The sequence below is a fragment of the Alkalimonas mucilaginosa genome (assembly GCF_036327005.1).
GTDB classification, from domain to species: domain Bacteria; phylum Pseudomonadota; class Gammaproteobacteria; order Enterobacterales; family Alteromonadaceae; genus Alkalimonas; species Alkalimonas mucilaginosa.
Map to the genome: position 1 here is coordinate 115,343 of NZ_JAUGZK010000006.1, position 57,671 is coordinate 173,013.

The window sequence follows — 57,671 nt, forward strand, 5'->3', positions numbered from 1 at the left end:
TTAAACCAAGTGCACAAAGCTGCAAAGCCTCGGCATGACTCGCGTCGTGCTTTAAAATCGCCTGGCATAATTTAACCGCTTCCGCCTCAGCATTTTGCTGCAGCAAGTACCGTGCTTTGTTCAGCATGGATGAGATTGAGTTGTGCATCATCTACTCATAGCAACAGGAGTTAGTAGGCATGTTGAATTTAACATAAGATAGCTAACAAGCAAAACCAAGGAGTTATTACCAGTACATGCAAACTAGTTTTGCCGTGTACAGAATACAAAAAAACAGCATCATGAAGCATGATGCTGTTTTTGAAGTTTACATTTCAAACACTGTCAAAGCTTGTGTTAGAAACGTTGCTCGTAACGCACGTACCAGAAGCGACCAATATCAAAGCCACCGTAATACGAGTAGTTAGAGTTTGGCCGTGAGAACATAATAGGCCCTTGCTTCTCAAACACGTTGTTCGCACCTACTGAGATACGACCATCCCAAGGCACATTGTAGCTGAACTGAATATCATGGAACGTGGTTGAACCATTTTTATGGTAAGGAGTTACCGTATTGTTGGTCCAATCAGCGCTGAAATCAGGGATATTACATCTATCCGCTGTAAAGGTACAACGCTCTTTCATGGAAGAGAAATAACGTACGTTCCAGTTTGCGCTGAAGTCACCCAGGCTCCAGTTGATGCCTAGCGTTGAACGAACCCGGAAAGTAGAGCCATAACCTACAGATGGTGTCAGTCTGGCTTCTGGGTCATTCGTTGATTTGCTCAGGTATTTGTTAACATAGGTTGTATTCCACTTGGTGCTAAATACACCAAATGAAGTCTCGTGGCGATAATTCAAACCTACATCATAACCGTCTGTTTTGGTAAAACCTGCGTTACGCAGACCAAAGGTCAGATCAGTGACGATAAAGGTGCTAGGATCGCGCTTGAACATGGCACAACGAGCTTCTTCCAAACCGACATAACAATCGTCCAAAATTTGGTTTGCACTATCAGTAACCATTGTATCTTCAATGGTAATGCTCCACCAATCTACGATGACATTCAGGTTTTCAAGAAACTCTGGGCTATAAACAATCCCAACGGTCTTAGTTTTTGAAGTCTCAGGCTGCAGCAACGGGTTAGAACCACTGTTAAATGGTACCGGAGTCTGTGCAGACGGGCCTTCTGTAGGAACAAAACCTTGCTGTAACTGACGGAAGTCTGCTGGTACATCCTGCAAACAGCGATTACTGCCGCGTGCAACACCATACACAGAATCACAAGGATCGATAAAACCAGTTACAAAGGACTGCGAGCCGCCGCCATACAAGTTACTGATGGTAGGAGCGCGGAAACCTTCTGACCAGGTGGCACGAACCAGCAAAGAATCTACCGGGCGCCACTTGATACCAACTTTGCTATTGGTGGTATCACCAAAAGTGCTGTAATCAGAGTAACGGGTTGCCAGACTAACACTAAGCTCTCTGGCTCCATCCATATCAGCAAGAATTGGAACATTTAGCTCTGCATAGAACTCTTTTAAATCATACTCACCACCAGTGGCACCAGCAGCCAGGGTAGAGGTCATACCAGCTTGCGCCATCGCATCTGGCACAAATAAGCCATCTTCTTTGCGGTACTCACCACCGACGGCAAATGTCAAATCGCCCGCAGGTAAAGTGTGCAATACACCACTGATGTTAGCAAAATAAATTTTGGTGGTTGTTTCACCGCGTGCATGCGTTGTAGGGAATAAGAAATCTCGTACAGCTGGATCATCCAGTGAATTGGCTACACTACCAGCGCCATGACCGGCTAATGGGTTCCAAGGCACACATTGCGATGCAGGAATTGGGTCATCGGCAGTACCACATTGCACAATACCCTGTGCATTCAAGAATGATGGGCCTGTCGCAGCTACAACATTCGGGATCTGGTAGTCGCCAAAGCCAGTTTGCAGAATTTTACTCTGAGAGTATACACCACCGATATCCCAGTCAAAATAACGATGACCAATATCGAAGGAACCTTCTAGCGCAGCAGTAAAGCGCAGGGTGTTCTGATCACTGGTGCTAACCCGTGGCACTTCCCAGCCACGACGATCAAAACGTACATCCTCGCCAACAGGATTAAAATAGCTGTCAGCATCCAGGAACCAGCCACTGACGTTACCAAAGCTTGAAGTAGACTGCAGTGGGTAGCCTGCAACCTGCCGCGTGGCACGACGCTCACTGTAGCCAAGATCGCTGGTAAAACGGATATCGTCTTTGATGTTGTAATTGGTGCTGATATAGATTGAACGCGCACTCAAAGGACCAGCAAGATGCATTTGGTCGTTCGGGTTACTGGCACCATTAGCAAAGGTTTGCTCTTCAAAATCATCTGGGAAAGATGCTGCCTCACCAGGGCGCTTTGCTAACCACCACTTATCGTCATAACGGAAGCGGCCATAAGCACCAACCAGGGTAAGGTTGTTGTTTATATCATAACCAGGGAAACCCTGCGATGAGAATGAGCGGTCTTTTGCCCAAACCTGTTTCTCATCACGCCATTCTGCACCAAGAATGATTGAGCCACGATTGGTTGCAATACCAGTGACCATGCTGACATTCTTTTTAGCACCGTCGCCCTCGTCGTATTCACCGCCATAAAACGAAAGCTCTAAGCCTTCGAAATCTTTGCGGGTAATAATATTGATAACACCGGCCATTGCATCAGAGCCATACAGTGTAGAGGCACCGTCTTTCAGAACATCCACCCGCTCAACCATTGACATAGGGATGGCAGAAAGATCCTGCAGACCATTGGTAGTAATACCAAGACGCTTGCCGTTCACCAAAACCAGGGTACGGTTTGTACCTAAGTTCCGCAAGTTGGCATAGTTACCACCAGCAGCTTCACCTGCGCTCAATGGCTGAGCACGGCTGATAGGCGGTGAGCCAGCTGTAGACATGTTTTGCAGGATATCAATGACAGAGGTGAAACCTTGATTTGCAATGTCTAAACGGCTAATTGTGAATACAGGTTGCGAAGTCTCGATATCAGTAGAGCGAATACGAGAACCAGTTACATTGATACGCTCTACATTTGCAGAAGCCTCTTCAGCAAGCTGATCTTGCTGTGCGATGGCACTTCCGGCAAACACAGAAGCCGCACCAAAAGCAATAGCTAAGCGCACAGCCTTGCTTAATTTGTTATTTGTATACATGTATTTCTCCCTGGACCACTATGAGTAGTGATTCTATTTTTCACATTGACCAGATCTTTAATCGGCGTCTGGCACTCCGCAAAAATCGGAACAACCCGATCTAAGGCTCATTGATGATAAACGTAATTTTTCAGCAGGGTCAACTCCTTTTACGGAACTTTCGCCACGAAATGAACTCAAGCCACTTAAAAAAAGCGTTTTGACTTGCTATAGCTGGCTTTGAGGCCATACCGCTTGCCAATAAAACCCAAAACAGTAACAAAGCAAAACATAAAGAAAACAAATAAGGCACACACCGAGTTATTACCAAGCTCATTCGTAAACAATTATGTACATGCAGCGCAGCTGTATAAGACTATTTTTTAGAATACAGATTGAACTTAGCCAAAAATACCATAGTGCACATAAGACATATGCGTTAAAATCGAAAAACTGTATTTTTATCCAGCCATCACATGCTTTCACGCGATCTACAACAACAAATACGCTCTATTCAGCAGCAAATTCGTGCTTCATTATCCAATTACCGTGTGCGGCCTGGCCAAAACCAGCTGATAGCCGAAATCGCCCATACCATAGCCGGTAGCTACCATCGTCACCATCGCATTGCTCTGGTAGAGGCGGGCACTGGAACAGGCAAATCATTGGCTTACTTACTGGCCTGTATTCCCTACGCGTTGTCACACACTAAAACCTTAGTCATAGCCACCGCCACGGTGGCACTGCAAGAGCAACTGGTGCAAAAAGACTTGCCATTCTTTCAACAACACGCTGGCCTTGATTTTGAGTTTTGTTTGGTGAAAGGACGACAGCGTTATGCCTGCATTGAACGTTTGCAAGAAATGCTGCAACAACCTGAACTATTCCCGGATTCAAGCAATCAGCAGCAGGCTTTAGCCAGTAAACTGCTCACAGCCTGGCAAGAAAGGCGCTGGCTTGGCGACATTGACAGTTTGCCTTTTGCTGTACCAGATGAGCTCTGGCAGCACATTCAGGCCGATCCCTACCATTGCCATCGCGGCAGCCGCCGTCATCAGCATTGCCCTTTTCACCTGGCCCGGGCTGAAATCAATGACAGCCAGGTGCTGGTAACCAATCAGGCGTTTTTATTGGCCGATTTAGAGGCCGGCTCAGCGCAGTTACCAACCCCGGAAGACTGTATTTATGTGATTGATGAAGGCCATCATCTGGTCGATAGCGCCCGCAGTTTTTTATCTGCCAGCGCGCCTTTGTTGCAACAAGAGGTATGGCTGGAGAAAGCTTTGAAATTTAGCCAGCGCATGCAAAGTAATTTGCCCGAATCAGCACTCAAAACTGCCATTAAGTTGCAGGAGCTGATAGATGACTATCGCCGCGATTACCAGCCAGTCAAGCAGCAACTTCCTGCTTTTACCACAAGCTGGTTCAAGGACAACTCACAGTTCCGTTTTGTTGACGCCGCCTTGCCCCTGCTGTTAAGCCAGCAGGCCGAGTCGCTGGCAAAATCAAGCCAGCAGGTGGTCAATCAACTGGAGCAACTGCACCAAAAAGTACGGGATGCCATTTTGGAGCAGCAACTGCCCGCCCGTTCGATTAGCAGTACCCTGCAGGAGTTGTCATTTTTCGATCAAAAGTTTAGCCAGCAACAAGCGCTGTGGCGGCTCTGGTCCGAGTCACAGCAGTCTGGAGTGTATCAGGCCCGCTGGGTGGAACAAACAGAACAACAGCATCAACTGCTTGGCTGCGCCAGCCCATTGCGGGTGCAGGCACAACTGGAACGTCTGTTGTTCCGACCAGCTTTTGCATGCATCCTTTGCTCGGCTACCCTAACGGCACTGAATTCATTTAGCTATCCGCTGCGTGAACTGGGGCTGGATCAAATGGAAGCTGTGCGTACGCTGCAGGTAAGTTCACCTTTTGCCTATGCAGAGCAAGGCAGTATTCTACTGCCTAAAATGCAGCATGAGCCAACGGCTAATGGCTTTACGGATGAGCTATGCCAGGTGTTACCGGATTATTTGCCCAAAGGCCAGGCCAGTTTGGTGCTCTTTGCCTCCTACTGGCAAATGAATCAGGTAGCAACAGTGTTGCGACAGCAAGGCTACAACATACTGGTGCAAGGAGAAGTCGCCAGGCAAAAATTGCTGGAGCAACATGCGCAGCAGGTACAGCAGCAAAAAACCAGCATCTTGTTTGGTACTCAGAGCTTTGCTGAAGGGCTCAATTTACCGGGTGACTTGCTCACCAATCTGGTGATCACCAAGCTGCCTTTTGCGGTGCCAACCTCGCCGCTGGAGGAGGCCATGAGTGAAGCTATCAGTAAACAAGGGGGCAATCCATTTTTGCAATTGACGGTACCTGCCACGGCAAAGAAACTGGTGCAGGCTTGTGGTAGACTACTTCGCCAGGAGCAAGACAGCGGCCAGATTGTTATTCTGGACCGCCGCCTGGTAACCAAGACCTATGGTAAAGCAATGCTCGATGCGCTGCCGCCATTTAAACGCAACATTCACTATTAAGGCCTGCCGATTTGTTCGCTGAATTTGCTATCGACCCCAGTGTGCTTGTTATCCTTTGCACTGTTGCCTTTGTGGCCGGTTTTATCGATGCGATTGCCGGTGGTGGTGGTTTACTCACCATACCTGCACTCTTGACCGCAGGGTTGCCGCCTCACCTGGCGCTTGGCACCAATAAGCTGGCTGCGACTTTTGGCTCCTTCACTGCCTCCGTGACCTATTATCGTAAACGCTTGTTTGATCCTGTGTTCTGGCGCCGTAGTTTGCTCTATACCGCTATCGGTGCCGTATTGGGTACCTTGCTGGTCGATCAGCTCAGTAGTGAGTCACTGGAAAAGTTTTTGCCGGTGGTGATTTTGCTGGCAGCTATCTATACCCTGTTTAACCGTATTGTACCGGACGACCAACTGGAGTTGCCCAGGCAAAACCGTCGCTTGTTTTGGCAACAACGCAGCCAGGGGTTAGCGCTTGGTTTTTATGATGGGGTTGCAGGCCCCGGTACCGGTGCTTTCTGGATGGTTTCTACCATGGCGTTGTACCGTATCAACCTATTGCTTACCTGCGGTGTGGCTCGTACCATGAACTTCATTAGTAATGGTGTTTCTCTGGCGGTATTCCTGTTACTGGGCCATGTATTTATCCTGCTAGGCCTGGCGATGGGGCTTTGCCTGATGGCAGGTGCCTGGCTTGGTGCTCATTCAGCCATTCGTTTTGGCAGTCGCTTTATCCGCCCGGTATTTATCAGCGTGGTCGTGGCAATTGCCCTTCGACTGGCCTGGCAAGCCTGGAGTTAGTATGTCTGCCCTTACTGAGTTAAAACAACGTTTAACGCAACTTCGCCAACAAGCCAAAATGCTGGATCAGGTACCTATAGCCGGCAAACCTCAGGACTGGTTTCAAACCGATTTGTTCAGTTGCCACTCTCCCTACCTCACCGATTATGTGGATGAAGCCATGCAGCAGCTGCATCGGTTGCAACTATGCAGCAGTGGCCAACAAGCAGCAAGCTCCGAGCAGCAACAACGGCTGGCTGAGCGTATTGCGGCACAGTGCAACGCTTTAACGCGTGCTTTTGCCAACAGCGAAACCCGCAAAAACTTTAAAGTGACTAAGCGCAAAGTACAAAAAGTGGTGCAGCAATTAACCCAATCCAGCCGTGATCTCTACCAGCAACTAAGCCAGTACAAAGAGTACGAGCAACGACTGGAAGATATGCTACGCCTTGCTCAGCAGCAAAATAAGGATGTACAACAGCAACTGGCAGTCCAGGCCCGGCTCGGTCGCTGTCGCCGTGCTATTAGCGAAGTAGAGCAACAAATCCAATTTCAGGAGCAGCACAAGCGCTGATATGACACTACCTCTGGTTTATCACCCCAGCTATAGTGCTTTAATGCTGCCAGAGCGGCATCGCTACCCTATTGGGAAATACCATGCACTGCAGCAACAATTGCTTGCACTTGGTGTACCAGCCAGCCAATTTCAGCAACCAAAGCCATTGCAACAACATGAGCTTGAACTGGCCCACTGTCCACATTACATAGATGCGCTCTGCTCGGGTCAGTTGGATGGCAAAGCAATGCGCCGTATTGGCTTTCCCTGGTCAAAACAGCTTATCGCCCGCTCCCTGGCTTCGATTGCCGGCACCCGACTCTGCGCCGAACTAGCCTTACAGCATGGGCTTGCACTGCATTTAAGTGGCGGTTATCACCATGCCTTTTATGATCAAGGCTCTGGTTTTTGTTTATTCAATGATCTGGTCTTTGCTGCTAAATCGATGCAACAACAAGGGGTAAAGCGTCTGCTGATTTTTGATCTTGATGTACACCAAGGCGACGGAACAGCAAAGATGCTGGCTGATAATCCGGATATCATCACTTGCTCAGTGCACTGCGACAAAAATTTCCCTTACTATAAACAACAATCAGACTGGGATCTGTCGCTACCTGCCACTATTAGCGAGCAAGACTACCTCACAGAAGTGGAGCAAGCACTCAGCTGCCTGCTAAACTGGTATCAGCCAGAGCTGGTACTCTATGATGCCGGAGTCGATTGCCATCAACAGGATGAGCTGGGGCACCTGCAACTGAGTACGACAGCTTTATTACAGCGCGATCGCTTGGTGTTGCAAAGCTGCCGTCAGCACCAAATACCAGTGGCAGCTGTGATTGGCGGTGGCTATCAACGTGATCTTGCAGCCCTAACTAAGCTTCACCTGCAACTGTTCAAAGCCGCTTTAGAGCTTGAGAATAATCTAATCGCCAGCAAAATAAAAACCTAAACGCTTTTTAAGCTCTACCGGTAAAGCTGGTAATGCTGTTTTTGGCAGTAAAAAAGTGGCCATGTGAAACAAGTCAGTGAAAATTCGATTTTTTTCGGTAGTCCGCTTCAGATAATCATGACCGGAAGAACCACCAGTGCCAATCTTAGTACCAAGCATCCGTTGTACCATCATGGCATGCTTGTAGCGCCAGATCGTTAGGTTTTCATCGATTTCTGTCAGGCAAGTTAACAACTGGAATGGCAAGTTAAACACCGGCTCTTCCTGATACAAGCTGATAAATAGCGCCGACAACATTGCACGCTGACTCAGCCGGAAGGCTCCCTGCTGCTGTAACTGCAGATACTCTGCCTCATTCAGCAAGGCCGCAAATTTTTGCCGGGTTTTGTTGATTTCGGCCAATTGCAAAGCCCGCTCCTGGTCGGCCAACTGCTCAATGCCTAACACAATGGCTTCATCGCTATCCAACATGGCTTGAGTCGCCTGCTGGTACAATTGCCAGAAACTAAAGTCACCAAACTCCAGAAACGGCATACGTTCCAACCACTTTTCGATCAACTCGAACAAGCTGGGCTGATGCTCTAATGCCTGCAGAAAACTCCGATCTTTCTCGTTCAGACGGGTGTAAAATGAGTTTTTATCAAAATCAATTCGGTAATCGCTTTTTAAGCCAAGACCTATTTCCAACATTTTAAACTGCACACTCTGAAAACCAGAAGCCGGTACCAGGTAATCACGAAACGACATAAAGTCTTGCGGCGTCATGGTTTCCATCACTGCAATTTGCTGGTTCAGCAATTGTTGAATACTAATCACCCGCTTTAACTTATGCACTATGCCGGTCAATTGCTCATCTTTGACTTCCTCGGCGGCGAACACAGCCAACACTGCTTTCAACTCATGCAAAATTTGCTTGAACCAAAGTTCATAGACTTGATGCACGATGATAAATAGGGTCTCGTCGTGCGCTTCAGCATGGTAATTGGCACTTTCCGGCGCTTGAGCATTCAGGATGCTATCCAGCTGGAGATAGTCGCCGTAATAGCAAGGCTTTTGATTTTTTTGCATATTTCTTTGCTCATACTGATAAAGTAGCGCCATTGTATCAACGCAGCACTGCATTACCAATGCAGTGGTTTTTTTTCAGAAAGCCGATTATGCTTGGTAACAGTATTTTCTGCTTTACGAATGAGGCCTTACCTATGACAATGAATGATGATATTCATAATTATTACGAAAAGCTGGTGCTGGAATATATTTCGGCACAGGGCCTGGATATTGACAAAGATCAGGACTACCTGGCAGATTTGTGTTGCATTATTCTTAATCAGCTGCCGCCGCGCTACATCCGTTACGAAGTCGATATGGCTTTTTACCTGCCACAAAGTGAGCGTTTTGAGATGCAAATGAAAGTGGAGGAAGCCGTGCGCAAAGCAGTGGAGTTTTTGAGCAATCAAAGGTAGGTGGGTGGCAACCCCACCAGCCACATCCCGGCACATGCGTCATAAGCTGCGGCTGCTTCCTTCCGGACCTGACCGGGTTCACCTACTAGCATTGCGAGAGGACCCATGGGGTTACCATAGTGTGCCATCAAGATGGCAGGCGCGCATTATGCGCAAATCCGGCCTTAGTTGCAACTACCACAGTACTGGCTGCACAACAAAACATCAGTTGTGCAGCTTATCAGACTTTAAAAGCCGCCGCTTTTTGCTGCAAATCCGATGACAAGCGCGCCAACATGTCACTGGCTTCGGCACTTTGTTTGGCACTATGAGTCACCTCCCCGATACTCACGGTAACATCACTGATATTCTTACTGATTTCTTCCGCTACAATGGTTTGCTGTTCGGTAGCAGTTGATACTTGTGTATTCATATCGACGATATGACTGACCGAAGTTTTCATTTGACTGATCACCTCACCGGTTTCGTTCACTTGCTTGACACTGACTTGCGCAAACTGCCCCGAGTTTTCCATGGCTTGAACAGCTTCTTTGGAAGAAAGTTGCAGGTTGTCGATCATACCTCGAATCGACTCCGTTGCTTTTTGAGTATTAGTGGCCAGTTGCCGCACTTCATCCGCCACCACAGCAAAACCCCGACCAGCGTCCCCCGCTCTGGCTGCCTCAATAGCAGCATTCAGCGCCAGCAAGTTGGTTTGCTCTGCAATACTGGTAATAACCGCTAACACCTGACTGATCTTATCAGACTCTGTATTGAGCTGAGTAATCACTTTAGCGGCTTCATCCAAAGCACCGGATAACTGACCAATGGATTGAATGCTCAGCTTCACCCGGCTAACACCTTGCTCCGACAAGGTATCGGCCTCACCTGCTTGCTCTGATGTCCGCAGTGCACTGCCGGCAACCTCCTGAATAGCTGAAGACATCTGAGTGATGGCCGTGGCTATCATACTGACGTTTTGTTCTTGTTCACTGGAGGTAGTGCTCACCTGCTCGCTGATGTGGCTCATTTCTTCCGCCGCTGTTGCTAACTGCTGAATGGCGGCATCCAGTTCTTTAAAGAACAGCTGCAAACGTTCCATGGTGCCATTAAAGGCAGTGGATGCCTGGGCCAATTCATCCTGGCCTGTCACTTTAGCGCGAACTCTCAGATCCAGACTCTTACCAACCGTTTGAATAGCGTTTTGCAGCAGAAAAAGCGGAGCTTGAATAGAACGGTAAATCCACCACCCCATCATAGCCAGGGACATAAAAACTACCAGCAACAGCAGTATAAAGAAAAGCCGACTTTGTTCGAAACCTTGCTCTGCTGCAGCCCTGAAACGCTCTGATTCATCCAGCTGTAACATGATCAGTGCATCCAAAGCTGCACTTAATGGATCTGCAACCGCATAAAGGCGCTGATTAAATTCAGTGTTGCTGATAGCGGATAGAAACGTATTCTGGCCTATAGCCGTAGTAAAGCGTTCGGCTTCGGCTAAAAAAGGCTGCCGTAAACGTTCTACATCCGCCACTATGCGTCGTTCCTCTGCGGTCAACTCAGTAGCCAGGTACTGACGCCAATACTGCTCCGCTTCAGCCTTAGCCTGTTGCAACTCCTGTTGCGCCTGCCGAGCGTTCAACTGGTCGCTGCGGTATTTATGAAACGTATCGACCATGGCAACAGCATAAGCATCTGACACCACTTTGATTTGCCGCAGAGGTACCACCCGATCATGGTACAGACTGTTTATCCCTTGATTCAACTGCTGCATCTCACGGAGCGATACCATGGAAAGCAGCAAGATGATTAACAAAGGCACCACAATCAGTGATGTTAGCCGTAATTTAACGGTTAGATGATTCAGCATTTGATACCTCTTTACTCTGTTATGCTTGTCTCTGCTTCTATGAGCATAGACAAGCATTTACAAAGAGAAAGATATAAGCAGCTGAATTAATTATAGTTTAATCAGTTATTAATATAAGTGAGCCGTTCGAATCATTGTTGCAACTCCTGACGCAACTTTATCAACTGCTGCTGCAATCGACGCTGATTTGCTGGCCCGATCCGGATCAGCTGCTTTTGCACATCGTTCATTGTTTCAAGGTGAGGCTCTGCAAAATGATACATCACACTGGGCAGCTCCAGCTCAAAGACACCATCCATCACAGGCTGTTCCAGCAGATAATCAATAGCTTCCAACAAACGGCTTTCAAAAGATGTATCCGGATAACCCAGCTCATCAAAAGCTTCATCCAACAGCGGTTGGTACTGGCGCAATAACGCCACCTGAGCCGATGCCGGCACACTTTCCAATAACCTTAGATAAGGTTCATAACGCACGAAGCCAGCAGGGTCCAGCAGCAGCTGTTCCCCATCCCGCTTAACAGCAAAAGGCTGCTGCGGCGTTTGCAACACCAAATGCTCACTGCTTATTTGTCCCCGGCTGATGTTGTCTGTCAGTACCACAAAACGGCGCACCATATCTTCACGCACAAAGATACCAGCCAAACCAGGTTGCCATGGTAATTGCAACAGCGACTGACTTACGGCTGCATCCGATTCATTTAAGGCCGGTAGTTCTGGCTCAGGGGCAACCTGACGCTGTTCATCCTCCGGCAATCCATCATCTACAGCCGACTCATGGCTCACTATGGGCTCTACCACCAGCTCAGGCTCCCTGGGTTCAAACACTGGTTCAACCGGCAGTGGCGGCGGTGCTTCGGTTATTTCCGGCTGCTCAGGCACAGCTACTGGCCTCACCTCTGGTTCAGATATTTCAGGGTCCCCCCGAAACAGTAACCAAACAGCAACCAAGATTACCAAGACGACAGCGGCCAGTCCCAGATAATACAAGTGCTGACCAGATGCGGATGCTTCAGACGATTCGTGCTCTGACATAGTTGCCTCATTGCAGGTAAAAGTTGCATTCATTCAGCTCTGCGGCCAGACTAAAGTCAGGTCGCATTCCTATCTTGCTCAGCATACAATGGCCACGATGAAATGCAATATCTGCCAGATTGCCAGCAAGTTAAGTCAACAGAGCCTTGATTGGAGTAAAAGTTCAGCCTCATGAGTCCAACTACATCCACAGCACGAAAAAAGACAGCCCTGTTGCTGATGGGTGGTGGTGCCCGGGCTGCCTATCAGGTGGGGGTGCTAAAAGCGATAGCGACCCGGTACCCGCGTAACAGCAAAATCCCATTTGATATTATTTGTGGTACCTCAGCCGGCGCCATCAATGGCACCGGCATTGCTTGCTATGCATCGTGCTTTCATCTGGGGGTGAAAAAAATTGAATGGGTCTGGCGGCAGTTCCATACGAATCAAGTCTATTACTCAGATTATCCGCGTGTATTCCGGCATCTGTTGCGTGGCCTCTTTAGTGCTTTTCAGGCAGATTATGCCAATAAACGCCCGGTGAGCGTCTTTGATAACACGCCACTAAAGCAGTTGCTCAGTAAGATCCTGGATCTAAAGCGTATCGATCGCAATATTCTGGGTGGCTATCTATCCAGTGTATCCGTCACCGCCTCCAGCTACAACAATGGTGATTCTATCACTTTTTTTCAATCTGACAGCGCCGATGAATGGCGACGCGCAAAACGGTGCGGTCAGCGTACCCTGCTAGGTCTTCACCATTTGCTGGCATCGGCTGCCATTCCGGTGCTGTTCCCGTCGGTGCAAATCCACCAGCAATACTTTGGTGACGGCTCTGTAAATCAGCTCTCGCCATTATCGGCTCCCATCCATTTAGGAGCAGAAAAAATTTTGGTGATCGGCCTGGAGCAACCCCGAAGTCATGATTTTAGTGAGCGGCTGCCTCACCACCCCGGACTTGCAACCATCGCAGGGCATTTGCTGGATACCATCTTTGCCGACACCCTGAACTCCGATCTCGAGCGAATGCAGCGTATCAACAATACGATTGAAACGATGCGACAACACCAGATCCAAACCAATTTAAAACCCATTGATAGCTTGCTGATCAATCCCAGTCAGAACTTTAATCAGATTGCCAGCGAGCATTATTTATCATTGCCTATCGCCGTTCGCAGCATCTTCCGGTTGATGGGTATTGGTCAGCATTCTGACTCCAGCCTTGCCAGTTATCTGCTGTTCGAACAGGAGTACACCCGCCGTTTAATCGATTGTGGCTATGAAGACGGCATGCATCAACTGGACAACATCATGCAGTTCCTGCAACAGACATAGGAACGACTGACTCATCGTCAAGAAACCGTCATCCAGGCAGTAGCAGAACAACTGCGAGCCATAGCTTGTATCAAGTGATTGATCCATAGCATTTAATTATATTGGCTTAGTAATTGCTTATAAAACTGGTATCTACTGAAGCGAGATACAGATATGAGCTTGTGTTTACTTTCTGAAATCAGTCTGCCGCATGCCTTAAGTTACGCGGCTATTGCGACGGATGAATACTGGCATAGTGGTGAAGGGCAAGAACATCAGACACTGCTGGCACAGTTACAAACCAGTCTGGATCTGCAAGAGCAGCTGCAACTTTTTGCGATGGCTGCTGGCAATATTCTGCCACTATCCGGCGTAGAATTGCAGACAGCTGTCGGTGAGTTTCAGGCCGCTGGGTCAGCCCAGGCCAGGTACCAGCAGCGTAGCCTGCTAATGCTAAAAGATCAGTGTTTAGCTAAGCTGCAGTACTGCAGCGATCAACCCTTTACACCTTTGGTGTGCAAAAAACTGCAAGTGCTGGAAGTAGAGTGGCTGTATCCGTTACGCAATGCTCTGATTGTTACCCGCCTGCAACAAATGGCTCTTAAAGATACCCTGACAGGCCTTGGTAACCGTCGCTTCTTTGATGACAGCCTGGACAAGGCAATCCAACTATCCAAACGTACCCAAGGACAATGTGCGGTGCTGCTGCTGGATCTGGATAATTTTAAACAAGTCAATGATCGCTTTGGGCATACTGCCGGTGACGATATTTTGATTGCCGTAGCCAGCGCTATGCATTCAACCCTAAGAGCTACCGACTCCTTGTTCCGTTTTGGCGGGGATGAATTCGCTGTCTTACTCACTGGTGACGATGTTACCAGCAGCGAGTTGATTGGTCGGCGTTTAGTTAAAGCGATTTTGCGCCAACACTTTTGCCAACAGCATCAGGTCACAGCCAGCGTCGGCATTGCCCGTTGGCAAACAAATCAAAGCGCCAGCGATCTGTTCACTGCTGCAGACAAAGCCTTGTATCAAGCCAAGGATGCCGGCAAGAACCGGGTGCGCCAAGCCTGACACTGCTATGGCTGAGTGAAACGACACCACAAAGTTGCAGACTCTGCTGCAACAGCGCTGGCCTTTCCAGCCACAGCGATAAGCTGATTGTCATTCAGCAGTAAAGGCAATAAAGGCCGTTGCCAGGGAGCCAATTGCCAGTGCTTGCACCATTGCTTAAGAGGCTTACTATGAAGCGCGCCCGCAGGCTTAAAGCTAAGGCTCAAACGACCAAAACAAACAAGCAAATCCGTAGTGGCTGGCAATGGTAACCAGCCTGCCGCAGGTGGACTCTCAGCGTAAACAAAATGCAATTGTCCAAGGCCTGCAGGTAAATCCAGCACCTCTTGACCACACCAAAACAGTTCAAAATCCGCTGCCAGCTCAGGCACCGCTTTGGTGAGATAAAGTGCTTGCTGATAGCGTCGAATTTGCCAGCCTTGTATGGCAAGCTGAGGACTGGCATCTGCTTTGGCAGCAATCACCTCATGATGCAAAGTATCTAACCAGGCCAGCTCAGGATTCAGTTGAAACTGCCCTAACCAGCAACGCAACAAGGCATTACGCACACTGCGCTCTTTGCCGTGCAATGCCGCCAACTGCAGCACCTGACCTTTGTCATGAATAAAAGGCCGTAACTGCTGCTGCCATTGTTGCTGCAACTGCTGCTGCGCATCGGCGCAATGTGCCATGCTACGTGCTGCCGTTTGAGCAAAGTCTGGCCACCGCTGTTGCAATACAGGCACCACCTTTTGACGCAAAAAATTGCGATCAAAGCCAGTATCCTGATTGCTTGGATCGTCCACCCACGCCAGCTGTGCCATGGCAGCAAAAGACTCCAGCTGTGTCCTGCTAATCGACAGTAAAGGACGAAGCAGGTACCCTTTGTTAAAAGGACGAATCGCCGCGATACCGGATAAACCAGCCAGTCCACTGCCCCGCTTTAATGCCAACAGCAAGGTTTCCAGTTGATCGTCCGCATGATGCGCCGTCAGCACCAAACTATCAGCCTGACTGCAGTATTGCTCTAGTTGTTGATAGCGCGCTGTACGAGCCCTTGCTTCTAGATTGTGTCGACCTGCCAGCTGAATTTTGTGGTAAAGAAAGGGAATTGCCCGTTGTGCGCATTGACGCTGACAAAAGGCCAGCCAATCGTCGGCCAATGCATGCAAGCCATGATGCACATGCACAGCTTTCAACTGCCAATCGGCACTTTGCCGCAAGCGGTGCAACAGCTCCAACAACACCATGGAATCCATACCACCACTCAAGGCCAGCACCACCTGCTGTGGCTGGTACCGATGCAAACAAGCAGCCAGAGTCTCTTCCAGCTGCCTGCTCGTTTGTGCTTGCTGTGCTGCGGTCATGGCCGCTTACTTAACAGCAGCCTAGCAATAGCCAAATGACATCAACCGTTGATAGCGTTTATCCAGCAGCTCCTGCACGGATAAGGTATCCAGTTGCTGCAGATCACTCACAATGGTTTCTTTTAACGACAACGCCATTTGCTCTGGATTACGATGGGCTCCGCCCAGAGGCTCCGGCACCACCCGGTTAATCAAATCCAGCTCTTTTAACCGCTCTGCGGTAATACCCATAGCATCTGCAGCTAAAGCTGCTTTTTCCGCACTTTTCCAAAGGATAGAGGCGCAGCCCTCTGGTGAAATCACCGAGTAGGTGCTGTACTGCAGCATATTCACCCGATCACCAACCCCGATAGCCAAAGCTCCACCGGAGCCACCTTCACCAACCACAGTACAAACCACAGGGACTTTTAAACCGGCCATTACTTTCAGGTTACGGGCAATGGCTTCACTCTGCCCCCGCTCTTCAGCACCAATGCCCGGATAAGCCCCCGGGGTATCAATAAAGGTAATAATAGGCATCTTGAAACGTTCTGCCATCTCCATCAGGCGTAACGCTTTGCGGTACCCTTCTGGCCGGGGCATGCCAAAGTTACGTCGCACTTTTTCTTTGGTATCACGCCCCTTTTGGTGGCCAATCACCATCACCGGGCGACCATCCAGCCGTGCAGTGCCACCGACAATCGCAACATCATTGGCAAAGGTTCTATCACCAGCCAACTCATCAAAATCGGTAAACATATGCTCAATGTAATCCAGCGTATAAGGCCGGTGCGGGTGACGCGCCAATTGCGCCACTTGCCAGGCGCCTAAATCAGCAAAGATTTTTTTTGTCAGTGCCAGACTCTTTTCTTTTAGTCGGTTGACTTCCTCTTCCAGCCCAAGATCGAAGTCGCCATTGCGGCTGACATTACGCAGCTCATCAATCTTTGCTTCCAACTCGGCAATGGGTTGCTCAAATTCCAGATAATTTAACATCATGAGTCGTCAAACCTTCTTTTTATTCGGTTCAATTATGAAAATCTAATTCTATTTCAGCCAGTTGCCTGAGCTGATGCAGCAACAGATCGGTTGGTGTTACCCACCACTCGCTGCCCAGACGTAAACTAATTTTACCTTCCGGACGCAAATAATGCAGCAACACAGGTACAGTTCCGGCTTTATGCTCTGCCAGAGTTTGCTGCAGCAACTCAAGGTACTTAGCATCACATTGGTCTGATTTTAGCGTAATTTGCAGCGATTTAAGATATTTTTCCCGCACAGACGTGATTTCAGCCAAATCCCGGCCGGTCATTGTAAGGCCCCCGCTGAAATCATCAAATCGTACCTGTCCGGTGACCACTAAAACTTTGTCTTTTTGCAGTAAGGATTCAAAGCTATCAAACTGGTCAGGAAACAAACGCACATCGACACGGGCTGATTTATCATCCAGTGTCAGTAAGGCCCAGCGACGGCCACGCTTATTCACCAACACCCGAACTGCCACAACTAAACCCGCAACGGTGAGACTTTGCTCCCCCCGTGTTGGCTGCAGGTCCACTAAGCGGCAGCCAACATAGTGCTTCAATTCATCAAGATAACGATTGATCGGGTGACCGGTTAAGTAGAGCCCCAGTGTCTCGCGCTCCCCTTCTAACCAGACTTCATCCGGCCAGGGTGCTACCTGGCGAAATGACTGCATCGCTTGCTCAGGCTCTGGTGTTAAGGCACCAAACAGATCTTCCTGCCCAATGGCTTCGGCATGCGCCTGCTGCTCGGCAGCACGGACGGCATCTTCCAGGCTGGCAGAAATAGCCGCTCTGTGCGGGCCTAAACGATCCAGAGCTCCGGCCAGGATCAACTTTTCAATTACCCGCTTGCCCAGCTTTTTCAAATCAACTTTGTAGCAAAAGTCGAACAAATCAGTGAAAGTACCCAAGCGCTCACGCGCTTCAATAATGGCGGCAACAGGGCCTTCACCCACGCCTTTGATCGCACCAATACCGTAAATAATGCGCCCCTGCTCATCCACAGTAAACTTATACTGGCCGGCATTCACATCCGGTGGCAACAATTTCAGTTTCATCCGGTCGCATTCATCCACCAGAGTCACTATTTTATCGGTGTTATCCATATCTGCCGACATCACCGCAGCCATAAATTCGGCTGGAAAGTGAGTTTTCATCCACAGCGTTTGGTAGGATACTAATGCATAAGCCGCTGAGTGTGATTTGTTAAAACCATAACCGGCAAACTTTTCAACCAAGTCGAAAATTTTGATGGCCAGCTCACCATCAATGCCGTTGTTGCGGGCACCTTCCTCGAATACAGCCCGTTGCTTGGCCATTTCCTCAGGTTTCTTTTTACCCATGGCCCGGCGCAGTAAGTCGGCGCCACCCAGGGTATAACCAGCCAATACCTGAGCAATTTGCATCACCTGCTCCTGATACAGGATGATGCCGTAGGTCGGCTCCAGAATGGGCTTAAGCGATTCGTGCTGGTAATTGGCGTCTGGGTAGGAGATCTCCTCCCGCCCCTGCTTGCGGTCGATAAAGTTATCCACCATGCCCGATTGCAAAGGCCCGGGTCGAAACAAAGCCACCAAAGCGATCATGTCTTCAAAACAGTCGGGCTTTAAACGGCGAATCAAGTCTTTCATACCACGGGATTCCAACTGGAACACTGCCGTGGTATCGGCACGTAATAAGGTCTGAATACTCTGAGGATCATTCAACGGGATGCTGTTGATATCCACCAATGGCTGATTCTGCAGTTGTCGCCGGGCATTGACCATATCGACTGCCCATTGCAGTATGGTCAGAGTACGTAATCCAAGAAAGTCGAACTTGACCAGGCCCGCGGTTTCTACATCGTTCTTGTCAAACTGAGTAACAGGGTTGCGGCCCTCATCATCGCAGTACAAGGGGGAGAAATCTGTAATTTTGGTCGGTGCAATCACCACACCACCGGCATGCTTACCGGCGTTGCGGGTGACCCCCTCCAGTCGCCGGGCCATATCAATCAAGTCCCGCACTTCTTCATCTTGCTGGTACAGTTCTGGTAGACGTGGCTCTTCTTTGAATGCTTGCTCCAACGTCATACCTGGCGTCGGCGGTATCAGCTTTGAAATACGATCGACAAAACCATAGGGGTGCCCCAGCACCCGGCCAACATCCCGGATCACCGCTTTGGCGGCCATGGTACCAAAGGTGATAATTTGCGATACCGCTTCCCGGCCATACATGTCGGCCACATGCTCAATGACCTCATCGCGCCTGTCCATACAAAAATCGACGTCGAAGTCGGGCATGGATACCCGTTCCGGGTTTAGGAAGCGTTCAAAGAGTAAGTCAAACTCCAACGGATCCAGATCGGTGATTTTTAACGCATAAGCCACCAGCGACCCTGCACCCGAACCCCGTCCCGGCCCAACCGGAATACCATGGTCCTTGCTCCACTGAATAAACTCCATCACTACCAGGAAGTAGCCGGGAAAGCCCATCTGGTTGATCACATCCAGTTCAATTTGCAACCGCTCATCGTATTCGCTACGTTTTGCCGCCCGCTCGGCAGGTTCCGGAAACAACTGCTCCAAGCGCTGCTCTAATCCTTCCCGCGACTTTAACACCAAAAAGTCCGCGTCAGTCATACCTCCGGTTGGGAACGCCGGTAAAAAGTATTCATACAACCGAATGGTGACATTGCAACGTTTAGCAATTTCGACCGAGTTGGCCAACGCTTCGGGAATATCTGCAAACAGCGTGAGCATTTCCTGTTCAGTGCGCAGATACTGCTGCTCTGAATAGCGTTTGGGCCGTCGCTTATCATCCAGCGTATAACCATCATGAATCGCTACCCGGATTTCATGCGCTGAAAAGTCATCAGCATGCAAAAAAACCACTTCATTGGTAGCTACCACCGGTAAATCAGTCTGGACAGCTAAATCTACCGCCAACTGAATGTATTGTTCTTCCTCGGCCCGGCCGGTACGGACCAATTCGAGATAAAACCGGCCAGCAAAGTGCCGTTGATAAAAAGCCGTAAGCTGTTCAACAACGGAAGTGTTTTGCTTTAACAGTGCTTTGCCTAACAGGCCATCTTTAGCGCCAGAGAGCAGGATCAAGCCCTCGCTGTATTCAGCCAGCCAACTGTGATCTATTTGGGGCTTCCCATCCAGATGGCCCCGTAGATAGGCTTTGGAAATCAGTAAAGTCAGGTTTTTATAGCCGGTGTTATCAGCAGCTAAAATCACCATGCGCCCACTGTCTTGCGCTAATTCTGCGTCGTGCACCCAGAAATCAGCGCCGATGATGGGTTTGATGCCGGCGTCGATAGCGCCGCCATAGAATCGTACCAAACCGCACAGATTCATGGTGTCTGTTAAGGCCAACGCGGGCATCTGCAGCTGCTGGGCAGCTTTTAAGATAGGCTTGACCTTGGCGACACCGTCAACCATGGAAAAGTCACTGTGAACACGTAAATGAACGAAAGCAGGCTGGGTCATGCCATCAACTCTAACTGATACTGTACCGGTTTAAAACTGCGCCGGTGTTCGGGCAAAACACCAAACTGCCGGATAGCTGCCATATGCTCAGCCGTCGGGTAGCCTTTGTGACGGTCAAAACCAAATTGCGGATAGCGCTGGTGCAGGGCTAACATTTCATCATCCCGGGCCACCTTGGCTAAAATCGAGGCCGCACTGATTTCTGCCACTTTACTATCACCCTTGACGACAGCGCTGGCAGGTACCGGCAGCTCTGGACAACGATTGCCATCAATCAATACCCATTCCGGCTGGATCCTTAGCCCGGCAACAGCTCGCTGCATTGCCAGCATGGTGGCATGCAAAATATTTAGCTGGTCAATCTCTGCCGGCTCGGCCCGGCCAAGACTCCAGCACAAGGCTTTTTGCCTGATCTCAGTTGCCAGTAGCTGACGCTTTTTTTCCGATAACTTTTTCGAATCCGCCAAACCAGCAATCGGTTGGGACGGATCAAGTATCACTGCAGCGGTGACAACGGCTCCAATCAAGGGGCCTCGCCCAACTTCATCAACACCGCACAGCAAGCGTGCATTTGGCCGGATAAAGTCAGTCATGCGAACTACTACTCGTTGCTATTAATGTAAGGATGGCTTCAGCAGCCTGCTGGCTGGCATCGCAAGCCAGTTGCTGGTGCAACTCGGTAAAACGTTGGATCAGGGAGTTCGCGTCTTGTCCAAACAATGGTTGCATCGCAGCCACCAAAGCATCTGGGTTCACTTCATGCTGTAACAACTCTGGCACCAGGGCTTCGTTCGCCAGCAGGTTGGGTAAACTGAAATAATCAATCTTCACCAGCCATTTTGCCAGCTGAAACGTAATGGCATTCAATTTATAGGCAACCACCATCGGGCATTTGGCCAGCATGGCTTCCAGCGTGGCGGTACCAGAGGCAATAAAGACCGCATCCGCGGCCATCAACACCTGCCGGGACTGACCAATCACCAGCCTTAGCTCCAAGTCCGGTGCCACTTGCTGCTTGATGGCTTGAAATATGGCAGCTTTTTGTTCTGTCACCATAGCGCATACCAGCTGCAGCTCTGGCTGTATGGCTTTTAGCCTGGCAGCCGCTTGCAAAAAGGCCGGACTAAGCAGCTTAATTTCATTACTGCGACTGCCTGGCATTAGCGCCAGTACAGTTTGACTATGCCACCCCATGGAGACTTTGGCTGCCGCTTTATCAGGCGTAATTGGCATCTGATCAGCCAGAGTATGGCCGACAAAACGGCAAGGTACCTGATGCTTATCGTAAAAAGCTTTTTCAAAAGGAAGCAAAGCCAGCACCAGATCGGTGGCTGCGGCTATTTTATGGATCCGTTTCTGCCGCCAGGCCCAAACCGAAGGACTAACGTAATGAACCGTGGTAAGTCCTGCCTGTTTTAGTTTATGCTCTACGGGTAGGTTAAAATCCGGTGCATCCACCCCCAGCACCAGATCTGGTTGTTCGGCCAGCAAGCGTTGAATCAGCTCTTTACGAATGCGAAGTAAGCGTGGCAAGCGTCCCAGCACTTCCACCAGTCCCATGACAGCCAGCTCTTCCATATCAAACCAGGCATCAAAACCCAGTGCCTGCATGCGTGGCCCGCCAATACCATAAAAGCTGGCATCAGGATGAAGACGTAACACTGCCTCCATCACGCCAGCAGCAAGAATATCACCGGAATGCTCGCCTACAATGATGGCTATACGAGGGGCTGCAGCTGAGAGTGTTTTAGATGGCATAGCGGACTTTCCAACCTAGGCCACAACCGAAGTTGCAGCCTGCACTGTGGATTAACGAATAATACCGCGCTTTGAATGCTCGATAAACTGAGTCAAACGACGGATTTCGACATTGGCTTCGCTTTGCGCAGCCAGAGCAGCAACCGCTTCTGACACGGTATTCCCTTTGCGGTAAATTTCTTTGTAAGCACGACGAATTTCCAGCAGCGTTTCTGCGGTAAAACCACGTCGTTTTAAACCCTCAGTATTAATCCCCACAGGGGTTGCCGGGTTACCATTCGCCATCACAAAAGGTGGCACGTCTTTCAGAACAATGGCACCACCGCCGATAAAGCTGTGAGCGCCGAGGTGACAAAACTGGTGCACGCCACTCATGCCGCCCAAAATAACCCAGTCACCAACATGCACATGACCTGCAGTAGAAGCATTGTTTGCGTAAATTACATTGCTGCCAATGACACAGTCATGGGCGACATGGGTGTAATTCATAAACAGATTGTGGCTGCCAATAACGGTTCGGCCTTCGTCCTGAATGGTGCCACGATGTACAGTACAGCCTTCCCGGAAAATATTGAAATCCCCGACAATCAACTCTGTCGGTTCATTTTTGTATTTCTTATCCTGACAGGCTTCACCAATGCTGGCAAACTGGAAAAAGTGATTGCCACGGCCAATGATACTGGGACCTTTGATCACCACATTGGACTCAATAATGCAATCATCCCCCAGTACCACACCGGCACCGATGTAACTAAAAGGACCTACGGTCACATTTTTGCCAAGCTGAGCTGTTGGCTCTATCACTGCAGATGGATGGATCACGTCAGAACTCTCTCCTGGCACACATCAACTCGGCGCAACAGACCAGTTGCCCCTCGACTTTGGCCTCACCGTAAAATTTCCACATATTGCGGCGTTCTTTTAAAAACTTAACCTCCAGCACCATGGTATCACCTGGCACCACCGGTTTTTTGAAACGGGCTTCATCAATGGCCGCGAATAAATAGAGTTCATTCTCAGAGCGTTCAGCAGCTGTTTTAAAACCTAAAATACCAGTCGCCTGCGCCATGGCTTCAAGAATCAGCACACCGGGAAAAATAGGACGTCCAGGGAAGTGTCCGGTAAAAATGGGCTCATTAATGGTGACATTTTTAATGGCAGTAAGACTTTCCCCTGGCGTGTAATCCAGCACTCTATCAATCAACAAAAACGGATAGCGGTGTGGCAACAATGCCATGATGTCTTGTACTTCCAGGCTTGAAATGGGATTAGCCAAAGTGGATCCTCTGCATGAATTAGGGTTGTTCGTCTGTACGCTTGCTCGCTGCCAGCTGCAGCTCAAGATCTTTGACCCGCTGATACAGCTGGTCAATTTTGCGAAGCCTGGCGGTATTTTTACGCCACTCGGCATTGGTGGTGGCTGGTATACCTGAAGTATAGACGCCTTTTTCAGTGACGGGTTTCATCAACATTGCCATGCCGCTAATTTGGGCACCATCGCAAATATCAATATGGCCATTAATCACAGCGGCACCACCAATAATACAATAACGACCAATGGTGGCACTGCCTGCAATGGTCGTACAACCAGCAATGGCTGTATGGTCACCAATGCGCACATTGTGTGCTACCTGGCACAGGTTGTCGATAATGACATTATTGCCGATCACTGTATTCTCAAGCGCACCACGGTCGATACAGGTCTGAGCACCAATTTCGCAGTCATCGCCAATCAGCACGGTACCGACCTGAGGAATTTTCAACCAGCGACCACGCTCATTCGCAAAGCCAAAGCCATCGGCTCCCAACACAGCACCACTGTGTACTATGCAGTTTTGACCAAGCTCGACACGATGATAAATGCTCACGTTAGGCCAAATCCGGCAACCAGCACCTAAAGTGGCCGCTTCGCCAATAAAACAATGGGAGCCAATCTCAACATTATCGCCAATCACGGCACCGGCGGATACCACCGCATAAGGCCCAACGGATACCCCTTTGCCCAGAGTTGCTCCGGCATCAATCTGTGCTGTCGGATGAATACCCAAGGCCGCAGGTGGCGTGGAATCCAATAACTGGGCAATTTTAGCAAAAGCGACATAAGGATCAGCGACCAGCAGCGCAGCGCCTGACCATAGGGCCTTATCCTCCGCCCTTAGCAACAACAAACCGGCCTGACAATCGGCAAGCAGGTGCTTGAGCTTCGGATTGGACAGAAAACTCACCTGGTCGGCTCGCGCGCGCTCCAGTGTACCAACACTGCTAATTTCCTGTTCTTCAGATCCAATTAGCTCAGCATCAAGGTGCTGAGCTAATTGCAATGCAGTCCAACGCATCATTTAGTTGCCGCTGCTGATCTGACGGACAACAGCTGCAGAGATGTCGTAGCTGTCTTTTGCATACACAGCGGCACCGGAGTTCAGCACGATGTCGTAGTTGCCCTGTTCTGCCACTTTATCGATAGCATTTTTGATCACCGCCAGCAATTTATTGCGCTCTTCCGCCTGGCGCTGACGCATTTGCTCATCCAGAGGGCGAGCCATCTGCTCATACTGGATTTGCTGTTGCTGAATGGTTTCAGCCAAGCGTTGCTGTTCAGCTTCGCTCATGGTTGGACCATCCCGACGAATTTTTTCTACATTAAAGTTGATATCACGCTCCAACTGGCCAATGGCTTCGATGCGCTCACCAAATTCAGCCATAATGGTTTCCTGAATTTGCTGTGCCTGAGGCAACTGGCTGGCAATAGCCTGCACATCCACAAAGGCGATTTTTGCTGCTTGTGCAGCAGTAGCGCCAACTAATAAAGCAGCAAGAAGCAAAGTAGCGGCTGTTTTTACAAGTAAATTTTTCAACGTCATCGTCCTTTAGTCAAAATGATCAGAATGTTGTACCAATATTAAAGCTGAAGTTTTCTTGCAAGTCACCTTCGTATTTATTGAGGATCTTAGCAAGGCTAAACGTCAGTGGCCCCATCGGGGAAATCCACTGTAAGGATACCCCTGTGCTGACACGAATCATAGTCGGATCGGAGTAATCTGCCAAGAGCGGCTCCCGATCGAACTGGCGCTGCTGCGTCAGATTTGCGTAGCGATTAAAATCAAACTCGGTATCCCAGACATTACCGGCATCGAGGAAGATACTGGTTCGTACCGAGTTACGGTTGTCTTCACCAACAAATGGCGTCGGTGTGATCAGCTCCAGTGTGGCAACTGCCATCGCATTACCACCAATTGAACGCTGTGAAACACTATAGCGATCTGTCGATGGATCACCAGGCAGGTTGGTGCTGCCCCCCGTTATCGGATCCGGCAAGCCGGGAATACTGGTCGGCAAACGGAATACTGCCCGCGGCCCAATAATTCGGTGTTCAAAGCCCCGAATATTGTAACCACCCGCAGTGTAGTTCTCGTTAAATGGCAAGGTATGATCGTAGCCATTGCGACTGCCGTAGCCATTGCCATAACCAAGCTCCAGCTTACTCATAAAGGTCCAGCTGTGATCACGGCTAAGTGGGATGTATTTGCGCGCTTCAAAGGATGTCTTGAAGAATTGCAAATCTGAATTAGGCGTAGAAATACGACCATTCAAACCAAAGTAATGGCCGGCGGTTGGGAACAGGCCGCGGTTCAGCGTGCTTTGTACCCAGCCTGCAGTCAGCTCATAGTTCACATACTTCAAACGGCCATCCGGATCATTACCATCCAATAGCACATTTTTAAAATGGCGTAACTGGTCGTAGTCCTGTAACAAGCTAAGGTTATTGAAGCTAATGGTAGCGCCAAAGTTCAGCCGGTTGTATTCATTAATTGGAATACCCATAGAAGCACCAAAACCATAGCGGGTCTGCCGATACGCTTCCAGGTTAGAGCTCAGGCTGCTGTAATCCGTCTTGGTATAAAATACCTGCCCCCCCAAGCTTACCCCGTCCAGGGTAAAGTATGGATTATTGTAATTAAGCGCCAGGGTTTTCTGGTATTTGTTGGTATTTAGATTAATACCAGCACTGTTACCAGAGCCCATAAAGTTGGTTTGCTCCACTCCGATCTGGAAGGCAAGCCCCTGGAAATCGCCATAGGAAATACCGGCATTAAAGCTACCCGACGGCTGCTCACGGACGTTGAAGGTGACATCCACCTGGTCCTCAATGCCCGGCACATCACGGGTTTCAAATTCAATACGCTCAACGTAAGGCAGGCGTTGAATGCGTTGTTTTGAAAGCTCCAACGCATCGTTGGACAACCAGCCCCCTTCCAACTGCCTTAACTCACGTCGAAACACCTCATCCTTGGTATTGGCATTGCCAGCAATATCAATACGGCGCACATAAATACGTTTGCCTGGATCGACGTGAATTGTCAACTCCACCTCTTTGGTGTCGTCATTAATATCCGGGATGGTGGTTACCCGCGAGTTGGCATAACCAAAACGGGCCAGGATCCGACTGATTGTCTCTTCTGAATAAGTAACCAAAGCACCGTTGTACAATTCACCTGGGCTGATCGGTACAATACGCTCAATTAAGGTGTCCTGGCCAATCAGGTCGCCAGCAAAGCGCACCCCAGTCACGGTGTACTGCTCACCCTCAGTGACATTTAACGTAACATAGACAGAGGATTTGTCCGGGCTGACCGACACCTGGGACGAGTCAATGTTGAAGCGCAGGTAACCGCGATCCAGATAGTAGCTCTGCATCCGTTCAAAGTCGCCTTGCAGCGTTTGTTTTTGATAACGGTCAGAACCCATAAAGCGCCACCAGGGTTTGTCCTGACCAGATTCAAACACCCTCAGCAAGGTATCGTTGTCGAAGATTTCGTTCCCGACAATATTGATTTGGCGTACCGAAGCGGCATCGCCCTCATCAAACTTGATCTTGACATTCACCCGGTTGCGCGGCAAATACACCAGTTCTACTTCAACAGAGGCCTGGTATTTACCAACACCATGGTAGAACTCCGTCAGGCCATTTTCGACACTGCGCAGTATGGTGCGGTCCAATGGCTCGCCAACCTCAATGCGCTGTGCCGATAAGCTTTCATTTAGCTGATCATCTTTGATGTCTTTATTGCCATCAAATTCGATGCTGTTGATTGTAGGACGTTCCTTCAGGCGGTAAATCACCGTATTGCCATCCCGTAACACACGGATGTCATCAAAGTGGCCGGCAGAGAACAGTGTTTTAATGCTTCGCGACAAGGTAAAGTCAGTAACCGAATCACCAACATTAAAAGGTAAATTATTAAGTGCGGCCCCTAAGGCAACCCGTTGCAAGCCTTCAACCTGAATATCCTGAACCACAAAGGGTTCGTCTGCATGTAGCGTGTGGCTGATTCCAGCGAGCAGCATTGCAGCTGCTAAACGTTTCATTATCATTCTGTGGACAACTTCTGATTAGTGATTACAAACGAGAAATATCGTTTAGTAGCGCAATTCCCATTAACAGCAGAAGAACCATGGCTCCTATGCGAAAACCTATCTCCTGCGCCTTTTCAGAGACCGGTTTGCCTCGTATTAGTTCAACAACCATGTACATTAAGTGGCCACCATCCAAAATGGGCAGCGGCAATAAATTGATGACGCCCAGGTTGACACTGATCAAAGCCAAAAAGGTTAAAAAAGCAATCAACCCTATGCTGGCAGTAGTTCCGGCTCCCTGGGCTATGGAAATAGGCCCACTTAAATGCCGTACCGAAACATCACCAAAAATAAACTTACCGATCATACTAAAACTGAGTCGGGTCAACTGCCAGGTTTGCTCAGCACCCACCTTAAGCGCAACCAAAGGATTGTGCCGTTGGGTATAGCGAATGCCATCCGGCCAACCGCTGCTATGCGGTACTATGCCAAGATAGCCCTGACGAAAGCCATCGGCAGTTTGCCGTTCTCCGAGTACTACTGTCAAGGGCAGTCGCTGACCTTGCCGTAGAATGATGATGTCAAGGGGTTCAGCCGGGTGATTTTGTATCCATTCAGTTAATTGATACCAGCTTTCCAGCGACGCATCTGCAACATGTGTGATTTCGTCCCCTACTTGTAAACCTGCGAGCTCAGCAGGCGAAGCTGGCTCAATGTAAGCGATACTGGTCAAGGGTTTTGGCATCATCAGCTCGATACCCAAGCTAGCGAAAATGGTTTCAGTATCGGGATCAAAGTGCCAGCCAGAAGTATCCAGCACACGCTCAGACCGCTGCCCAGTCGAGCGGTCCTCCAGTTGCAGGGTAATTTCACGTCGGCCAAGCTGCTCCACCAGAAGCAGGCTCAGGCCTCGGATATCTGCCGATGAGCGACCATTTACCGCCGTAATCTGCTGATTGGAGTCGAGTTCTGCACTGGCAGCGATAGAGCCAGAGCGAACATCTGCAATAACTGGCCTGGCTTCCGGCACCCCTATCATGTACATCAGCCAAAGCACCAGAATAGCAAACAAAAAATTAGCCATTGGCCCTGCAGCTATTATGGCCATACGCTGACGCACGCTCTTTTGATTGAACGCCAGATCTTTAAACTGCGGTAATACCGGATCAAAACGATCATCCAGCATCCGAACGTAACCACCAAGCGGGATCATCGCCACCACAAACTCTGTGCCCTGACGATCGCGCCAGCGAAACAGTGCTTTACCAAAGCCGATGGAGAAGCGTTTTACTAAGACGCCATTCCTGCGGGCAACCCAAAAATGGCCAAACTCATGAACAGCAATTAAAATCCCTAAAGCCACCACAAAGCTGGCAATATTCCAGATCAGTGCACTCATGAACTACGCCTCGCAATGATTTTTTCCGCAACCAGTCTTGCCTGCTGGTCTAGCGCAAGAATAGCTTCTAATTCAATCGCTTTATCCATAGCACACTGCTCCAGAACCTCTGCATTGACCATGGCTATCTGGTCAAAACGCAGCTGTCCGGCCAGAAATGCCGCCACCGAGACTTCGTTGGCAGCATTCAGTGCGGTTGTAGCCGCCTGACCTTGCCGGCAAGCTTCGATTGCCAGATACAGGTTAGGAAAACGAGCGGGTTCGGCACTGGAAAAGGATAAATCAGCAAGCTTGCTGAAATCCAGTGCTGGTACTTGAGTGCTGATTCGTTCCGGGTAAGCCATCGCATAGGCAATTGGAGTACACATATCTGGTTGACCCAGTTGCGCAATCACAGAGCCATCCTGATACTGTACCATGGAATGAATCACACTTTGCGGATGGATGACCACCTCAATCTGTTCGACCGGGCACTGAAACAACCAATGGGCCTCAATCAGCTCCAGCCCTTTGTTCATCATGGTTGCACTATCTACCGATATTTTCTGCCCCATCGTCCAGTTTGGATGCGCTACAGCCTGGGCAGGCGTGATCTGTGGAAACTCATGCAAGGAGGTCTGCAAAAAGGGGCCTCCACTGGCTGTCAGTAACAATTTACTGATGCTTTGCTGTTGCAAGCTACCGGCATGGATCTGATGTGTGCACACCGCCTGCTGCAACGAGGCTGGCAGGCACTGAAAAATGGCATTGTGTTCACTGTCGATTGGCAGCAGGCGGGCGCCGCTGCTTTTCACTTGCTGCATAAAGAATGCACCCGCCATCACCAGCGCTTCTTTGTTGGCCAACAGCACTGTTTTAGCTGCTTTTACAGCGGCCAGAGTTGGTAACAAACCAGCAGCACCAACAATGGCAGCCATCACTACATCCGCATCAGGATGCGCTGCAATATCACACAGCGCCTGCGTTCCCGCCAACACTGTCGTCTGGCTGCCAGCAGCCTGCAACTGATGTTGCAGTTGGGTTGCAGCCGCTTGTTCCGACATGACAGCATAGCGTGGCTTAAAACGCAGACAAAGTTGCAGCATAGCCGTCACCGAGCGCTGTGCGGTCAAAGCCAGTACTGCAAAACGTTCCGGGTGTTCTGCAACGACTTTCAGGGTACTTTGACCGATGGAGCCGGTTGCTCCTAATATCACCAACTGACGCATCTAGTAAAAACCACCCAACAAAGCAACCAGCAAGGCGTAAAGTGGCGCTGTTGCTGTCAGGCTGTCAATTCGATCCAGAATACCGCCATGACCAGGCAGCATCCGGCCACTGTCTTTGACGCCAGCGACCCGTTTTAACATGCTTTCTGTCAAGTCACCAAAGACAGACAACGTAGTGAGCACAAAAGCGGCCACGAAAAGAACCGGGCTTTGTACCGGCCAGCCAAGGTACCAGCAAAAAGCAGCCAGCAGCAAAAACACCATGCCAAGGCCACCCAGCATCCCTTCAAAGGTTTTACCGGGACTCACTTTAGGCATCAGTTTAGTGCGCCCAAAGGGCTTGCCAATCAGATAACCACCAATATCAGCCGCCCAAACCAACGCCAGCAAGCCACAAATCAGCCAGGCTCCGGCAAAGGGATCTACTTCGATACCAACACTACGAACCAGCACAATCGCAAGCCAGGATGGCACCAGTGTAAGAAGCCCCATAACAGCCCTAAGCCACAAACGCTTTGACCAAACGCCCTGGCTGGCTGGAAAGCTCACTACCAGGGCTACGGCCAACCCCCACCACAGAATGCCTGCAGTCAGCACCGAAAAGATAAGAGCAGAACCCGTGTAAGGCCAGTTCAGGCTGGCAGGCAGCAACAGATAAATGGCAAGCATCAGAGCTGCGGTTAAAGCGACAAAGCCCCAGCGTTTGCGACTACCGCTAAGGCCGCAAAAACTGCCCCACTCCCAGGCACCCAATAGAAATGCACCGGCAACAAAAGCTGCAAAGGCAGGTAAGGGTAAAAAAAACACCGCAGCCAGCGCCAGTGGTGCCAGGATAACTGCTGTTATTATACGTTGTTTTAGCAAATTATGTTCCTTTCGCCTGGCTGGATGCCAAAGCGCAAATTTGTTCTGAAGTACAGCCAAAGCGACGCTCTCGGCTGACAAAGGCCGCGACAGCCTCTGCGAACACCTGCTGGTCGAAGTCTGGCCATAAGGTCTCGGTGAACCAGAGCTCAGCGTAAGCTGCCTGCCACAATAAAAAGTTGCTGATGCGAATATCGCCACCGGTACGGATCAGTAAATCCAGTTCAGGTAAGTCCGCCAGTTGGATGTAAGCAGCAAGCCGCTGTTCATCAATGGCATCTACCGCCAGATGCCCATCACGCACTTCTTGCGCCAATTGCCGGGCAGCATTGGCAATATCCCAGCGGCCACCGTAATTGGCTGCTATGGTCAGTGTCAATGCTTTGTTATCTGCGGTTAAAGCTTCTGCCGCCTGAATTTGCTTGCGCAAAGCATCATCAAAGGCACTGAGATCACCGCATACCCTTAAACGAACCTGATTTTTATGCAGGTTTTTCACTTCACTTTTTAGCATCAACATAAAAAGCTGCATCAGGCTACTGACTTCATCCGCAGGTCGTTGCCAGTTTTCGCTACTAAAAGCAAATAAGGTAAGTGCTGAAATACCTAACTCACGACAAAACCGCACACTTCGCCGAACCGCGTCCGCTCCCTTCTTATGTCCCCAGACACGGGGCTTTCCCTGTTGCTTTGCCCAGCGCCCATTGCCATCCATAATAATGGCAACATGCTGAGGTAACTCATTTTGGTTCAGATGTGACGGTGTGGACATGCGACCCCTGCATCAATAAAAAACGCCGTGATACATTACCGGGTATAACCCCAACACGGCGTTCCATTTGTTTAAGACCCGCTTAAACTTCCATTAGTTCTTTTTCTTTATCGGCCAGGATTTCATCCACCCGCTTGACATAAAGATCCGTCAGTTTTTGAATTTCATCGGTCGCCCGGCGTTCATCATCTTCGGTAATATCTTTATCTTTGAGTAACACTTTCAAATCGTTGTTGGCATCACGACGAATATTACGAATGGCTACCCGGCCTTGCTCAGCCTCTGCCTTCACTACTTTGACCAGGTCACGGCGACGCTCTTCAGTTAATGCAGGCAATGGAATGCGAATATTGGTGCCGGCACTCATTGGGTTTAAACCCAGATCAGAGTTGATAATGGCCTTTTCAACCGCTGCCGCCGCACTTTTATCAAATACGGTCAGGCTCAAAGTTCGAGCATCTTCCACGGTAATGTTGGCAATTTGACGCAGTGGCGTATCAGCGCCATAGTAAGGCACCATGATGTTATCCAGCAGGCTGGGATGCGCCCGACCAGTACGAACCTTGGACAGTTGAGATTTCAGTGCATCCACACTTTTTTCCATCCGGCTTTTGCTGTCGTTGATAATATCGTTAATCACTTCAGTTATCCTTGTAGGCAGTCAGCTGTTTGTGCAGCAAATTCGATCTAGTTTACTGTAAATTCTCAGCGTGGTCGATCAGAGTTCCTTCAACCTCGCCCATTACCACCCGTTTTAAAGCACCGGCCGTATTCATATTAAATACCCGGATAGGCATGCTGTGGTCCCGCGCCAGGGTAAAGGCGGCTAAATCCATTACCTTCAATTCTTTTTCCAGTACTTCGCTGTAACTCAGGGTGCTGTACATGGTAGCCGCTGGGTCTTTCACTGGATCGGCCGAGTAGACACCGTCGACTTTGGTGGCTTTGAGCACCGCATCGGCTTCAATTTCGATGGCACGCAGGCAAGCCGCAGAGTCGGTAGTAAAAAACGGGTTACCGGTACCGGCAGAAAAAATAACCACCCGGCCAGATTTTAGCAAGCTAATGGCTTCAGCCCAACTGTAGTTATCACAGACACCATTTAAAGGCACGGCACTCATCATGCGGGCATTGACGTAGGCACGATGCAATGCATCACGCATCGCCAGGCCATTCATCACCGTTGCCAGCATGCCCATATGATCACCCACCACCCGGTTCATGCCGGCTTTGGCCAGGCCTTCACCACGAAAAATATTGCCGCCACCAATGACAATGCCAACCTGAACACCAAGTTCGACAATTTCTTTGATTTCCTGGGCCATCCGATCCAGCACTTTGGGATCGATGCCAAAGCCTTCGTCTCCCATCAGGGCTTCGCCGCTCAGTTTAAGTAATATCCGTCGGTATGCTGGTTTCGGGTTCATGCGTGCTCCATCTGATTATCCGCTGTACAGGGGGTGGCTTTGCGGTTGCAGGTCTCACCAGCTGCCCAAGCCAGATAGAATCAGGCAAGTGAACAGCCAGCAGCCGACCAAAAAAAACCGCGACCTGAGGTCGCGGCTATTCTAGCGTTTTTTGCCTTTAGGCTAAAGCGCAAATTTACTTCTTGGCTGCTGCAATTTGAGCGGCAACTTCAGCTGCGAAGTCTTCTTCTTTCTTCTCGATGCCTTCACCAACTTCCAGGCGGATGAAAGAAACCGCATCAGCACCGTTTTGCTTTAAGAAATCACCCACCGAGATGGCAGGATCTTTCACAAACGGCTGACCAGTCAAGCTGACTTCACCAGTGAACTTGGCCATACGACCAGCGACCATTTTTTCAGCGATTTCTTGTGGCTTGCCACTGTTCACTGCGATTTCGATCTGAATAGCGCGCTCACGCTCTACCACATCGGCTGGTACATCTTCTGGCTTGACAAAACCTGGGTTGTTAGCAGCGATGTGCATGGCAATGTCTTTACCAATTTCTTCGTTCGCGCCAGTCAACACAGCCAGTACACCGATACGGCCAGAGTGAACGTATTGACCAATGGTCTCACCTTCCACCACAGCGATGCGACGTACATTGATGTTTTCACCGATTTTTGCGACCAGAGCAGCACGGGTTTCATCCACAGTACTGCCATTCAGGTCAGTCGCCAGCAAAGCGTCCAGAGCAAAGATCTTGTTGTTGTGAACCAGGTCTGCCACGCTGTTGGCGAACGCCAGGAAATTGCTGTCACGCGCTACGAAATCAGTTTCACAGTTGAATTCAACCGCAACACCGTAGCCATTGCCAACACGAGTCAAAATGGTACCTTCAGCAGCAACACGGCCAGCTTTCTTCGCCGCTTTGGCCAGACCGCTTTTACGCATCTCGTCAATCGCAGCTTCGATATCACCCTTGGTTTCTTCCAAAGCTTTTTTACAATCCATCATGCCTGCGCCGGTACGCTCGCGCAGTTCTTTTACTAAGGCAGCAGTTACAGCCATCAGAGTATCCTCGTTATCAATCGGTTTGAGCAAACAGAGGCCGCAGCCTCTGTTGATGTCTTAGTCAGTTCAGCCCCTATGGAGCCAACAGCTTATTCAGCTTCGACGAAACCTTCAGCTTCCGCCTGAACTTCGATGGTGTTGCTACGGCCTTCAGTGACTGCCTGGCTGACAGCAGACAGATACAACTGAATAGCGCGGATGGCGTCATCGTTACCAGGAATGATGTAGTCAATGCCTTTTGGATCTGAGTTGGTATCCACTACAGCAACCACTGGAATACCCAGGTTGTTGGCTTCTTTCACAGCGATGTGCTCATGATCAGCGTCGATCACGAATAGCACGTCTGGCAAACCGCCCATATCCTTGATACCACCCAGGCTTTTTTCCAGCTTGTCCATTTCACGGGTACGATCCAAAGCTTCCTTTTTGGTCAGCTTGTCGAAAGTACCGTCCTGGCTCTGTGCTTCTAAATCTTTCAGACGCTTGATGGACTGACGAACGGTTTTCCAGTTAGTCAGCATGCCGCCTAACCAGCGGTGGTCAACGTAGTATTGGTCACAGCTTTTTGCCGCTTCTTTAATGGCCTCAGAAGCTGCACGCTTGGTGCCAACGAACAGAATTTTGCCTTTTTTAGCAGAAACCTGCTGGATGAAGCTCAGCGCATCATTCATCAAAGGAACAGTTTTTTCCAGGTTGATGATATGTACTTTGTTGCGCGCACCGAAGATGAACGGCTTCATTTTCGGGTTCCAGTAACGGGTTTGGTGACCGAAGTGGACACCCGCCTGGAGCATGTCACGCATTGAAACTTTTGCCATGATAAAATACCTTAAAATTTAGGGGTTAGGCCTCCATACATCCCATGTTCCGACCCGCTTACCAACCTGCGTTATTGCACAGGTTAATTGCAGGCACCCCGGCCCATGTGCCGATGTATGTGTGTTATTTGTCATTTCGCAACCTAAACAATAACGATATACTGCACAGAAATGCACAAAGCTATTTGCTAAATTGCGGCGCGCTTTATACCATAGCCACTTGTAAAACACAATATTAAAGCTGCTTTGCTGCAATCTTATGACACCGTTTCAAACACAGAGAGAGACTGGATGACTCCAATCATCAAAACCCCGGAAGAAATCGAAAAAATGCGTCTGGCTGGCCGTCTTGCTGCTGAAGTGCTGGAAATGATCGAGCCTTATGTGGTGGCTGGTGTAACCACAGACGAACTAAACAGTCGCTGCCATGACTACATCGTGAATGTACAACAAGCGACTCCTGCACCGCTCAATTATCACGGTTTCCCAAAGTCGATCTGCACCTCGGTCAACCATGTGATTTGCCATGGCATTCCCAATGACAAACCATTAAAAGACGGTGACATTATCAATATCGATATCACTGTGATCAAAGATGGTTACCATGGCGATACCTCGCGGATGTTTGTAGTCGGTGAGCCCAGTATCCTGGCAGCCCGCCTGATCAAAGTTACACAGGAAGCCATGTACCTGGCTATTAAAAAAGTCAAAGACGGCACTCGGTTAGGCGATATTGGTCAGGTCATTCAACAGCATGCCGAAAAGCATGGCTACTCGGTGGTTCGAGAGTATTGTGGTCATGGTATTGGGGCCGAGTTTCATGAAGAGCCTCAGGTGCTGCATTACGGCCGGGCTGGGACTGGCGAGGTATTGAAAGCCGGTATGTGCCTGACCATTGAACCGATGATCAATGCCGGTGCCCGTCACAGCAAGCTACTTAAAGATGACTGGACCGTGGTAACCAAAGACCGCAGCCTGTCGGCTCAGTACGAGCACACCATTCTGGTGACAGAAACCGGCTGCGAAATTCTGACCCTGCGCAGTGACGACACCATAGAGCGGATTGTCAGCGCCGAATAATCTACAGGAGCCAAAGCGCATGAAAGAAGCGGTTGCTTTTCAAAAGAACTGGCCCAGCCAGTTCAGCCTGGATGGCTACAAAAAGCATATAGCTGAATTTCTGCGCTGGTCCGAGCAGGCCTTCGAACAACAGTCGGTACAAAGCCTGGTCAAAGCCCGGGCTCGCTTTATTGATCAGTTGTTGGCTGCCTTGTGGCAACAACAAGAACTGAACCAGGATAATTCTTTATGCCTGATCGCTGTGGGCGGCTATGGCCGGGGCGAACTGCATCCGTTTTCAGACATTGACTTGCTGATTTTGAGTGAGCAACAACTTACGGCGAAACAGCAGGATCAGCTCTCCATTTTTGTGACCCAGTTGTGGGATCTGAAGCTGGAAGTCGGCCACAGTGTCCGTACGCTGGATGAAACGCTGCAGTTAGGAAAAGACGATATCACCATTGCCACCAATCTGATGGAAATGCGCCGCTTGCTGGGCAATAAATCATTGTATGAACGCCTGCAACAAGCCATCCATGCGACAGATTTTTGGACCAGCCAGCAGTTTTTTGAAGCCAAGCGCCACGAGCAGCAACAGCGTCATGCCCAATACCACGGCACCGCCTACAACCTGGAGCCTAATTTAAAGGCCAATCCTGGTGGCTTACGCGATATTCAGACCATCGGCTGGGTCGCCAAACGACACTTTCAGACCCGTACCATGCGCGAGCTGGTGGCCTATCAGTACCTGACCGAAGACGAGTATCAGGAACTGATGGAATGTGAAGCGTATTTATGGCAAATGCGCTTTGCGCTGCACCTGGAGGCCGGCCGCAACGAAAACCGGCTACTGTTTGACTATCAGCCCGCTGTAGCTGAGCGGCTTGGTTTTGGTAGCGATGGTAAAGCCACGGTAGAGCGGATGATGAAACGCTTTTTCCGCACTGTGCAACGGGTCAGTGAACTGAATGAAATGCTGTTGCAGCACTTTGAAGGCAGCATCCTGAATAACCACCAAAGCGCCAAAGTGCAACCACTGGATGATAGCTTTGAACTGCACGGTCACCTGATCAAAGCATTGGATAACGGTGTTTTTGCCCGGCGTGACAATTTACTGAAGTTGTTCTGGCACATTGCCAACAACTCCAACATCACCGGCATTCATTCCGATACACTGCGTTTATTGCGTCAGGTTCGGCGCCGTTTGATGGGCGATTTGCAGGATTACGAGGCCTGCCGGCGGCTTTTTCTGGCGCTGATGCGTCACCCACGCGGCATGGATACCTCCATCACCCTGATGCACAAATACGGTGTCTTGGCCGCCTACCTGCCGCAGTGGCGCAATATTGTCGGCCAGATGCAATTCGATCTGTTTCACGCCTACACCGTGGATGAGCACACCCACCGGCTGCTGAAAAACCTGTACCGCTATACGCTGCCGGAATACGACAACGAATTTCCGCTCTGCTCAGACATCGTACGTCGCATGGAAAAACCAGAGCTGCTGTTTCTGGCTGGGATTTTCCACGACATCGCCAAAGGCCGGGGCGGTGATCACTCCGAGCTTGGTGCCATGGATGCGAAAGAATTTTGCCGGCTGCATAAACTCAGTGACTTTGACAGCAAACTGATAAGCTGGCTGGTCGAGCAGCACCTGCTAATGTCGGTCACCGCTCAGCGCAAAGACATTCACGATCCTCAGGTGGTCACCGAGTTCGCAGAAAAGGTACGGGATGAAACCCGGCTTAATTACCTGTATTGCCTGACACTGGCTGATATTCGCGCCACCAACGACAATCTGTGGAACGACTGGAAAGGTTCCTTGCTGCGTGATCTGTATCTGTCGACGCAAAAAGCCTTTCGCCGCGGCCTGGAAAAGCCGATGGATATGCGCGATCAAATCCGCGAGAACCAGGCCGAGGCTTTGCGGTTACTGCAGCGGCAAGCCTTTACCAAAATCGAGATCCAGCATCTGTGGAGCCGGATCAAAGCGGATTATTTTATCCGCTACAACCCAAAGCAGATTGTCTGGCACTGCGAACATATTCTGCGCCACAAAGACTCGAAACAACCATTGGTGCTGGTGAGCAAAGCACCCATTCGTGGCAGTACCCAGGTGTTTGTGTACACACCGGATCAACCCAATTTATTCGCCCGGCTGGTCGCGGCGCTTGATAGTAAAAAAGTGGCCATTTTTGATGCCCAAATTATGACCAACAAAGATGGCTATGCAATGGATACCTTTGTGGTGCTGGAGCAAAATGGTCAGCCGGTGACCTCGCCGTCACGGGTGCAGAGCATCAAGCGCGCGCTGGAGCAAGCCATTGCAGGCAAAGCGGAACCACAGCGTCACTCGACATTATCGCGTCAAATGCGCCAGTTTAATGTACCGCCTAAAGTCAGCTTTTTACCAGGCAACAGCAAAAACCGCACCATGGTAGAAATTGCCGCACTGGATGCGCCCGGCCTACTGGCCCGCATTGGTGATGTATTCCAACAGTGCGCTATTCAGATTCATGCCGCCAAGATCACCACATTGGGCGAACGGGCAGAAGATTTTTTTATGGTATCAACGGCAGAGGATACTGCCCTTGATTTTGACCAGCAAAGCCAGTTAAAACGGACTTTGATTGACCATTTAACTCACGTAACAGAAGGTTGATAACCCAAGATGGCAGATTTAAAAACCATTATTGAACAAGCATTTGAGCAACGCGACTCCATTACGCCCAGCACGGTTTCGGCAGAGCACAGAACCGCTATTGAAGCAGCCTTGGAGCTGCTGGACAGTGGCAAAGCCCGGGTGGCCGAAAAACTGGCTGGCGAATGGGTGGTGCATCAGTGGTTGAAAAAGGCTGTCTTGCTGTCGTTTCGGATCAATGAAAATGCAGTGCTGGATGGCGGCGAAACCAAGTTCTACGACAAAGTCCCGATGAAATACGCCGGCTACGATGCCGCTCGTTTTGCCGCTGAAGGCGTGCGGGTAGTACCACCGGCAGCGGTGCGTAAAGGCAGCTACATCGCTAAAAATGCCGTGCTGATGCCCTCCTATGTCAATATTGGTGCTTACGTCGGCGAAGGCACCATGGTCGATACCTGGGCCACCGTTGGCTCCTGCGCTCAGATCGGTAAAAACGTGCACTTATCCGGTGGCGTGGGTATCGGTGGCGTGTTGGAGCCGCTGCAGGCTAACCCCACCATCATTGAAGACAACTGCTTTATCGGTGCCCGCTCTGAAGTAGTAGAAGGGGTCATTGTCGAAGAAGGCGCCGTGTTGTCGATGGGCGTGTACATCAGCCAGAGCACCCGTATTTACGACCGTGAAACCGGTGAAATCAGCTATGGCCGGGTGCCGGCTGGTGCTGTGGTAGTGCCGGGCAGCCTGCCCAGCAAAGACGGCAGCCACAGCCTCTATGCCGCTATTATTGTCAAAAAAGTGGATGCTCAGACACGCGCTAAGGTCGGTATTAACGCCTTACTCCGTAACGTCGAGTAACGCAGCAACCCGTTTATCTTCAAAGGCCAGGCATTTGCTTGGCCTTTTGCTTAGAACTTGCAGCCCTGTGCTATTTAGAAAGTCGGTGGGTTAGGATAGCGGCGGGAAATGCGCTTCCAGCCAGGGCAATGCTACAGTTTCTGGCTCCAGTGTTTCGCAGGCGTCGATCCACAAAGGATCAGTTAGCGGCTTGCCCTGCAACTCCTGCAGCAGTTCGTAAAACTGCTTGCCAGCTCCGCAGAAATTCTCGTAGCTGCTATCACCAAGACCAATCACTGCGATGATTTTGTCGGTCAAAAGCGGAAAGCGATCGCGTGCATCGATAAAAAACGGCAAGGCATTGTCCGGGATATCACCCTGGCCGGTGGTGGAGCTGATCACCAGCCAGACATCCGGATCGTCAGCAAGCACAGCATTCAGTTTGGGCTCGGTATGCAGTTCGCACAGATAGCCCCGTGCTTTGAGCAATTGTGCTGCCTGCTCGGCCAGGAACTCTGCGCCACCATAAACAGTGCCAACAATAATGGCTATTCGTTTCATCGTTGCTCCTTGTACAGCTGCTCAAAAGCCTGCTGATAAAATGATGTTTGTTGCGGCCAGCCAAGTTGCTGCAATAGCGGCTGCCAGCTGGCAAGACTAGCCTCGATGCAAAGTGTTTTACCACTCATTGGATGAGTCAGGATCAGTTGCTTGGCCAACAGCAACAACTGCGAGCACTGCAAATGCTCCCGAAACAAGCGGTTGTGCTTGCCATCACCATGACTGGTATCGCCAACAATGGGGTGGCGTAAATGCGCCAAATGCCGCCGCAATTGATGTTTACGCCCGGTGCGGGGCGAGAGTGCCACCAAACTATAACGCGCAGCCGGGTAACGGCTAACCGGAATAGGCAGCTCAACCTGTGCCAACGGCAGGTAATCGGTGACCGCACTCTGGGCTGCCTTATCATTGCTGCTGAATTTATCGGCAATTTTGTCCTGCTGCTCTTTGAGTGGGTAATCCAGAGTACCGCCTTGCTGCAGATAACCACGCACCACCGCCAGATACCCTTTGTACCAATGCTGATTGGCATTTTGCTCACTCAGCAAGCGCGCTACCTCACTGGATAACGCAAACAGCAAGACGCCAGAAGTAGGCCGGTCCAGCCGGTGCACCGGAAACACATGCTGGCCTAGTTGGTCACGCAATGTCTGCATCACAAAGCGGGTTTCGTGTTTATCCAAAAATGAGCGATGCACCAGCATACCGGCGGGTTTATCCACCGCTACCAGCCATTCATCCTGATACAAAATCGTCAGTTCGTTAGTATCTGGCGTCTCAATCAGTCTGGAAACAGGCATCAAAGCGTCCTATCCAGTACAACAACAAGCGGGTATCCTGCGAATACTTCGCCAGGGCTACTTCTGCCATCGGTAAAATGCTTACCTTTTCCGGCAATGGGTGATCGCCATCCAGCAAGGCTTGCATCCGTGGCAGTAATACAAATTGTAGCCAGTGTTCAAACGGCATGGTGTCGCAACAAAAGGGCGCTGTACTGGCCATAGCTTCCGGACTGGGTGGAAGCGGGCTCCATAGCTCAAGCGCTTTCAGCTCGGCTTTAATTTCCTGCAGCGCAGCAACAATCAGCTGTGACATCACAACTCCTGAGGCAATTGATTCAGGCTGGATCTTAACATAACTTTTCTGCCACAGGCATCAGCGCTTGTCGGTTGTCAGTCACTGCTTTTGTCAGTACCATGAGCGCCAGTATTTGATTCTGGAACCTATTGATGGCCACTACCTGGCTGATTATTGGCTTATTACTGATTTGTTATCTGTTCTGGCTGCAGCGCAAACAAGACGAGCGCGCGATTTTACTGGCCAGACACCTGTGCAAAAAACACCAGTTGCAGTATCTGGATTGCGGCCGGTTGCAGCATAAGCTGGAACGACGTCAGGGCCGGCTGCGCTGGCTAACCCATTACAGTGTGGATTTTAGCAGCGATGGTGAAAGCCGCTATCAGGGTACTTTAAGCTTATCTGGTTTGCAGTACACAGCTTTTGACTTACCGGCTTACCGCCTTCCTGACAACTTCCCCAGTCCATAACCGTCACCATCAGGTCTGAGGCTGCTTTGGCCGGAATAGCAGCTTGCCCTGCACGGTGTTAAAACTAAGCTCAGTCACAGCTTGATACGCATCGCCAGCAAAGAACGGCAGGTATTTCTCCAGCGTAACAAAAACCCCCACACCGGAAGATGTACTATCCTGATCCACTAACTGGTCCACCGCCCGCAGCAACTGATGCCCAAGGCCAAGCTGTTGATGCCTTGGCGATACGGCAATAAAAGCCAGCATATGGTAATCTTTAGCTGGCATCGCCGCATGAATACGCTCTTCTTTTTCCAACAATTGTCGGGTAGAAACATAACCAGCCGTCAGTAACATCTTCAGCCGCCAGTGCCAATAACGATGACCGCCAAGGCCGGAACTGGCTTTCACCAAACAAGCGACACCAATAAGCTGCTCGGATTGAAATAGCCCAATGATGGTTTGACTGCTTTGCCAAAAAGCACTGAGCTCTTCACGGATCGCTGCCCGCAGCTTTTTCTCATAATCGGCTTTATCGGCCTGAAAAATGGTCATAAACAGCGGATCATCGTGATAGGACTGATACAAAATGGAAGCTGCGACATTGAGCTCTGGCCCTTCCAGCTCCCGCACCAGTAAATCATTTAACTGTTCAACCGACATAGTACACCTGATTTTTATTATGTGTATTTTTTCATCACCATAGCAGGGCAATTGGCAATTGCCAATCTACTTTGATGCGCTACCCTTAAGACAAAGTGATTTTAACGGAGACATTGCAATGGATACTTCAACACATAGCCTGGCCACTTTATTTGCCCAACTCGGGCTGAACAACGAGCAGGCAGCGATAGATGCCTTTATTGCAGAGCACCGCCTGGCCGAACATGTGCCACTGGAAAAAGCCCCCTTCTGGAACCCTGCCCAGGCAAGTTTTATTGCCGAGTCGCTCAAAGAAGATGCCGATTGGTCGGAAGTGATTGATGAATTGAATACCTTGCTGCGCAAGTAAAGCCAAAGCAAAGCTCTGGCTTTACTGTCGTGACTTTACAGCTGGGCGTAGGCTTTTTCGCCCCAACCGCTTAAACGGCCATTGCTAAACACCAGCGGTGTGCATTCATCTTTGGTGGTCATACCATCGCTGCGCCGGTGGTGGGTGCGGTAAAACAGTACCTGTACCGAGCTATCCCCCTGCTGAAACGCCTCGGTAAAATCCGGTGCCCCCAAATCCTGCATCACTTGCACCAGCGAGGTTCCGGTGGTGAGCTGATTGATGTAACTGCGATTGGCTTTTTGCGTTTGCAGCCAGTCCGCTTCATTAAAACGCGCGTCTTTCGAGCCATTCACCGCCACCACACAACCGGATAATGGCAGGATCAGGGCAGATACCAGCAGCAGATGTTTCATTGTCATTGTTTTCTCCTGTAATTTTTTGAGCATAACAGACGAAGCAAATCAAAGGCCAACTTTAAATCCATTTAAAAACAATGATTTAAAACTAATAAATGCCAATCACTGCAAAATTACTGTACTATTTGGCCACTAACTAGCGGATTTGACCAATGAACACCACCACAGCTTTGGAATTACTCAGCCAGGAAGCAGCCCGTCTGATACAGGAAGGAAAAACTCCCAGCCTGGCCTTGCTACGCAGCCGGCTGGGCCGCAAAGTGCCCCCTGCTGACCTGCTGCCGGCTTTTCAGCAATGGAAGCAACTGCCAACTGCCGCTAAAGCAGTAGCTGTCAACAACCAAACCAGCCCGGTGCCGGCAACTGAATTACCAGCGACAGACCTTCTGACGGCCCGAATTGAGCAACTGGAGGCCAAACTAGCCAGGCTGGAGCAGCGCCTGACACGGCTGGAACAACAAGGAGGCAACGATGTGGCTGGCTGAGCTACGGTTTCGGCTGCTTAGCGATACCAGCTATAGCCTGGCAGAACAACACATTCGGCAGTATCTGGAGGCACTGATTTTTCAGGGCCAATTGATTGGCCGGGAATTTCCGACTTACTTTGCCGACGATCATTTCTGTAGCCGGATTATTTTGCCTGCCGAAGACGCACTAAAACCCCAACATCACAGCCTGCGTGGCCAGCAAGCATTAGCAGCCCTGCCTGAAGCTGGCTTGAGTTACCCCAAACTGCAACTGCTGGGACAGGATCTGATGTCCAGCCATACGGATCCCTGTCCATCCGCCACAGGTTATCTGCTGTTTACCAATTTTGCCGAGCAAGTCTCACCACTACGCTGCTGCGAGCACTTTGCCCCCGTGCCTTTGTATCGGTTAGGTGCCGGTAGTACTACCGATTATGAAGACTTTATTCGCTGGCAGCTGCAATATCAGGCGCTGGATGAAATTCAAATGCAACAGCAGCGTGTACTGCCCAAAAGCGCCGAAAACGCCTTGCAACAACTACACAGCAAGTTAAACCAGCAAGGCAGGCAACTGGCGAGGCGGGTAGAAAAATTTAGCGGCAAGACCTGTTATTATTATTTATACAGTGGCAGCAGCCCCGACTGCAGCCTTGAAGCCAGCAAAGCTTGCCCGGGCTGCGGCCTTACCTGGCAGTTGAGCGACAGCTGGCATGGCTTATTTCAGTTTCGCTGCGATCACTGCCGGCTCGTATCCAATATCGCCTGGGATTGCCAATAACGATCAAAACCCCTCGCTACTGGCCGGCACAAGCTGCTGCAGAAACTCTCCCAACGAGTCGGCCAGCTTATGCTGGACTTCTTTACCTACCGATTCGGCATACACCTCACCGCTGCTATTTAATACCGACACCATCACATTCTCGTCATCGGTCACGGCAACAAAAACAGTTTCACGCTGCCGCAGCCGTCGCTTCATCAAAATATGGCCAATGATGTTTTCTTTTAAGCGATTACAATCCGCTTCGTGCCAGGGCATCAACAACAACAGCTTGCCTTCCGCATGTTCCGCTGCCAGTCCCCCGCCATAGTACAGCCCATAAAAGGCTTTAATATCGGCATGCAATGTCAGCTCCAGCGCCTGCTCTACCGCCTGAAAATCCAACCGGGGTTGTTGCAGCACCGGCTGCCAAAGCACCCTATCATCACCCTGCGCTTTGATTTCACAAGGCGATGGCAATACTTTGTCACGCTCAGTCAGCAGCGGCTGCTGCTGTTGCTGCGACCACGCCAGGGTACGCTCAATAAAATCCTGCCAACTGGCGGCCAGATCCATGCAATTCATCCTTTTTTTCGGCTGATCCAACATCAGCCACTATGATACAATGCAGGCATTCTAACCCGAGTGCGGCCACCATGACAAAGCTACAGCCTGAACTGCTGACACAACTGACCCTTGGCAAGGCAACAGACTATGCATCCGACTATGCACCAGAACTGTTGCAGGCAGTTCCACGCGCACTTGGTCGTGATGAGCTGCAGCTGACAGCAGAACTGCCTTTTGTTGGTCAGGATATCTGGCATGCTTATGAGCTGTCATGGCTGAACCATAAAGGCAAGCCGGTAGTCGCCCTGGCAACCTTTGTGGTGCCTTTTGATTCTCCCAACCTGATTGAATCGAAATCTTTTAAGTTGTATCTGAACAGTCTCAATCAAACCCGCTTTGCCGATCTCGGTCAGGTATTTCGTTTACTGCAGCAGGATTTATCAGCCTGTGCAGGTGCAAAAGTCGACGTCACACTGCATAACGTGAATGAGTTGCAGCCCTTTCAACCCACCTGGATCCAGGGACGTTGTCTGGATGACCTGGATATCGAGATAGCCGAATACCGGTATCAGCCAGAGCAGTTAAAGCTTAAGGCAGATGCAGCCCCCCGGGACGAAAAAGTGTTTTCACATTTGTTGAAATCCAATTGCCTGATCACCAACCAACCCGACTGGGCCAGTGTCTTTATTCATTACCGCGGCAAAGCAATATGCCATGAGTCACTGCTGCGTTACCTGATTGGTTTTCGCCAGCATAATGAGTTCCATGAACAATGTGTTGAGCGCATTTTTACCGATATCTGGCAGCAGTGCCAACCCGAGTTTCTGGCGGTCTACGCCCGTTATACCCGTCGTGGAGGTCTGGATATTAATCCACTGCGTAGCAGTGCCCCTTACAGTGCGCCGGTTATCCGTCTTACCCGCCAGTAATCCGCGAATAGAGCAGGATAACTTTCATCCAAACTTTCAGGAAAAAACCAACATAAACCCGCTAAGCAATTGATTACTGGTATTAACACGCTTTATTTAGCAGCGAAAAACTGAAATCGCCTATGAAAACTTTCAGTTTAACTTTCAAAACAAAACAAATTTGCTTATAATTCATGCAGCAGTTCAGATGGACTGAGCTGCACTCTGCCAATGGATGCCCCTAATATGCAACACCTTACCTCCACAGAAGAGCAATCCTGGTTACCTTACTATCTATGTAAGCGATAACCAGCCTGGCGACAACAGCCTCAGAGCTGGCCAGTGACGTCCCTACACCAAACCGGCACACCTTGCCGGTTTGCTTTTTTGTTCCTGGCCCTGGCTGGGTGAATCTTTATCAAACAACTGTCGCAATTCCTGTGCTAGCATATATACTTAAATCCAAGCCTGTCATTGTATAAACTTTCAAATAATCATCATGGTGATGCCGTTGCAAGACGACCTGAAGCAGCAACTAGAGCATGCGTTAAAGACGCGTAAACAACTGGAAGACACCTACGAAAGTCAGTTTAAAATTTTAGCCAAATTTGTCTCACGGTTATCCCTGGCATGCAAAGGGCTGGATATTGAGCTGGATAATAAGTTGGCCAAACTTCGGTTAGAGTTGGCTCGTGGTACTGATTTGGAAAAATTGCTACCGCTGGTCCAGGCATTAAGTGAGGGTTTAAAACACCTTGAAAGCAAGAATGAACAGGATCTGCGCCAGCTTCAGCTTGGTTTGAATGAAGCAGGTCAGTTGCTGCAAAAACAGCGCGGCCTACCGGATCAGTTGCGACGAGACTTGCGCGCCTTGCTGGCCAAAGTCAATGAAAGCTCCCCCACAGTGCATGCGTATCTGCCACACCTGACCGATCTCGCCCGATTGTACCAAAATGCCTTACAAGCCAAACAAACACTGGATAACTCAGAAAACCCTGACAACGATCGCTATGGCCATATTTGCCGCCAGATTTCGGTAGAGCTGACCAACTTGCTCAGCGAAATGAGCTTCGCAGAACAGTTTGCCGCGGATATAGACCGGATCCGGCAATCACTGATGGATCATCTTGGCATTGAAGAGCTGCTAAATGCCTGCCTGAGCACCATCACCATTATTGTGGCCAGCATTAACGCTGAACGTCAGTCTGCCCAGCACTTTTTGCTTCAGCTGCACGATACGCTGGAACAAGTGCAAAAGTCGTTAGTATGCTCACTAAGTCAGTCTACCGCTATTCAGGCCAAGCTCAGTCAGTTGAATCATCAGTTAGGCAAGAAAATTGATGCCTTTAGCAAAGACAGTACCGAGGCCACCAGCCTTGAACAATTAAAAGCCCTGGTCAACCAGCGACTGCAGGACATCACCGGTTCGCTTTCCGAAAGAGAACAGTTGGAAAAGCAAGAAAGAGAGCTGATGGTGAGTTCGTTAAAAGTCATGGAGCATCGCTTGCTTGAGCTGGAGTCTGAAGCACAGCAATTTCAAAAAAAACTGGCGGAACAAAAGTTTCGCAGTTTGCAGGACGCCCTGACTGAAATTCCCAATCGTGCCGCCTTTGATGAGCGCTTCGAGCTGGAGTTAAAGCGTTATCAGCGCTATGGCACTCCGCTCTGCATCGCACTGGGTGATGTTGACCATTTTAAAAGCATTAACGACAACTATGGCCACAGCGCTGGCGACAAGACATTAAAAGTTATCGCCCGGGCTTTAAAACAGAGCTTGCGAGAAACAGACTTTATTGCCCGCTACGGCGGTGAAGAATTTATCATCCTGTTTCCTGAAACAAGCTTGCAGGATCTGGAAATGCCACTAAACAACCTGCGACAAAAAATAAAGAAAATTCCGTTTAAATTTAAAAATAAAAAAGTACCTATCACTATATCCTTCGGTGCCACCCAACTGGCCGAACACGATACTGTCCGGGCCGCGTTTGATCGTGCCGATGAAGCCTTGTATGAAGCAAAACATGCCGGCAGAGATAAAGTCATATTAAAAATCCCGAAATAACAGCCATGGCAAGGGAGCCAGTAATGCATGTACAACTAAACCCGGTCGGTTCAATGAGCCTGTTATCACAGCTGGAAGTAGACCGACTGAAGCAAACCACCAATAAAGAAGCCTTTCAGCTCTTTCGCAATTGTTGCCTGGCTGTTTTAAATGTTGGTAGCCATACCGACAGCTCAGCCGAAATTTACCAGCAGTTTCAAGATTTCTCGGTCAACTTACTAAGCCGTGAGCGGGGCATCAAAATAGAGCTTTTTAATCCCCCGACCGATGCCTTTGTTGACGGCCAGATCATTCGGGGTATCCATGAGCATCTGTTTGCTGTACTAAGGGATATTCTGTTTTACCACACCCAGCTAAAAATTAATGCCAACCGACTGGATCTGAAAAATAGTGCCCATATCACACACAGCGTATTTGATATTTTACGCAATGCTCAGGTGCTAAGCTGCAACACCGAGCCTACGATGATCGTCTGTTGGGGCGGACACTCCATCAAAGAAGCAGAATACCAATACACCAAGGATGTCGGCTACCAGTTGGGACTGCGTGGTTTAAACATCTGCACCGGTTGCGGACCTGGTGCCATGAAGGGCCCAATGAAAGGTGCTACCATAGGCCATAACAAACAACGTATTACCACAGGTCGGTATTTAGGCTTAACCGAACCCAGCATTATTGCCGCTGAGCCGCCCAACCCTATTGTTAACGAGCTGGTGATCCTGCCTGATATTGAAAAAAGACTGGAGGCTTTTGTTCGCATAGCACATGGCGTTATCATTTTCCCGGGGGGCGCCGGCACTGCCGAAGAACTACTGTATTTGCTGGGGATTATGCTGCACGAAGACAACACAGCACAAAAACTCCCTGTGATCCTGACAGGCCCCAAAAGTAGCGAAGGCTATTTCCAAGAAATCATGCAATTTATTGAGCAAACCCTGGGACAAAAAGCCCTGAACCTGGTGCAAGTCATCATCGATGACCCGGCAGCAGTTGCCAGAGCCTTAAAAGCCGGCTGTCAGGAAGTGCGGGAGTACCGACGCACTGTTGGTGATGCTTACCATTTCAACTGGACTCTGAAAATCGAATCAGACTTCCAGCAGCCATTTATCCCAAACCACACCAATATGGCCGCACTCAACTTGCACCGCAAGCAAGATACCGCAACACTGGCTGCTAATCTGAGGCGTGCGTTCTCTGGCATAGTGGCCGGCAACGTCAAAGATGAAGGGATACGTGCAATTCAACAGCATGGTCCTTTTCAGTTAAGTGGTGAACCAGAGCTGATGCGTATGATGGATCGCTTACTGCAAGCCTTTGTCGAGCAAGGACGAATGAAGCTTCCAGGCACAGCATATGAACCTTGCTACAGGATCCTGCAATAAACCATGAGCCACCTAGTATTAATTGATGCAATGAATCTGATCAGACGGCTTTATGCCGTGCAAGAGCGGCCTTATCTGCCCTTACCTGATCAGTTAACAGAAGCAACCCAGCAGCAAATCATTACGAATACTGTGCAGGCAGTGGAGAAGGCACTACTGGCTATCATTCAGCACTGCGAGCCAACACACCTGTTGTTGGTGTTCGATAGCCAGCAAACGACCTGGCGCCATCAACTGTACCCGGAGTACAAAGCCAATCGCAGCCCGATGCCTGCTTTGTTGATGCAAGCCTTGCCCGAGCTGCAGCAGCGCATCCAACAACTGGGTATAGCTATCTATCAACAAGATGGCTTTGAAGCCGATGATATTATCGCCTCGTTGGCACAAAAAATGCGACAACATCAGCAAGAAGTAACGGTGGTATCAACGGATAAAGGCTACTGCCCTTTGCTCGATAACGGTGTACGCCTCTATGATCACTTTCGCCGGACCTGGCTGGATGATAGTTATGTCCAGCAAAAGTTTGGCGTCTCAGCCAAACGTCTGATCCGCTATTGGAGTCTGGTTGGCGATAGTACCAACCATATTCCTGGAGTCGCAGGAATAGGCCCGAAAACAGCCCTTGAGTTATTGCAACTAGGAGAAACCTTTAGCGACATTATCCAACACCCGGACTGCCCGAAAGCCATACGCAGTAAACTTACCGAGCATAAAGCCGATATCCAGTGTTTTCTGCAATTATTTCAGCCTCGGACCGATCTGGAGCTTGGCCTGAACCTGCAACAATTGCGCTACCCGGTAACAGAGGCTGCCAATGCTTAGAGTGGTGTTGTTTGTACTGGCAGGTGTAGCACTGTACTTTGTTATTGTGGCCGGCATTCTTCGCTTTTATCCGGACGATCCTGCCCAAATGAACTGGCAAATACGGGAAACCTTTAACGCCAAATACATTCAGCAACTGCAGCCAGAACAAGGGGTATTGCAGCAGCAAGTCACAGATCGGCTTGGCGGGCCGGACATCACCCGCGCTTACCGAAAAAATAGTGTCGTGCATCAACTGTTGTATTACCGTACGCACCGTGCCATTGCAGATGGTATCACCACCGAGGATGAGTGCACCGCCCTGTTGTTTATCGATCGTAAGCTGGTTGCTATTGGCCATGAAGCCATCGAGTGGTATGAACAACAACGCCCCGGCTCAAACTAAGCCCCACCAATGGCAACAACTGTATCAGGCCATCACTGATTTTTATCAGCAGCAGCCTGAGCAGAATATCCACCAGCAAGCAGAGCAACTGGCACAAAGGTTGATGGGCTGCGCAGCTGGCGCTGATTATTGTGTGTTTGCACAGTTGCAATTAAGCCCGGTGCAATCGCCTTTTTCGACCCTGCTTGCTGTTAAGCAAAGCTGCTTGCTGTACCTGCTGGCCCGTCAGCAACAATGGCCAGACAAACTTTGTCTGCAACTTATAAGTACAGCACTGCTTAGTCTTATTGCTGTTGCTGGAGCAGTGAATAAATTACCGGAAGCACAGCGTAAAGATGCTAAATTGCTGCATTTTCCTGGCCGGTATTGCCTGGCGCGTTATCAGCAAATTTTACCACCGTACTGCCGTTACTGGCTGCAACATGACTCAGCAACAGAACAAAACAAACCCGACTGGCAACAGAACCCTTTTAGCACCGCACTGCAGCTCACCAGTTTGATTGCCCGCCAACTGTTATTGCAGCCAACAGCAGGCTTGCTGCATACCCTTCAACGATGCTATTGGCGGCAATCGCACAGCCTGGCCCGGATGCAACTGGAAGTGCTGGTCAGCATAGGGCCGGTGCTCTGGCATTGTGGTAATCTGCTGCAACAGCAGCAACAGCAATGGCTGGTTCTTGATAAGCAAGCTGATCTCTGGTTGGTTCTACCCTTGCGTCACCAACAGTTACAAAGCTCGGTGCACTCCATTCGCGACACCTCTGACCAGCCCATTGAAATCTATGGCACAGAATTATCCGATTGGAGTTGGTTGGCGTGCATTGCCAGAAGTGAAAGCAGTGATCTGATCCAGCAGGCATTCACTGCAAAAAAGACCTCCACAGTGCTGGATTTCGACCAAATAGTAGCGCTTTGCGATTTGCCTCAGCAGCAACTGCTGCAGCAGTTAGAGCAGGATACAGCAGGCTCTGAGCTGATACTGGCTGCCGCCAGCAAGGCCAATCGTAGTCAACAATCCATTCAACAACTCAAGCATGCCATCTTGCTGTTAGGAGCCGAGCAACTGCCCTGGTTGCTGGCACAGATCCAATGCCAGCAATTTGCCGTGGAGCAACACCAGCCCTGCCATCAATGGCTGGTGCAACTCCGCCTGGTTTTGCAGCAGGCACTCACCGAGCAACCATTGGCCTTGCCAACTGCCCAAGTTGACCTAATCAGTTGGCTGCTTACCCTGCCGCTATGGCAGCTAAGTACCCTGCGACTGTTGCCGGGGTTTGATCTTGGCAGTTGCCAACAACTCCGAAGCCAGTGCCAGCGCCAGATTTGGCAATCCGAGCACTATCTGAAAAAAATACAGTGGTTGTTTCATCACTACCAACAACCGAAAGCTTTGCAGCAAGCCCTGCTGTTCTTTCGTTCACCACCCCAGGCTCAATCCGACCTGGTTCGCCACTTAAGTCTGCATCTGCAAGCCGCCTGGCGCAGATGCGACCAATTGATGCTGCAGCCAGCCCCTGCCAGCACACTGACTGAGCAGGTTTCTGCTACCTTACTGCATCAGTGCTACTACCCAATCAGGCTCTCGATGTAGTTTTATTACTTAATTTTACCGCCTCAAAGCTAAGACTAAGGTCGTATATCAAGTAACCTTCCTACAAACTGGTATCATATCCGGAAAAAATGCTATAATTTGCCGCGACTCCGGGCTCATCTGCCCTACCCCAACTCCACGAAAGTAAATTATAAGGTTTCTCATGAGCACCCAAACCATTACGGTCATCAAAGGTGATGGCATCGGTCCAAGCATTGTTGAAGCAGCCATTCAAATTCTCGATAAAGCCGGCTGTGACTTTCAGTACGAATACGTTGATGCGGGTTTAACTGCGCTGGAAAAAACCGGCGAGCTGTTGCCAGAAGCAACGCTGGACGCCATTGCCCGCAACAAAATTACCTTAAAAGGCCCATTGACCACGCCGGTTGGCGAAGGCTTTACCTCCATCAATGTAACCTTGCGCAAAAAATTCAATCTGTACTCCAATGTACGGCCGGTGATTTCGTTCAAAGGCACCAAAGCCCGTTACGAAAACATCGATATCATCACCATCCGGGAAAACACTCAGGGCATGTATTCCGGTCATGGCCAGGTAGTATCGGAAGATGGACTGGTTGCCGAAGCCACCAGCATCATTACCCGCGAAGGTGCCGAGCGCATCGTGCGTTTTGCCTTTGAGCTGGCACGCCGTGAACAGCGTCAAAAAGTCACTGTAGTGCACAAGGCCAATATCCTGAAGTCTACTTCTGGCTTGTTCTTAAAAGTAGCGCGAGAAGTCGCAGCCGAGTACAGCGATATTCAGATGCAGGAAATGATTGTTGATAACGCCTGTATGCAGTTGGTGATGAACCCGCAACAGTTCGATGTAATTGTGACCACCAACCTGTTTGGCGATATCCTGTCTGACCTGTGCGCTGGCTTGGTTGGCGGCCTCGGTATGGCACCTGGCGCCAATATCGGTGAAGATTGTGCGATTTTCGAAGCCGTACACGGCAGCGCGCCAGATATTGCCGGTAAAAACCTGGCCAACCCAAGCTCGGTGATCCTGGCGTCTATTCAGATGCTGGAACATCTGGGTATGAAAGACAAAGCCGATAAAATCAAAGCAGCCCTGACCGATGTCATTGCCAGTGGCGATCGCACCACCCGCGATCTCGGTGGCAGCCACGGCACCACTGACTTTACCGCAGCCATGCTGGAAAGGCTGTAAGCTATCCGCTGACGCCATAAAAAAACCGCCGCGGCGGTTTTTTTATGGCGTCATTCAGCCGGCTCTGTACGCCTTATTTACAATCGTCTGGCCAATAGGCGCTAAACTTAACCCGGCCAGTTTCAGGTGTTGTAAGCCAAATGGAATGCCGATAATACTGATAAAACAGATCAGTGCATGAAACAGGTGCCCTATCGCCAGCCAGATGCCGATAAAGATAAACCAGATGATATTGCCCAGGCTGCCTAAAGCGCCGGTACCAATGTCTTCCGCACGGTTGATGTAACGGCGGTTGATGCTTTCCTTGCCAAAGGGCCAAAACGCCAGTTGGCCAATCACAAAGCAGGAGCGGCCAAAAGGAATGCCAATGATGGTGATAAAACAAATCAGGCCGGCCAGCCACCAGGCCAGGCCCATGACAAAACCACCCAACACAAACCAGAGCACATTAAAAATAAAGCGAAACAATCCCATGTCTTATCCTTTCAAACTAATTTGCCAAACAACTTCCCTATAATTTGCAGCTAACATGCCAACTTTAATATTTATTTTTATCAGTAACTTATAAAATCAGTGCCACTAAAAATGGCTGATCTTGCCAAAAAGTTCGTCAATACCACCTGAATTTAGTGTCTTTGCAATAGCCTCTGCCGGCTTCAACTTCACAACGGACCGGCCAGCGTTACGGCAGAAGTTCTGCTTTGGCAGGAATGACACCACCCGGCATCCGGCCGGCCAATGCAAGCAAGCGCCCACGATGCTGCTGCAATGCCACTTTATCCGCTTCGGTCAGGCAAGGGCCTATCGCCTGGGTCATGTGATCGGTTTGAGCCAGCACCTGCACAGTCTGCTGACGCTGAGGCTCCGGCAAGAATGGTAGCGCACGCCGCGATACCTGCAGCATGGGTCGCATCGAGTCCAGCACCGGCCAACTGCCCTTGGCGGTTAACTCCATAAAAAGTGGTGCAGTCAGCTCATGCTCTGCCAGAATCAAATCCACCTCCTCCAGGTAGCTTTGCTCTTTCTGCTGCGCCCGCACCTCTTCGGCATGACGCGACCAATCGCAATGTGCTTGCAGCCGCACTTGATACAACGAGGCGACATTGTCCTGCTCTACCCTGGCAAGGGCCGGCAAGGCCGCTTCCAGCTTGATCAGGTTGGCATCGGTCAGCACCGTTTCAGCACTTACCGTATGCACCAAGATCAAGGACATCACACCACAGAAAGCAAATGCAGGACAGAGATTCTTATTCATCAGTAGCTACCTTATAGAGGCTGCAGGCTGCGCCATGGCAGTGCCAGCCGCTTGCTGGCTTAAAACTCTATAAGACGTGATCCCGCCTGAACCTGCGCTGAAATAACCAGCTGACTGCTATGCGGATCACAAACTATGCATTGCTAAGTTATTTTCGGACAAAATGATCCAACTTGGCAGAAATTCACTAGGCTTTGATACAAACGACTGTTGTTTCCTGTTCGCAACCAACCTGGAGATCCTGATGCGCACCATTCAATGGCTTCACCTTGTACTCTGTAGTGTGTTCTTACTTGTAAGCAGCCGGGCACTGGCCGATCGCTTTGCCGATGTGCAGGTTGAGGCAACCGAGCTGTCCCCCGGGCTTTACATGCTAACCGGAGCTGGTGGCAATATGGCGGCCCTGACCGGGGACGATGGCATCTTGCTGATCGATGCCCAATTTGCCGAAATGGCCGGCAAGATTGAAGCCAAGCTGAGTGAACTGGCCGAAGGGCAAGCGCTGCAAGTGCTGGTCAATACCCACTTCCACGGCGATCACGTCGGCGGCAATGCCAAACTGGCCGCAGATAGCCGCATTATCGCCCACGATAATGTGCGTAAACGCCTGCAAGCCGATAGCAATTTTCCGGCCGAAGGCTTGCCCAACCTGACCTTTAGCGACCAATTAAGCCTGCATATGAACGGCCAGCATATCCTGCTGATCGCCATGCAACCAAGCCATACCGATGGCGACAGCATCGTGTGGTTTAAAGCAGCCAATGTGGTGCATATGGGCGATCTGATGTTTGAAGGCCGCTTCCCTTTTATCGATACCAACGCCGGCGGCAATCTGCAGGCTTATATGGACGTGACCCGTCACGTGATCGCCAGCATTGATGCCAACACCCGGGTGATCCCAGGGCACGGCGAGTTAACCAACCGGGCTGGCTTAGAGCGGGAATTGCGGATGATGGAAGCCACCCTGGCTCAGGTGCAGCAGTACAAAGCCGAAGGTTTATCTCTGGAAGCCATCATCAACCGCGGCTTGGGTGAGCAGTGGCAGGATTGGCACTGGAATTTCATTACTGAACAGCGCTGGATCCGCACTTTGTATCAGGCGCTGGCAGATTAAAGCAGCGCCTTGCTCCCTTCGCTGAAACGGGCTGGCCTGATGCGCTAGCCCGGACGATACTGCCGCTTTGGCCGCTCGATACGCGGTTGATGGCCCCTTTTTTTGATGCCGGCTCCGGCTCCTTGCGAGGCCTCTTCGGTTTTCACTGAGTCTTTAAGCAAATCACTCAGCAACGCAAATTCGGCCGGGGTGACTTCGCGCCACTGGCCGGGTTTTAAATCGGCCAGCTGAAAACTCATAATGCGAATGCGCTTAAGCCGGGTCACTTCAAAACCAAGATACGCTGTCATACGGCGGATTTGCCGGTTAAGCCCCTGGGTCAGGATAATGGAAAACCGGTCTGGTCCAATTTGCGTGACTTTGCACGGCTTGGTCACGGTGCCAAGGATCGGTATGCCGGCCGCCATCCGCTGACAAAACTGGCGGTTGATGGGTTTATCGACACTGACCAGATACTCCTTTTCATGGGCATTGCCGGCGCGCAAAATCTTATTGACGATATCGCCATCGTTGGTCAGCAAAATTAAACCGGAAGACGGTTTATCCAACCGGCCGATTGGGAAAATGCGCTGCGGATAGTTCACCGCATCGACGATATTGCCTTTAACCGCCGTATCGGTGGTACAGACCACCCCAACCGGTTTGTGATACACCAGATAGACGGCTTTAGGCTTGGCTTTGAGCGGCTTGCCTGCCACCATAATGCTGTCGGCATCGCTCACCTTCATGCCGGTTTCGGCCGGGCTGCCATTGACCAGTACCTGACCTTGCTCAATCAGCCGATCGGCTTCGCGCCGTGAACAGATGCCGGTTTCACTGATGTATTTATTCAGGCGCATGCCTGCTGCTTCGCTCAAAACGCTTACTCCGGTAGATACTGATAACGGCCATAGCCGTCATCATCCAAGCCTAGAAACTGCAGGCGCGGATGCCGTTCTGCTTTAGCTTTGGCTGCTGCCAGGCTGCTGCTACGAAACTCCAGTCGGGCCTCAGCCGGGAGCTTGAGCTGCCAGTTCTGCTGCAGTTGCACCGGAATGGCTGCGCCGTGCTGCTTAGCTTGTTCGCGGGTGTAAGCTGCAATGATTTGCCTTACCTCCATCTGGCCGGTGTAATACACCGGAGCTGTGGTAGCATGCGGGAAAAAGCCACCACCGCTAACCCGGTAATTATTGGTTGCCAGCAAGAAGCGCTGCTCAGCGCTGACCGGCTGTCCCTGATAGCTTAAATCCACAATGCGATGACTATCGCTCACTTGCTGGCCCTCACCATCAAAGCGGGCAGGCTGGCTTAAATCAATGCGGTAACTCAGTTCGTTCATCATATCGAAGTTGTAACTTGGGATCCGTGGTGCCAGCAATGGCTGCCACTCGTCTTTGCCGGCTTCAATGGTATTGAAAGTCCGGGCCGACATTTCCAGCCAGTCGCGCAGTTCGCTGCCGCTTAACTCAATCACCCGCAAGGTGTTGGGGTAAATGTACAGATCGGCGATATTGCCAAGCGTTAGCGGCCCGGCTGCCAAGTGGGTATAGTCTTCCGGCCCGCCAAAACCACTGCGAAACGGTGCTGCAGCACTGATAATGGGTAAATCCGGTAACTCGCCCTGCTGCTGCAGACTGGTTGCGTACCAGCTTTGCGCCTGATTGACCCAGGCCACGGCCGTATTTGGAGCGACCCGGGCAAAAAAGTTCTCAATGGCACCATCGGTGTCACCCAAAGGCTGATTTAACATCGCCAGGGTGTGTGCTTGTTCATCGCTCAGCAAAGCCACCAACAGCTCATCACGCTCCGGACCTACCTGCCGCAACTCACTGGCCGCCTGCACCACTTGCCAGGTACCATCGGTACGCTTTAGCGTTAGATCGATCACGCCCAGATGGCTGCCATATTGGCCGCCCATCACAGCGGGTACGCCATGAATAAAACCGCGCTCGGCATCTACTCCGGCCAGCTCCTGATAATCCGGCCCCGGCAGTTGCCGGTGCTGATGGCCCAGCAACAAG

General features: G+C 50.2%; 54 protein-coding genes, 1 other RNA gene and 1 pseudogene (2 of these 56 running past the window's edge). 22 read left to right on the forward strand and 34 right to left on the reverse strand.

All coding sequences use genetic code 11. The annotated features are described in order from the left end of the window. On the reverse strand, positions 1-148 hold the 5' end (the start) of the coding sequence (locus tag QWF21_RS09980; protein WP_330087905.1) for a 2OG-Fe(II) oxygenase family protein. 1,664 nt of this gene lie to the left of the window's left edge; 148 of the gene's 1,812 nt are visible here — the first part of the coding sequence; the start codon lies at positions 146-148; its stop codon lies beyond the left edge, outside the window. A 188-nt stretch (positions 149-336) separates the two neighbouring features. Next, positions 337-3,192, reverse strand: coding sequence for a TonB-dependent receptor domain-containing protein (locus tag QWF21_RS09985; RefSeq protein ID WP_330087906.1), 2,856 nt, complete (start codon positions 3,190-3,192; stop codon positions 337-339). A gap of 455 nt (positions 3,193-3,647) precedes the next feature. Between QWF21_RS09985 and dinG the strand changes: the two genes are divergently transcribed. Genes dinG through QWF21_RS10005 form a run of 4 tightly spaced genes read left to right on the forward strand, consistent with a single transcriptional unit; the run spans position 3,648 to position 7,965 of the window. After that, positions 3,648-5,690 (forward strand): ATP-dependent DNA helicase DinG, encoded by a 2,043-nt coding sequence (gene dinG, locus QWF21_RS09990; protein ID WP_330087907.1) that lies wholly within the window; start codon positions 3,648-3,650, stop codon positions 5,688-5,690. A gap of 41 nt (positions 5,691-5,731) precedes the next feature. Then, positions 5,732-6,481: a sulfite exporter TauE/SafE family protein gene (locus QWF21_RS09995; protein ID WP_330087908.1), complete on the forward strand. Its 750-nt coding sequence runs from the start codon at positions 5,732-5,734 to the stop codon at positions 6,479-6,481. Position 6,482: 1 nt separating this feature from the next. Continuing rightward, the gene (gene priC / locus QWF21_RS10000; protein ID WP_330087909.1) at positions 6,483-7,034 is read left to right on the forward strand and encodes a primosomal replication protein PriC; all 552 of its coding nucleotides are present in this window, start codon (positions 6,483-6,485) and stop codon (positions 7,032-7,034) included. Position 7,035: 1 nt separating this feature from the next. Next, entirely contained in the window at positions 7,036-7,965 is a 930-nt protein-coding gene (locus QWF21_RS10005) for a histone deacetylase family protein (protein ID WP_330087910.1), read from the forward strand. On the opposite strand, the gene QWF21_RS10010 is transcribed toward QWF21_RS10005, so the two are convergent. Then, positions 7,939-9,033: a tryptophan 2,3-dioxygenase family protein gene (locus tag QWF21_RS10010; RefSeq protein WP_330087911.1), complete on the reverse strand. Its 1,095-nt coding sequence runs from the start codon at positions 9,031-9,033 to the stop codon at positions 7,939-7,941. The two genes, QWF21_RS10005 and QWF21_RS10010, sit on opposite strands and share 27 nt — an antisense overlap. 134 nt (positions 9,034-9,167) lie before the next feature. Between QWF21_RS10010 and QWF21_RS10015 the strand changes: the two genes are divergently transcribed. Next, a complete protein-coding gene (locus tag QWF21_RS10015) occupies positions 9,168-9,428 on the forward strand; it encodes a late competence development ComFB family protein (RefSeq protein WP_330087912.1) in 261 nt (86 codons plus the stop codon). 11 nt (positions 9,429-9,439) lie between these two features. Here the strand turns inward: QWF21_RS10015 and ffs are convergent. From ffs to QWF21_RS10030, 3 genes are all read right to left on the reverse strand, one after another. Next, positions 9,440-9,536: signal recognition particle sRNA small type (gene ffs, locus QWF21_RS10020), an RNA gene on the reverse strand. 112 nt (positions 9,537-9,648) lie between these two features. Continuing rightward, complete coding sequence (locus QWF21_RS10025; protein ID WP_330087913.1) at positions 9,649-11,277, reverse strand: methyl-accepting chemotaxis protein; 1,629 nt, start codon at positions 11,275-11,277, stop codon at positions 9,649-9,651. A gap of 131 nt (positions 11,278-11,408) precedes the next feature. Beyond that, the gene (locus QWF21_RS10030; protein ID WP_330087914.1) at positions 11,409-12,311 is read right to left on the reverse strand and encodes a DUF3014 domain-containing protein; all 903 of its coding nucleotides are present in this window, start codon (positions 12,309-12,311) and stop codon (positions 11,409-11,411) included. Between the two features lie 171 nt (positions 12,312-12,482). Between QWF21_RS10030 and QWF21_RS10035 the strand changes: the two genes are divergently transcribed. Together QWF21_RS10035 and QWF21_RS10040 are read left to right on the forward strand one after the other, a co-directional pair. Further along, entirely contained in the window at positions 12,483-13,625 is a 1,143-nt protein-coding gene (locus QWF21_RS10035; RefSeq protein ID WP_330087915.1) for a patatin-like phospholipase family protein, read from the forward strand. 153 nt (positions 13,626-13,778) lie between these two features. Beyond that, entirely contained in the window at positions 13,779-14,678 is a 900-nt protein-coding gene (locus tag QWF21_RS10040) for a GGDEF domain-containing protein (RefSeq protein ID WP_330087916.1), read from the forward strand. Positions 14,679-14,683: 5 nt separating this feature from the next. On the opposite strand, the gene tilS is transcribed toward QWF21_RS10040, so the two are convergent. The 18 genes from tilS to rpsB form a co-directional block, all read right to left on the reverse strand. Then, entirely contained in the window at positions 14,684-16,024 is a 1,341-nt protein-coding gene (gene tilS / locus QWF21_RS10045; RefSeq protein WP_330087917.1) for a tRNA lysidine(34) synthetase TilS, read from the reverse strand. A 21-nt stretch (positions 16,025-16,045) separates the two neighbouring features. Then, positions 16,046-17,002: an acetyl-CoA carboxylase carboxyl transferase subunit alpha gene (gene accA / locus QWF21_RS10050; protein ID WP_330087918.1), complete on the reverse strand. Its 957-nt coding sequence runs from the start codon at positions 17,000-17,002 to the stop codon at positions 16,046-16,048. 28 nt (positions 17,003-17,030) lie between these two features. Beyond that, positions 17,031-20,504, reverse strand: a complete 3,474-nt coding sequence (gene dnaE / locus QWF21_RS10055) for a DNA polymerase III subunit alpha (RefSeq protein ID WP_330087919.1) — start codon at positions 20,502-20,504, stop codon at positions 17,031-17,033. Continuing rightward, complete coding sequence (gene rnhB, locus QWF21_RS10060) at positions 20,501-21,097, reverse strand: ribonuclease HII (protein WP_330087920.1); 597 nt, start codon at positions 21,095-21,097, stop codon at positions 20,501-20,503. The genes dnaE and rnhB overlap by 4 nt, the downstream gene beginning before the upstream one ends. Beyond that, positions 21,090-22,262, reverse strand: a complete 1,173-nt coding sequence (gene lpxB, locus QWF21_RS10065) for a lipid-A-disaccharide synthase (RefSeq protein ID WP_330087921.1) — start codon at positions 22,260-22,262, stop codon at positions 21,090-21,092. The genes rnhB and lpxB overlap by 8 nt, the downstream gene beginning before the upstream one ends. Before the next feature lie 51 nt (positions 22,263-22,313). Further along, a complete protein-coding gene (gene lpxA, locus QWF21_RS10070) occupies positions 22,314-23,084 on the reverse strand; it encodes an acyl-ACP--UDP-N-acetylglucosamine O-acyltransferase (protein WP_330087922.1) in 771 nt (256 codons plus the stop codon). A gap of 1 nt (position 23,085) precedes the next feature. Then, positions 23,086-23,499 carry a 3-hydroxyacyl-ACP dehydratase FabZ gene (fabZ, locus tag QWF21_RS10075; RefSeq protein ID WP_407935284.1) on the reverse strand — a complete coding sequence of 138 codons (414 nt, stop codon included), beginning with the start codon at positions 23,497-23,499 and terminating at the stop codon, positions 23,086-23,088. Between the two features lie 58 nt (positions 23,500-23,557). Then, on the reverse strand, positions 23,558-24,601 hold the full coding sequence (gene lpxD / locus QWF21_RS10080; protein WP_330087924.1) for a UDP-3-O-(3-hydroxymyristoyl)glucosamine N-acyltransferase: 1,044 nt from the start codon (positions 24,599-24,601) through the stop codon (positions 23,558-23,560). Then, entirely contained in the window at positions 24,602-25,123 is a 522-nt protein-coding gene (locus QWF21_RS10085) for an OmpH family outer membrane protein (RefSeq protein WP_330087925.1), read from the reverse strand. 19 nt (positions 25,124-25,142) lie between these two features. Then, entirely contained in the window at positions 25,143-27,635 is a 2,493-nt protein-coding gene (bamA, locus tag QWF21_RS10090) for an outer membrane protein assembly factor BamA (RefSeq protein WP_407935281.1), read from the reverse strand. Between the two features lie 25 nt (positions 27,636-27,660). Then, complete coding sequence (rseP, locus tag QWF21_RS10095; protein ID WP_330087927.1) at positions 27,661-29,016, reverse strand: sigma E protease regulator RseP; 1,356 nt, start codon at positions 29,014-29,016, stop codon at positions 27,661-27,663. Then, positions 29,013-30,224 carry a 1-deoxy-D-xylulose-5-phosphate reductoisomerase gene (gene ispC / locus QWF21_RS10100; protein ID WP_330087928.1) on the reverse strand — a complete coding sequence of 404 codons (1,212 nt, stop codon included), beginning with the start codon at positions 30,222-30,224 and terminating at the stop codon, positions 29,013-29,015. The genes rseP and ispC overlap by 4 nt, the downstream gene beginning before the upstream one ends. Then, positions 30,225-31,088: a phosphatidate cytidylyltransferase gene (locus QWF21_RS10105; protein WP_330087929.1), complete on the reverse strand. Its 864-nt coding sequence runs from the start codon at positions 31,086-31,088 to the stop codon at positions 30,225-30,227. It abuts the gene before it with no gap. Between the two features lies 1 nt (position 31,089). Next, positions 31,090-31,860, reverse strand: coding sequence for a polyprenyl diphosphate synthase (gene uppS / locus QWF21_RS10110; protein ID WP_330087930.1), 771 nt, complete (start codon positions 31,858-31,860; stop codon positions 31,090-31,092). Positions 31,861-31,942: 82 nt separating this feature from the next. Next, positions 31,943-32,464, reverse strand: coding sequence for a ribosome recycling factor (gene frr, locus QWF21_RS10115; RefSeq protein WP_407935285.1), 522 nt, complete (start codon positions 32,462-32,464; stop codon positions 31,943-31,945). Positions 32,465-32,552: 88 nt separating this feature from the next. After that, positions 32,553-33,287, reverse strand: coding sequence for a UMP kinase (gene pyrH, locus QWF21_RS10120; RefSeq protein ID WP_091344651.1), 735 nt, complete (start codon positions 33,285-33,287; stop codon positions 32,553-32,555). A gap of 175 nt (positions 33,288-33,462) precedes the next feature. Further along, on the reverse strand, positions 33,463-34,335 hold the full coding sequence (tsf, locus tag QWF21_RS10125) for a translation elongation factor Ts (RefSeq protein ID WP_330087932.1): 873 nt from the start codon (positions 34,333-34,335) through the stop codon (positions 33,463-33,465). 92 nt (positions 34,336-34,427) lie between these two features. After that, positions 34,428-35,156, reverse strand: coding sequence for a 30S ribosomal protein S2 (gene rpsB, locus QWF21_RS10130; RefSeq protein WP_330087933.1), 729 nt, complete (start codon positions 35,154-35,156; stop codon positions 34,428-34,430). Between the two features lie 291 nt (positions 35,157-35,447). On the opposite strand from rpsB, the gene map reads away from it, so the two are divergent. The 3 genes from map to dapD are packed head-to-tail and all read left to right on the forward strand — an operon-like array spanning position 35,448 to position 39,711. Then, entirely contained in the window at positions 35,448-36,236 is a 789-nt protein-coding gene (map, locus tag QWF21_RS10135; protein WP_330087934.1) for a type I methionyl aminopeptidase, read from the forward strand. Positions 36,237-36,255: 19 nt separating this feature from the next. Further along, on the forward strand, positions 36,256-38,877 hold the full coding sequence (gene glnD / locus QWF21_RS10140) for a [protein-PII] uridylyltransferase (RefSeq protein WP_330087935.1): 2,622 nt from the start codon (positions 36,256-36,258) through the stop codon (positions 38,875-38,877). Between the two features lie 9 nt (positions 38,878-38,886). After that, entirely contained in the window at positions 38,887-39,711 is an 825-nt protein-coding gene (dapD, locus tag QWF21_RS10145) for a 2,3,4,5-tetrahydropyridine-2,6-dicarboxylate N-succinyltransferase (RefSeq protein WP_330087936.1), read from the forward strand. A gap of 90 nt (positions 39,712-39,801) precedes the next feature. Here dapD and QWF21_RS10150 read toward each other — a convergent pair whose 3' ends face one another. Genes QWF21_RS10150 through QWF21_RS10160 form a run of 3 tightly spaced genes read right to left on the reverse strand, consistent with a single transcriptional unit; the run spans position 39,802 to position 41,346 of the window. Then, positions 39,802-40,251 (reverse strand): flavodoxin, encoded by a 450-nt coding sequence (locus QWF21_RS10150; RefSeq protein WP_330087937.1) that lies wholly within the window; start codon positions 40,249-40,251, stop codon positions 39,802-39,804. Beyond that, positions 40,248-41,051, reverse strand: coding sequence for a tRNA pseudouridine(65) synthase TruC (gene truC, locus QWF21_RS10155; RefSeq protein ID WP_330087938.1), 804 nt, complete (start codon positions 41,049-41,051; stop codon positions 40,248-40,250). The genes QWF21_RS10150 and truC overlap by 4 nt, the downstream gene beginning before the upstream one ends. Next, positions 41,029-41,346, reverse strand: coding sequence for a YqcC family protein (locus tag QWF21_RS10160; protein WP_330087939.1), 318 nt, complete (start codon positions 41,344-41,346; stop codon positions 41,029-41,031). Before QWF21_RS10160 ends, truC begins: the two co-directional genes overlap by 23 nt. A 134-nt stretch (positions 41,347-41,480) precedes the next feature. Between QWF21_RS10160 and QWF21_RS10165 the strand changes: the two genes are divergently transcribed. Further along, positions 41,481-41,798, forward strand: coding sequence for a DUF3301 domain-containing protein (locus tag QWF21_RS10165; RefSeq protein WP_330087940.1), 318 nt, complete (start codon positions 41,481-41,483; stop codon positions 41,796-41,798). Positions 41,799-41,807: 9 nt separating this feature from the next. On the opposite strand, the gene QWF21_RS10170 is transcribed toward QWF21_RS10165, so the two are convergent. After that, a complete protein-coding gene (locus tag QWF21_RS10170; protein ID WP_330087941.1) occupies positions 41,808-42,443 on the reverse strand; it encodes a GNAT family N-acetyltransferase in 636 nt (211 codons plus the stop codon). A 118-nt stretch (positions 42,444-42,561) separates the two neighbouring features. Here QWF21_RS10170 and QWF21_RS10175 point away from each other — a divergent pair, with 118 nt between their 5' ends. After that, entirely contained in the window at positions 42,562-42,792 is a 231-nt protein-coding gene (locus tag QWF21_RS10175; RefSeq protein WP_330087942.1) for a DUF2789 domain-containing protein, read from the forward strand. Between the two features lie 35 nt (positions 42,793-42,827). Here QWF21_RS10175 and QWF21_RS10180 read toward each other — a convergent pair whose 3' ends face one another. Beyond that, entirely contained in the window at positions 42,828-43,193 is a 366-nt protein-coding gene (locus QWF21_RS10180) for a DUF3192 domain-containing protein (RefSeq protein WP_330087943.1), read from the reverse strand. A 149-nt stretch (positions 43,194-43,342) separates the two neighbouring features. Between QWF21_RS10180 and QWF21_RS10185 the strand changes: the two genes are divergently transcribed. Beyond that, entirely contained in the window at positions 43,343-43,675 is a 333-nt protein-coding gene (locus QWF21_RS10185) for a hypothetical protein (RefSeq protein ID WP_330087944.1), read from the forward strand. Then, on the forward strand, positions 43,662-44,435 hold the full coding sequence (locus QWF21_RS10190; RefSeq protein ID WP_330087945.1) for a DUF2310 family Zn-ribbon-containing protein: 774 nt from the start codon (positions 43,662-43,664) through the stop codon (positions 44,433-44,435). The genes QWF21_RS10185 and QWF21_RS10190 overlap by 14 nt, the downstream gene beginning before the upstream one ends. 3 nt (positions 44,436-44,438) lie before the next feature. Here the strand turns inward: QWF21_RS10190 and syd are convergent, their stop codons facing one another. Then, complete coding sequence (gene syd / locus QWF21_RS10195; protein ID WP_330087946.1) at positions 44,439-44,990, reverse strand: SecY-interacting protein; 552 nt, start codon at positions 44,988-44,990, stop codon at positions 44,439-44,441. An 80-nt stretch (positions 44,991-45,070) separates the two neighbouring features. Between syd and queF the strand changes: the two genes are divergently transcribed. The 7 genes from queF to QWF21_RS10230 all read left to right on the forward strand — a co-directional run bounded on the left by queF (position 45,071) and on the right by QWF21_RS10230 (position 53,302). Then, positions 45,071-45,910, forward strand: a complete 840-nt coding sequence (gene queF / locus QWF21_RS10200) for an NADPH-dependent 7-cyano-7-deazaguanine reductase QueF (RefSeq protein WP_330087947.1) — start codon at positions 45,071-45,073, stop codon at positions 45,908-45,910. Positions 45,911-46,394: 484 nt separating this feature from the next. Continuing rightward, the gene (locus QWF21_RS10205) at positions 46,395-47,951 is read left to right on the forward strand and encodes a diguanylate cyclase (RefSeq protein ID WP_330088013.1); all 1,557 of its coding nucleotides are present in this window, start codon (positions 46,395-46,397) and stop codon (positions 47,949-47,951) included. Positions 47,952-47,974: 23 nt separating this feature from the next. Beyond that, positions 47,975-49,333 (forward strand): nucleotide 5'-monophosphate nucleosidase PpnN, encoded by a 1,359-nt coding sequence (gene ppnN / locus QWF21_RS10210; protein ID WP_330087948.1) that lies wholly within the window; start codon positions 47,975-47,977, stop codon positions 49,331-49,333. Positions 49,334-49,336: 3 nt separating this feature from the next. After that, positions 49,337-50,155 (forward strand): flap endonuclease Xni, encoded by an 819-nt coding sequence (xni, locus tag QWF21_RS10215; protein WP_330087949.1) that lies wholly within the window; start codon positions 49,337-49,339, stop codon positions 50,153-50,155. Beyond that, a complete protein-coding gene (locus QWF21_RS10220) occupies positions 50,148-50,540 on the forward strand; it encodes a DUF3192 domain-containing protein (RefSeq protein ID WP_330087950.1) in 393 nt (130 codons plus the stop codon). The genes xni and QWF21_RS10220 overlap by 8 nt, the downstream gene beginning before the upstream one ends. Beyond that, positions 50,512-52,131: a hypothetical protein gene (locus QWF21_RS10225; RefSeq protein WP_330087951.1), complete on the forward strand. Its 1,620-nt coding sequence runs from the start codon at positions 50,512-50,514 to the stop codon at positions 52,129-52,131. The genes QWF21_RS10220 and QWF21_RS10225 overlap by 29 nt, the downstream gene beginning before the upstream one ends. Positions 52,132-52,294: 163 nt before the next feature. Further along, positions 52,295-53,302: an isocitrate dehydrogenase gene (locus QWF21_RS10230; RefSeq protein WP_330087952.1), complete on the forward strand. Its 1,008-nt coding sequence runs from the start codon at positions 52,295-52,297 to the stop codon at positions 53,300-53,302. A 54-nt stretch (positions 53,303-53,356) separates the two neighbouring features. On the opposite strand, the gene QWF21_RS10235 is transcribed toward QWF21_RS10230, so the two are convergent. Further along, positions 53,357-53,776 (reverse strand): YccF domain-containing protein, encoded by a 420-nt coding sequence (locus QWF21_RS10235; RefSeq protein WP_330087953.1) that lies wholly within the window; start codon positions 53,774-53,776, stop codon positions 53,357-53,359. Positions 53,777-53,984: 208 nt separating this feature from the next. Next, positions 53,985-54,557 carry a hypothetical protein gene (locus QWF21_RS10240; RefSeq protein WP_330087954.1) on the reverse strand — a complete coding sequence of 191 codons (573 nt, stop codon included), beginning with the start codon at positions 54,555-54,557 and terminating at the stop codon, positions 53,985-53,987. A gap of 244 nt (positions 54,558-54,801) precedes the next feature. On the opposite strand from QWF21_RS10240, the gene QWF21_RS10245 reads away from it, so the two are divergent. Beyond that, the gene (locus QWF21_RS10245; RefSeq protein WP_330087955.1) at positions 54,802-55,671 is read left to right on the forward strand and encodes an MBL fold metallo-hydrolase; all 870 of its coding nucleotides are present in this window, start codon (positions 54,802-54,804) and stop codon (positions 55,669-55,671) included. 59 nt (positions 55,672-55,730) lie between these two features. Here QWF21_RS10245 and rluF read toward each other — a convergent pair. Together rluF and QWF21_RS10255 are read right to left on the reverse strand one after the other, a co-directional pair. Next, positions 55,731-56,510: pseudogene (gene rluF / locus QWF21_RS10250) on the reverse strand (23S rRNA pseudouridine(2604) synthase RluF); the annotation flags it as partial. Positions 56,511-56,533: 23 nt separating this feature from the next. Next, a protein-coding gene (locus tag QWF21_RS10255) for a bifunctional 2',3'-cyclic-nucleotide 2'-phosphodiesterase/3'-nucleotidase (RefSeq protein WP_330087956.1) crosses the window boundary here: on the reverse strand, positions 56,534-57,671 show its 3' portion. It continues 803 nt past the right edge of the window; the window shows 1,138 of its 1,941 coding nt (coding positions 804-1,941); the start codon falls outside the window, past its right edge — the gene reads right to left on this strand; its stop codon occupies positions 56,534-56,536.

Bases quoted from the DNA above. Each gene is read 5' to 3' on its own strand.
- QWF21_RS09985 (WP_330087906.1), bottom strand. From the start codon at position 3,192: ATGTATACAAATAACAAATTAAGCAAGGCTGTGCGCTTAGCTATTGCT.
- dinG (WP_330087907.1), top strand. From the start codon at position 3,648: ATGCTTTCACGCGATCTACAACAACAAATACGCTCTATTCAGCAGCAA.
- priC (WP_330087909.1), top strand. From the start codon at position 6,483: ATGTCTGCCCTTACTGAGTTAAAACAACGTTTAACGCAACTTCGCCAA.
- QWF21_RS10005 (WP_330087910.1), top strand. From the start codon at position 7,036: ATGACACTACCTCTGGTTTATCACCCCAGCTATAGTGCTTTAATGCTG.
- QWF21_RS10010 (WP_330087911.1), bottom strand. From the start codon at position 9,033: ATGCAAAAAAATCAAAAGCCTTGCTATTACGGCGACTATCTCCAGCTG.
- QWF21_RS10015 (WP_330087912.1), top strand. From the start codon at position 9,168: ATGACAATGAATGATGATATTCATAATTATTACGAAAAGCTGGTGCTG.
- QWF21_RS10025 (WP_330087913.1), bottom strand. From the start codon at position 11,277: ATGCTGAATCATCTAACCGTTAAATTACGGCTAACATCACTGATTGTG.
- QWF21_RS10030 (WP_330087914.1), bottom strand. From the start codon at position 12,311: ATGTCAGAGCACGAATCGTCTGAAGCATCCGCATCTGGTCAGCACTTG.
- QWF21_RS10035 (WP_330087915.1), top strand. From the start codon at position 12,483: ATGAGTCCAACTACATCCACAGCACGAAAAAAGACAGCCCTGTTGCTG.
- QWF21_RS10040 (WP_330087916.1), top strand. From the start codon at position 13,779: ATGAGCTTGTGTTTACTTTCTGAAATCAGTCTGCCGCATGCCTTAAGT.
- tilS (WP_330087917.1), bottom strand. From the start codon at position 16,024: ATGACCGCAGCACAGCAAGCACAAACGAGCAGGCAGCTGGAAGAGACT.
- accA (WP_330087918.1), bottom strand. From the start codon at position 17,002: ATGATGTTAAATTATCTGGAATTTGAGCAACCCATTGCCGAGTTGGAA.
- dnaE (WP_330087919.1), bottom strand. From the start codon at position 20,504: ATGACCCAGCCTGCTTTCGTTCATTTACGTGTTCACAGTGACTTTTCC.
- rnhB (WP_330087920.1), bottom strand. From the start codon at position 21,097: ATGACTGACTTTATCCGGCCAAATGCACGCTTGCTGTGCGGTGTTGAT.
- lpxB (WP_330087921.1), bottom strand. From the start codon at position 22,262: ATGCCATCTAAAACACTCTCAGCTGCAGCCCCTCGTATAGCCATCATT.
- fabZ (WP_407935284.1), bottom strand. From the start codon at position 23,499: ATGGCATTGTTGCCACACCGCTATCCGTTTTTGTTGATTGATAGAGTG.
- lpxD (WP_330087924.1), bottom strand. From the start codon at position 24,601: ATGATGCGTTGGACTGCATTGCAATTAGCTCAGCACCTTGATGCTGAG.
- QWF21_RS10085 (WP_330087925.1), bottom strand. From the start codon at position 25,123: ATGACGTTGAAAAATTTACTTGTAAAAACAGCCGCTACTTTGCTTCTT.
- bamA (WP_407935281.1), bottom strand. From the start codon at position 27,635: ATGATAATGAAACGTTTAGCAGCTGCAATGCTGCTCGCTGGAATCAGC.
- rseP (WP_330087927.1), bottom strand. From the start codon at position 29,016: ATGAGTGCACTGATCTGGAATATTGCCAGCTTTGTGGTGGCTTTAGGG.
- ispC (WP_330087928.1), bottom strand. From the start codon at position 30,224: ATGCGTCAGTTGGTGATATTAGGAGCAACCGGCTCCATCGGTCAAAGT.
- uppS (WP_330087930.1), bottom strand. From the start codon at position 31,860: ATGTCCACACCGTCACATCTGAACCAAAATGAGTTACCTCAGCATGTT.
- frr (WP_407935285.1), bottom strand. From the start codon at position 32,464: ATGGAAAAAAGTGTGGATGCACTGAAATCTCAACTGTCCAAGGTTCGT.
- pyrH (WP_091344651.1), bottom strand. From the start codon at position 33,287: ATGAACCCGAAACCAGCATACCGACGGATATTACTTAAACTGAGCGGC.
- tsf (WP_330087932.1), bottom strand. From the start codon at position 34,335: ATGGCTGTAACTGCTGCCTTAGTAAAAGAACTGCGCGAGCGTACCGGC.
- rpsB (WP_330087933.1), bottom strand. From the start codon at position 35,156: ATGGCAAAAGTTTCAATGCGTGACATGCTCCAGGCGGGTGTCCACTTC.
- map (WP_330087934.1), top strand. From the start codon at position 35,448: ATGACTCCAATCATCAAAACCCCGGAAGAAATCGAAAAAATGCGTCTG.
- glnD (WP_330087935.1), top strand. From the start codon at position 36,256: ATGAAAGAAGCGGTTGCTTTTCAAAAGAACTGGCCCAGCCAGTTCAGC.
- dapD (WP_330087936.1), top strand. From the start codon at position 38,887: ATGGCAGATTTAAAAACCATTATTGAACAAGCATTTGAGCAACGCGAC.
- QWF21_RS10150 (WP_330087937.1), bottom strand. From the start codon at position 40,251: ATGAAACGAATAGCCATTATTGTTGGCACTGTTTATGGTGGCGCAGAG.
- truC (WP_330087938.1), bottom strand. From the start codon at position 41,051: ATGCCTGTTTCCAGACTGATTGAGACGCCAGATACTAACGAACTGACG.
- QWF21_RS10160 (WP_330087939.1), bottom strand. From the start codon at position 41,346: ATGTCACAGCTGATTGTTGCTGCGCTGCAGGAAATTAAAGCCGAGCTG.
- QWF21_RS10165 (WP_330087940.1), top strand. From the start codon at position 41,481: ATGGCCACTACCTGGCTGATTATTGGCTTATTACTGATTTGTTATCTG.
- QWF21_RS10170 (WP_330087941.1), bottom strand. From the start codon at position 42,443: ATGTCGGTTGAACAGTTAAATGATTTACTGGTGCGGGAGCTGGAAGGG.
- QWF21_RS10175 (WP_330087942.1), top strand. From the start codon at position 42,562: ATGGATACTTCAACACATAGCCTGGCCACTTTATTTGCCCAACTCGGG.
- QWF21_RS10180 (WP_330087943.1), bottom strand. From the start codon at position 43,193: ATGACAATGAAACATCTGCTGCTGGTATCTGCCCTGATCCTGCCATTA.
- QWF21_RS10185 (WP_330087944.1), top strand. From the start codon at position 43,343: ATGAACACCACCACAGCTTTGGAATTACTCAGCCAGGAAGCAGCCCGT.
- QWF21_RS10190 (WP_330087945.1), top strand. From the start codon at position 43,662: ATGTGGCTGGCTGAGCTACGGTTTCGGCTGCTTAGCGATACCAGCTAT.
- syd (WP_330087946.1), bottom strand. From the start codon at position 44,990: ATGGATCTGGCCGCCAGTTGGCAGGATTTTATTGAGCGTACCCTGGCG.
- queF (WP_330087947.1), top strand. From the start codon at position 45,071: ATGACAAAGCTACAGCCTGAACTGCTGACACAACTGACCCTTGGCAAG.
- QWF21_RS10205 (WP_330088013.1), top strand. From the start codon at position 46,395: ATGCCGTTGCAAGACGACCTGAAGCAGCAACTAGAGCATGCGTTAAAG.
- ppnN (WP_330087948.1), top strand. From the start codon at position 47,975: ATGCATGTACAACTAAACCCGGTCGGTTCAATGAGCCTGTTATCACAG.
- xni (WP_330087949.1), top strand. From the start codon at position 49,337: ATGAGCCACCTAGTATTAATTGATGCAATGAATCTGATCAGACGGCTT.
- QWF21_RS10220 (WP_330087950.1), top strand. From the start codon at position 50,148: ATGCTTAGAGTGGTGTTGTTTGTACTGGCAGGTGTAGCACTGTACTTT.
- QWF21_RS10225 (WP_330087951.1), top strand. From the start codon at position 50,512: ATGAACAACAACGCCCCGGCTCAAACTAAGCCCCACCAATGGCAACAA.
- QWF21_RS10230 (WP_330087952.1), top strand. From the start codon at position 52,295: ATGAGCACCCAAACCATTACGGTCATCAAAGGTGATGGCATCGGTCCA.
- QWF21_RS10235 (WP_330087953.1), bottom strand. From the start codon at position 53,776: ATGGGATTGTTTCGCTTTATTTTTAATGTGCTCTGGTTTGTGTTGGGT.
- QWF21_RS10240 (WP_330087954.1), bottom strand. From the start codon at position 54,557: ATGAATAAGAATCTCTGTCCTGCATTTGCTTTCTGTGGTGTGATGTCC.
- QWF21_RS10245 (WP_330087955.1), top strand. From the start codon at position 54,802: ATGCGCACCATTCAATGGCTTCACCTTGTACTCTGTAGTGTGTTCTTA.